The 57671-nt window shown below is 53.3% G+C and carries 48 protein-coding genes and 1 pseudogene (2 of these 49 only partly in view); 29 read left to right on the plus strand and 20 right to left on the minus strand.

The window, feature by feature from the left end:
* The 12 genes from OGV71_RS04955 to thpR all read right to left on the minus strand — a co-directional run.
* On the minus strand, positions 1-367 hold the 5' portion of the coding sequence (locus tag OGV71_RS04955; RefSeq protein WP_071696611.1) for a fimbrial protein. It extends 224 nt beyond the left edge of the window; 367 of the gene's 591 nt are visible here — the first part of the coding sequence; it begins with the start codon at positions 365-367; its stop codon lies off the left edge, out of view.
* Positions 368-382: 15 nt separating this feature from the next.
* Positions 383-955, minus strand: a complete 573-nt coding sequence (locus OGV71_RS04960; RefSeq protein ID WP_071696612.1) for a fimbrial protein — start codon at positions 953-955, stop codon at positions 383-385.
* Positions 956-971: 16 nt separating this feature from the next.
* Positions 972-3572: an outer membrane usher protein gene (locus tag OGV71_RS04965; protein WP_286532774.1), complete on the minus strand. Its 2601-nt coding sequence runs from the start codon at positions 3570-3572 to the stop codon at positions 972-974.
* Between the two features lie 29 nt (positions 3573-3601).
* Complete coding sequence (locus OGV71_RS04970) at positions 3602-4345, minus strand: fimbrial chaperone (RefSeq protein WP_081368684.1); 744 nt, start codon at positions 4343-4345, stop codon at positions 3602-3604.
* Positions 4346-4425: 80 nt separating this feature from the next.
* Positions 4426-5010, minus strand: a complete 585-nt coding sequence (locus OGV71_RS04975; protein ID WP_071696614.1) for a fimbrial protein — start codon at positions 5008-5010, stop codon at positions 4426-4428.
* Positions 5011-5463: 453 nt separating this feature from the next.
* Positions 5464-6054, minus strand: a complete 591-nt coding sequence (locus tag OGV71_RS04980) for a fimbrial protein (RefSeq protein WP_071696615.1) — start codon at positions 6052-6054, stop codon at positions 5464-5466.
* A 601-nt stretch (positions 6055-6655) separates the two neighbouring features.
* Complete coding sequence (gene folK / locus OGV71_RS04985; protein ID WP_071696616.1) at positions 6656-7132, minus strand: 2-amino-4-hydroxy-6-hydroxymethyldihydropteridine diphosphokinase; 477 nt, start codon at positions 7130-7132, stop codon at positions 6656-6658.
* Positions 7129-8526, minus strand: a complete 1398-nt coding sequence (gene pcnB, locus OGV71_RS04990; RefSeq protein WP_204584345.1) for a polynucleotide adenylyltransferase PcnB — start codon at positions 8524-8526, stop codon at positions 7129-7131. The genes folK and pcnB overlap by 4 nt, the downstream gene beginning before the upstream one ends.
* A 71-nt stretch (positions 8527-8597) precedes the next feature.
* A complete protein-coding gene (gluQRS, locus tag OGV71_RS04995) occupies positions 8598-9494 on the minus strand; it encodes a tRNA glutamyl-Q(34) synthetase GluQRS (RefSeq protein WP_003837490.1) in 897 nt (298 codons plus the stop codon).
* A 69-nt stretch (positions 9495-9563) separates the two neighbouring features.
* Positions 9564-10019, minus strand: a complete 456-nt coding sequence (gene dksA, locus OGV71_RS05000) for an RNA polymerase-binding protein DksA (protein WP_003018625.1) — start codon at positions 10017-10019, stop codon at positions 9564-9566.
* Between the two features lie 177 nt (positions 10020-10196).
* Positions 10197-10901, minus strand: coding sequence for a DNA/RNA nuclease SfsA (gene sfsA, locus OGV71_RS05005; RefSeq protein WP_204584090.1), 705 nt, complete (start codon positions 10899-10901; stop codon positions 10197-10199).
* A gap of 15 nt (positions 10902-10916) precedes the next feature.
* On the minus strand, positions 10917-11447 hold the full coding sequence (gene thpR, locus OGV71_RS05010; protein ID WP_204584088.1) for an RNA 2',3'-cyclic phosphodiesterase: 531 nt from the start codon (positions 11445-11447) through the stop codon (positions 10917-10919).
* A 73-nt stretch (positions 11448-11520) separates the two neighbouring features.
* On the opposite strand from thpR, the gene hrpB reads away from it, so the two are divergent.
* The 6 genes from hrpB (at position 11521) to fhuB (ending at position 22834) form a co-directional block, all read left to right on the plus strand.
* Positions 11521-13950, plus strand: coding sequence for an ATP-dependent helicase HrpB (gene hrpB, locus OGV71_RS05015; protein WP_204584086.1), 2430 nt, complete (start codon positions 11521-11523; stop codon positions 13948-13950).
* A gap of 80 nt (positions 13951-14030) precedes the next feature.
* Entirely contained in the window at positions 14031-16568 is a 2538-nt protein-coding gene (gene mrcB / locus OGV71_RS05020) for a bifunctional glycosyl transferase/transpeptidase (RefSeq protein WP_204584084.1), read from the plus strand.
* Positions 16569-16871: 303 nt separating this feature from the next.
* Positions 16872-19121, plus strand: coding sequence for a ferrichrome porin FhuA (fhuA, locus tag OGV71_RS05025; RefSeq protein WP_204584082.1), 2250 nt, complete (start codon positions 16872-16874; stop codon positions 19119-19121).
* A gap of 46 nt (positions 19122-19167) precedes the next feature.
* On the plus strand, positions 19168-19965 hold the full coding sequence (gene fhuC / locus OGV71_RS05030; RefSeq protein WP_071696621.1) for a Fe3+-hydroxamate ABC transporter ATP-binding protein FhuC: 798 nt from the start codon (positions 19168-19170) through the stop codon (positions 19963-19965).
* A complete protein-coding gene (gene fhuD, locus OGV71_RS05035; protein ID WP_204584080.1) occupies positions 19965-20855 on the plus strand; it encodes a Fe(3+)-hydroxamate ABC transporter substrate-binding protein FhuD in 891 nt (296 codons plus the stop codon). Before fhuC ends, fhuD begins: the two co-directional genes overlap by 1 nt.
* Positions 20852-22834: a Fe(3+)-hydroxamate ABC transporter permease FhuB gene (fhuB, locus tag OGV71_RS05040; protein ID WP_003018589.1), complete on the plus strand. Its 1983-nt coding sequence runs from the start codon at positions 20852-20854 to the stop codon at positions 22832-22834. Before fhuD ends, fhuB begins: the two co-directional genes overlap by 4 nt.
* Positions 22835-22907: 73 nt before the next feature.
* On the opposite strand, the gene hemL is transcribed toward fhuB, so the two are convergent.
* Positions 22908-24188, minus strand: a complete 1281-nt coding sequence (gene hemL, locus OGV71_RS05045; protein WP_204584076.1) for a glutamate-1-semialdehyde 2,1-aminomutase — start codon at positions 24186-24188, stop codon at positions 22908-22910.
* 168 nt (positions 24189-24356) lie between these two features.
* On the opposite strand from hemL, the gene clcA reads away from it, so the two are divergent.
* The 3 genes and pseudogenes from clcA to erpA all read left to right on the plus strand — a co-directional run bounded on the left by clcA (position 24357) and on the right by erpA (position 26204).
* Positions 24357-25778 carry a H(+)/Cl(-) exchange transporter ClcA gene (gene clcA, locus OGV71_RS05050; RefSeq protein WP_071696623.1) on the plus strand — a complete coding sequence of 474 codons (1422 nt, stop codon included), beginning with the start codon at positions 24357-24359 and terminating at the stop codon, positions 25776-25778.
* Positions 25779-25801: 23 nt separating this feature from the next.
* Positions 25802-25867, plus strand: a pseudogene (yadW, locus tag OGV71_RS05055) (small protein YadW).
* On the plus strand, positions 25860-26204 hold the full coding sequence (gene erpA / locus OGV71_RS05060; protein ID WP_003018581.1) for an iron-sulfur cluster insertion protein ErpA: 345 nt from the start codon (positions 25860-25862) through the stop codon (positions 26202-26204). Before yadW ends, erpA begins: the two are co-directional and overlap by 8 nt.
* A 119-nt stretch (positions 26205-26323) precedes the next feature.
* Here the strand turns inward: erpA and OGV71_RS05065 are convergent, their stop codons facing one another.
* Genes OGV71_RS05065 through mtnN form a run of 3 tightly spaced genes read right to left on the minus strand, consistent with a single transcriptional unit; the run spans position 26324 to position 28476 of the window.
* Positions 26324-26947: a TRIC cation channel family protein gene (locus tag OGV71_RS05065; RefSeq protein ID WP_003018578.1), complete on the minus strand. Its 624-nt coding sequence runs from the start codon at positions 26945-26947 to the stop codon at positions 26324-26326.
* Positions 26948-26984: 37 nt separating this feature from the next.
* A complete protein-coding gene (gene btuF / locus OGV71_RS05070) occupies positions 26985-27785 on the minus strand; it encodes a vitamin B12 ABC transporter substrate-binding protein BtuF (RefSeq protein WP_003018575.1) in 801 nt (266 codons plus the stop codon).
* On the minus strand, positions 27778-28476 hold the full coding sequence (gene mtnN / locus OGV71_RS05075) for a 5'-methylthioadenosine/S-adenosylhomocysteine nucleosidase (protein WP_003018572.1): 699 nt from the start codon (positions 28474-28476) through the stop codon (positions 27778-27780). The genes btuF and mtnN overlap by 8 nt, the downstream gene beginning before the upstream one ends.
* A gap of 83 nt (positions 28477-28559) precedes the next feature.
* Here mtnN and dgt point away from each other — a divergent pair, with 83 nt between their 5' ends.
* The 3 genes from dgt to cdaR all read left to right on the plus strand — a co-directional run bounded on the left by dgt (position 28560) and on the right by cdaR (position 32945).
* A complete protein-coding gene (gene dgt, locus OGV71_RS05080; RefSeq protein ID WP_204584074.1) occupies positions 28560-30077 on the plus strand; it encodes a dGTPase in 1518 nt (505 codons plus the stop codon).
* Between the two features lie 129 nt (positions 30078-30206).
* Positions 30207-31640, plus strand: coding sequence for a serine endoprotease DegP (gene degP, locus OGV71_RS05085; RefSeq protein ID WP_003018567.1), 1434 nt, complete (start codon positions 30207-30209; stop codon positions 31638-31640).
* Positions 31641-31787: 147 nt separating this feature from the next.
* Positions 31788-32945 carry a DNA-binding transcriptional regulator CdaR gene (gene cdaR / locus OGV71_RS05090; protein WP_003018564.1) on the plus strand — a complete coding sequence of 386 codons (1158 nt, stop codon included), beginning with the start codon at positions 31788-31790 and terminating at the stop codon, positions 32943-32945.
* Positions 32946-33032: 87 nt separating this feature from the next.
* On the opposite strand, the gene OGV71_RS05095 is transcribed toward cdaR, so the two are convergent.
* The 4 genes from OGV71_RS05095 to map form a co-directional block, all read right to left on the minus strand.
* On the minus strand, positions 33033-33419 hold the full coding sequence (locus OGV71_RS05095) for a DUF3461 family protein (RefSeq protein WP_003018562.1): 387 nt from the start codon (positions 33417-33419) through the stop codon (positions 33033-33035).
* A 109-nt stretch (positions 33420-33528) separates the two neighbouring features.
* Entirely contained in the window at positions 33529-34353 is an 825-nt protein-coding gene (gene dapD / locus OGV71_RS05100; protein WP_003837532.1) for a 2,3,4,5-tetrahydropyridine-2,6-dicarboxylate N-succinyltransferase, read from the minus strand.
* 31 nt (positions 34354-34384) lie between these two features.
* Positions 34385-37057: a bifunctional uridylyltransferase/uridylyl-removing protein GlnD gene (gene glnD / locus OGV71_RS05105; RefSeq protein ID WP_003837534.1), complete on the minus strand. Its 2673-nt coding sequence runs from the start codon at positions 37055-37057 to the stop codon at positions 34385-34387.
* Between the two features lie 113 nt (positions 37058-37170).
* On the minus strand, positions 37171-37965 hold the full coding sequence (gene map / locus OGV71_RS05110) for a type I methionyl aminopeptidase (protein WP_003018555.1): 795 nt from the start codon (positions 37963-37965) through the stop codon (positions 37171-37173).
* A 324-nt stretch (positions 37966-38289) separates the two neighbouring features.
* On the opposite strand from map, the gene rpsB reads away from it, so the two are divergent.
* The 17 genes from rpsB to accA form a co-directional block, all read left to right on the plus strand.
* Positions 38290-39015 carry a 30S ribosomal protein S2 gene (gene rpsB, locus OGV71_RS05115; RefSeq protein WP_003018553.1) on the plus strand — a complete coding sequence of 242 codons (726 nt, stop codon included), beginning with the start codon at positions 38290-38292 and terminating at the stop codon, positions 39013-39015.
* Positions 39016-39151: 136 nt separating this feature from the next.
* Positions 39152-40003, plus strand: coding sequence for a translation elongation factor Ts (gene tsf / locus OGV71_RS05120; protein ID WP_003018551.1), 852 nt, complete (start codon positions 39152-39154; stop codon positions 40001-40003).
* A gap of 145 nt (positions 40004-40148) precedes the next feature.
* A complete protein-coding gene (pyrH, locus tag OGV71_RS05125; RefSeq protein ID WP_003018549.1) occupies positions 40149-40874 on the plus strand; it encodes a UMP kinase in 726 nt (241 codons plus the stop codon).
* Positions 40875-41013: 139 nt separating this feature from the next.
* On the plus strand, positions 41014-41571 hold the full coding sequence (gene frr, locus OGV71_RS05130) for a ribosome recycling factor (RefSeq protein ID WP_003018547.1): 558 nt from the start codon (positions 41014-41016) through the stop codon (positions 41569-41571).
* 110 nt (positions 41572-41681) lie between these two features.
* The gene (ispC, locus tag OGV71_RS05135) at positions 41682-42878 is read left to right on the plus strand and encodes a 1-deoxy-D-xylulose-5-phosphate reductoisomerase (protein ID WP_003845810.1); all 1197 of its coding nucleotides are present in this window, start codon (positions 41682-41684) and stop codon (positions 42876-42878) included.
* Between the two features lie 187 nt (positions 42879-43065).
* Entirely contained in the window at positions 43066-43824 is a 759-nt protein-coding gene (gene ispU / locus OGV71_RS05140; protein WP_071696627.1) for a (2E,6E)-farnesyl-diphosphate-specific ditrans,polycis-undecaprenyl-diphosphate synthase, read from the plus strand.
* 12 nt (positions 43825-43836) lie between these two features.
* The gene (gene cdsA / locus OGV71_RS05145) at positions 43837-44694 is read left to right on the plus strand and encodes a phosphatidate cytidylyltransferase (protein ID WP_003018541.1); all 858 of its coding nucleotides are present in this window, start codon (positions 43837-43839) and stop codon (positions 44692-44694) included.
* 11 nt (positions 44695-44705) lie between these two features.
* Entirely contained in the window at positions 44706-46058 is a 1353-nt protein-coding gene (gene rseP, locus OGV71_RS05150) for a sigma E protease regulator RseP (protein WP_003018539.1), read from the plus strand.
* 29 nt (positions 46059-46087) lie between these two features.
* Complete coding sequence (gene bamA / locus OGV71_RS05155) at positions 46088-48511, plus strand: outer membrane protein assembly factor BamA (protein ID WP_016149580.1); 2424 nt, start codon at positions 46088-46090, stop codon at positions 48509-48511.
* 122 nt (positions 48512-48633) lie between these two features.
* Positions 48634-49119 (plus strand): molecular chaperone Skp, encoded by a 486-nt coding sequence (skp, locus tag OGV71_RS05160; RefSeq protein WP_003018533.1) that lies wholly within the window; start codon positions 48634-48636, stop codon positions 49117-49119.
* Positions 49120-49122: 3 nt separating this feature from the next.
* Entirely contained in the window at positions 49123-50148 is a 1026-nt protein-coding gene (gene lpxD / locus OGV71_RS05165) for a UDP-3-O-(3-hydroxymyristoyl)glucosamine N-acyltransferase (RefSeq protein ID WP_003018531.1), read from the plus strand.
* Positions 50149-50251: 103 nt separating this feature from the next.
* A complete protein-coding gene (gene fabZ / locus OGV71_RS05170; protein WP_003018528.1) occupies positions 50252-50707 on the plus strand; it encodes a 3-hydroxyacyl-ACP dehydratase FabZ in 456 nt (151 codons plus the stop codon).
* Between the two features lie 3 nt (positions 50708-50710).
* On the plus strand, positions 50711-51499 hold the full coding sequence (gene lpxA, locus OGV71_RS05175) for an acyl-ACP--UDP-N-acetylglucosamine O-acyltransferase (protein WP_003018525.1): 789 nt from the start codon (positions 50711-50713) through the stop codon (positions 51497-51499).
* Entirely contained in the window at positions 51499-52647 is a 1149-nt protein-coding gene (lpxB, locus tag OGV71_RS05180; RefSeq protein WP_003018522.1) for a lipid-A-disaccharide synthase, read from the plus strand. The genes lpxA and lpxB overlap by 1 nt, the downstream gene beginning before the upstream one ends.
* A complete protein-coding gene (rnhB, locus tag OGV71_RS05185) occupies positions 52644-53240 on the plus strand; it encodes a ribonuclease HII (RefSeq protein WP_003018518.1) in 597 nt (198 codons plus the stop codon). Before lpxB ends, rnhB begins: the two co-directional genes overlap by 4 nt.
* 24 nt (positions 53241-53264) lie before the next feature.
* On the plus strand, positions 53265-56747 hold the full coding sequence (gene dnaE / locus OGV71_RS05190; RefSeq protein WP_003018516.1) for a DNA polymerase III subunit alpha: 3483 nt from the start codon (positions 53265-53267) through the stop codon (positions 56745-56747).
* A 12-nt stretch (positions 56748-56759) separates the two neighbouring features.
* Positions 56760-57671, plus strand: partial view of an acetyl-CoA carboxylase carboxyl transferase subunit alpha gene (accA, locus tag OGV71_RS05195; protein WP_003018513.1) — the 5' portion only. It continues 48 nt past the right edge of the window; only the first 912 of its 960 coding nucleotides appear in the window; its start codon is at positions 56760-56762; its stop codon lies beyond the right edge, outside the window.

The following is a 57671-nucleotide window of genomic DNA, read 5'->3' on the forward strand; positions in this document are numbered from 1 at the left end:
ACACGCCAGCGGCGTCATCGCTGCCGCTCAGCGCGTTGCGAAAACCGTTACCGCCGCCGGAGGCGCCGTCGCAGCCGGTTTTGGCCGTTAGCGTGACGGTCGCCTGCTTTTTGGCAAGCCCTATGCAGTCGCTGAACACCAGCGAAAAGGGGCGCGATTTGCTCTTATTGACGATCTGAGGAATATAGACGTCGCCCATATCTACAGTCGTATTCGCCGTGCCGCTGTCGTCGTGCAGGGTAGCCAGGCAGGTTGAGGGCGTAATGGTGGTGGAAACCGTTAACTCCAGCGAGTTAGAGCCCGCAAAGCCTGGCGCCGCGTTCAGAAGCAGCACCAGCGCGGTACACGGCGGTAACAGATATCGCATCAATGCAGCCCTCGGTTATTCATAGGTAAACGTAAAGAGCGCCTTGGCCTGAAAGTCGCCTGGTGTTGGGGTCAGCGAGGTACTGGCGCGGCGGAAAAAAGCGTTCAGCTCCATACCGTTGGCTATCTGGCCGGCGCTCCAGTCGATTTTTTGCGTGCCGTCGACCTTAAAGCGGCTGCCCTCATCGCTGCCGTTCGGTTTAAAGCCCAGCCCAACGTTTTCGGCGTTGCCGCTGGTTAGCGTGTTTTTCAGCATAAAAAGGGTATTTGACAGCGTGACGCCTTGTACGGTCATCTTCAGTGAGGTGATCTCGTTATTGCACTCCTTCGGCAGCAATTTAAAGCTGGCCTCGGTGCTGGCGGTGGCGCTGAGCAGCTCGGCAATCCCGAAGTTTGGAATAGTGAGATCGTATTGCGTTCCGCTGCCGCTGACCGAGGCGTTATTGAGACTGACGACGCTCATGAGGCAGGTGGTTTCTTCAATCACCGCGGTGAAATCCAGGCTTAACCCCTGGGTTGTGGCGAAGCCCGGCGGTGCCAGCAGCGCGGCGGCGAGCGTCAGCGAGCGGATTACGCGGTAAGTTCTCATCCTTGATCCTCGCAATTTATTGCATTTGGCAGGGCACGGCGCCCAGGACGATGGTTTTACCCATCTGCTTGTCGTTGCCCGACGCCACTTGGTAGCGCGCGCGGCAGCGCTGCGTTTGATTCTGCTTACTCCAGCGCACTTCAAGTTCGCCGCTTTCGCCGATGCCGCGTACGAAGGCCTGGCTACCCTGGCCTACCGTGCCCAGCAGGTTGTTGCTGAGGTCGTACACTTCGGCGGTGAACGGCACCGGCTGGCGGTCGCTGCGCACCAGGTTGAGAATGGCGGATTTCCCCTGGTCGGTTTCGAATTTGCTGACCACTACCGCGCCGCGTCTGGGGATCACGGTGGCGCTGGTGCTCTTCATTTCGACGTCGTTATCCAGCTCGTTGACATCAAGCGAGACGATATTTTCCCGGTACGGGGTTAATGAACTGCCGATACCGTAACCAAAGCGGTCAACGGTGCTGTTGCCGTAGTCGATGCGCGCGCCCTGCGCGCCAGGGGCGTCGATCACCACCAGCGTATCGCTGTCGCCAAAGCTCTGATTACTGAAGGTTAAGCCGCCGCTGTGCAGCACAAAGCCGCCGTCGGTATTTAATGAATACTGACGCGAGCTGTCGTTGCTGGCCGACGCCGAGGCGGCGATATTGCCGTAACTGGAGTCGTAGCTGACGTAGGAACTGACGGTGGAGAGGTCTTTGCCCTCTTTTTCCATGTTGTACGCGGTGCTGACGCTATAGCTCCAGCGGTTGTCGGCGCTGTAGCCGCTGGCGCTGGTATTAAACTGGTTGCTGCCGTCGAAATCGCTGCTTACGCTGCTGTTCAGCGTACGGAAGCCGCCGCTGTCGCGGTCGGTGCCCAGCAGTTTATCCAGCGGAATGGTCACGCTGAGGTAGACCGAATCGTCGCGGTTATCGTCTTCGTCGTAGGTACGCTGCAGGTTGATGCTGTAGCTGGCCCAGCCGATGCTGTTGCTGTAGCCAGCGGAGAAGCTGCTGCGCGAATCATTGGTCACCCAGTAGTCGGCCCAGCTGCCGGTGAGGTACAGCGAACCGTAGTTGATATCCTCATCCTTCAGGCTCTGGTTGAGGCTGATGGTGAACTGGTTTTTCATTCGCGAGTAGTCGTTCATGCCGCGAGCGTTGTCGCCGCTGCTGTGTTCGGCATCGTCAATAATGCTCAGCGCGTCGCTCAGCCCCAGATAATCTTTGGTGGAATAGCGATAGGCGGCAATGTTCAGCGATGTGTCCGTCGGGGCGAAGAACTTGTTCCAGGAAATACGGTAGCTTTGACCACGGTAGGTTTTGTCATCGGGGATCTCCGCCTGCGATTGCGTCACGTCAAAGGAGAGGGCGCCGACGAGGGTGTTCATCCCGACGCCCAGCAGCCCGGCAAAATAGCCGTTGTCGGTGGCCTGAATGCCGCTAAAGCCGGTGAAGGTGCTGTTGAGGCCGTAGTAGAAGGTGCCCTGCGCGAGGCCCGGCTCGTCATGCAGGCTGTCGTCGTTGACCTGGCCGATGCTGATATCCCAGCTGCCGACGCCGGGGTGCATCATTTGCACCAGCGACGAGAAGGCCTGGCTAAAGCTGTGCTTCGAGCCGTCGGCTTCGGTAATGGTGACCTCAAGGTCCGCGCCGTAGCCGGACGGCGAAAGATCGTCGATCGAAAACGGCCCCGGCGGCACCGTGGTTTCGTAGATTTTGTAGCCGTTCTGCGTGATGGTCACTTTAGCGTTGCTTTTGGCGACGCCGCGAATCGTTGGCGCATAGCTGGCAAGCTGCGGCGGCAGCATCTGCGATTCGCTGTACAGGCGTACGCCGCGCAGGCTGACGGTATCAAAGCTTTCGCCGCTGGTGCTGGCTTCACCGATCACCAGTTGAGAACGCAGCGCGGCAATATCCCGCTGAACGTAGCGGTTCTGGTATTCAATATTGCTGCTGCCGTCTTTTTGCCACGAGTAGTTACCCTGTGCGCGGAAGTGCCATGCGCCAAGGTTGATGCCGCCGTTAAAGCCTGCGTACACGCTGTCTTCGTCACCGTAGTCGTTCTGGCTTTTCCAGGCGCTGACGTTATAAGACAGCATCGCGGCCGGAACGCCGTCATCCCATAGCGATGGATCAACATAGCTGGCGAAGCCTTTTTGCACCCATATTTGCGGTACGCCCACGTCCAGCCGCTGGTCGCCGCCGTCGAAGTTGAGCGTAGACTGAGGGATCGCTAATGCGAGGTTAAGGCAGCTGTCCGCACTGTCTTCCCGGGTTAGCAGCAGCGCATTGTCGGGCAGATCATCGGGCATGCGGATATGCAGCTGGCTTAGCATTTTCGGCGTTACACAGGCCTGTGTTTTACCTTTTGCGGTTTCAATAAATTCGACTTTTAGCGTGGTCACCAGATCGTTATTGACGTAGCCGCTCACTTCGTAGACGCCGGGGGAGAACGCGTTACCGTTGGAATAACGGCTGAGATCGACCTGGCTGGCGCCCGGCCCCATTAAAAACGAGCTGTCAAATTCTAGCGTTTCATTTTCGGCCCGCGCAGAGAGACTGCCGGACAGGAGGGTAAAGGCAATAAAACGAGTCAGGAATGTTATCCTGAATTGTGTTGACCGCTGTTTCATTGGCGCATCCGAAGTATTAAATAAAAGCGTTAAATATCCACCTTGCCATTAATGGCGCCGCCAAAATCGCTGATTGCGACATAGCTAATGCTGGTTTTGGCTGGCGTACCGGTTAACCCCAAAATAGTGAAATCAGATTCGCCTTTGGGGGCGACCATTGAGGCCGAAACGGTATATTTTCGCCCGCCGACCATGGCCTCCACTTTGTTAAAGGAAACGAAATAGCCGGTGGGATTGGTGACATGAACGACCGGCTTTCCGGCTTTTTGCTGCATCCGCCACTGTAATTTTTGCGGGGCTTCTGCGGCGGTGCCGTCAAGACCGTTGGGGCGATAAAACAGCTTGATGCGCGTACGGAACGCTAACTGAAGAATGTTTTTTTCTTTAACGTCTTCGTCTTTCATTTTGGGCGGCACTTCCAGCACGTTAAACCAATAGATGCTTTCGCGATCGTTGGGCAATGAGCGGCTGCCGGTGTAGGTAAACTTGACGGTTTGCCCGCGGCCCGGCTCGATACGGGAAACCGGCGGCGTGGCGTTAAAGGGAACGTTGATTGTGCTCGGGTCGGCATTTTGGTTACCGTCGTCCAGCCAGCTTTGTACCAATGCAGGGCGGGAACCTTTATTTTCCAGACGGATAGAAATATCTTTCTGCGCTTCTTTATAAATAACGCGCGTGCCGGACAGAACGATATCTGCCATTGCTGAAGGTATGACTGAACAGGCAGCAACGGCAGAAAGAGTGAAATAAAGAGAACGACGCATCCTGGTCATTATGATTCCTCCATGGAGATGATTCAGGGGCAATATTGCGCGTTTAAGCGCACGCTATTCCCCCTCTTAGGTATTAACGATTAGTTATAGGTCAAGGTATACGCGGTGTTGGACTTCACGTAGCCCGACGTAACCTGTACTGCGCTGGACTGCTTGACGTAAGAAACGACGAAGTTGAATTTCGCCACGCCGTCGGCGCCGAATTCGCTATCATGGATATCGGCAGCATCGTTGATTTTGACCTGTTTGTAGGCCAGCGTCGCGCCGGAACCGTCGACCTGGTGGATTGCCAGATTCACGCCGGCTGCCGGGCTGCTGATGGAGTCATCGTTATTCAGCGTACCGCTGCTGTTGCTGAAGAAGGTGGACGCCATGCTCAGGTGAGCTTTGGTGTTGGTATTCGTTGAACCGCAGTCTACGGTGATGTAGAACGACTCTGGCTGTACACCAACAGCGCCAAGCTGGACGCCCAGATCGGCCTGAATATCACCCACTTTAGCAGTGTTCAGCTGAACCTGACCGTCCTGGCTGCCGCCGTTAACGTGTGGAACACAGGTGTTATCGCTGACCAGACCGGCGAAATCAACCTGGCCGCCATCAATGGCAAATGCCGAGGTGGAGGCTGCAGACAGAACGAGAGACAGTGCAATTAACTTTAATTTCATTTAGAAATATCCTTGTTAAAAAAATAAATATTACGTCAAGCCGGCGCAATTATAGAGAATACCCTCGCTGTATAAAAATAACTCACATGGATATTTCCTTCGCTTCTTATTTATTTTGTTAATATATTATGTTTGTGTTAGGCCTAATTATGTTGTTTAAGTGTGATGCTTGTTTAATGTAAGGCTGTTTTTTATGTAAATAATGTGTTTTGTACAGTATCTGTATTGTTTTATTTGTGAGGTGAGTTTTTTTACTCACTATTATCTGATTTAAGAATGTTTTATTTTTATTGAGTTTGATAATCACATTTCATTTTTTACTATTATAAAAAATGAAATGTGGCTGAAGTTGAACTTAAAAGCTTGAGCGTTCGCCATCCCTTCGTTCATCAATCGCCGTACTTTAAAAAGGAGCTACTTCACGGCGTAAAATAGCCCCTTGAAAGGGCTTAATTAATCGTAAACCAGAGTATATGCGGTATTGGACTTCACGTAGCCCGCCTTGATCTGCACTGCGGTTGACTGCTTAACGTAAGAAACCACGAAGTTAAATTTCGCCACGCCGTCAGCACCAAATTTTTGTTTGTGGACGTCGCTAGTGTTGTTGATTTTAACCTGCTTGTAAGCCAGCGCCGCGCCGGAGCTGTCAACTTCATGAATCGCCAGGTTCACGCCAGCCGCCGGGCTGGAGATGGAATCATCGTTATTCAGCGTACCGTTGCTGTTGCTGAAGAACGTAGAGGCCATGCTCAGGTTGGCATTTGCGTTGGTGTTGGCTGAACCACAGTCGACGGTGATGTAGAACGATTCAGGCTGTACGCCGACTGCGCCAAGCTGGACGCCGCTATCGGCCTGGATATCTGCCACTTTGGCCGTGTTCAGCTGAACCTGGCCATCCTGGCTGCCGCCGTTAACGCGTGGGATGCAGGTATTGTCGCTGACCAGACCGGCAAAATCGATCTGGCCGCCGTCGAGGGCGAATGCAGAAGAGGAGAGCAGTGCGGCAGAGAGCGCGACCGACAGCGCGATGATGTTTTTCTTCACAACGAATATCCTTATATAGAGTGGTAATAGATGAATTGAAGCTGTAACAAAATGTTATTTTAATTCAGGGGCATTAAACCTGATATTGCGCAGATTTGTAAAATTCACCCCGCGTATAAGAATAATTTATTTATTCTTATTGGCTATTTTATTTTGTTGTTTTATCTCTCCGGTAAGGAAATTGTTTGTATGTCATTTGTTTTGGTTATGGATTGCCTTTGATTAAATGGAATAATGTAATGATTTGAGTTTTTTTTCGTAATATATAGACGATTTGCTGAATGAATTGTTATGGTTAATTGATCGGCAATAGCGAGTATATTGAACGGTTTTTATTTAATTTATTTCCGATATTGATGAATGTTATTGTTTTAGATATTTTAAATATTGAATTTAAAAAATATCATGTGAAATGATTTTAAACTATTCCCATAATGTGAATTAAAAGGGTTAGATATTATTTAATATGGTTTTAAATAACTTTATTGTGATTTCTGTTGCCCTTTTTTCTGCATAACGAAGACAACGCCCATTCGGTGTGTCTGGGCCTTTTGCACATTAAATTTCTGATTTATTCCTGGAAGGGTAATACAGGGGCGGTTTACCAGAGGGCGGGGCAGGGAGGCAGCTGACGCAGGCATTCTGCCAGCAGCTGTCCATCGGGGAAATGCAGTTCGGGCGCAATTTCAAACAGCGGCCACAGCATAAAACCACGGTTTTTCATGTCGTAGTGCGGCACGGTCAGGCGTTCGGTGTTAATCACTTCGTCGCCAAACAGCATAATATCGAGGTCCAGTGTTCGCGGTCCCCAGCGTTCAGCTTTGCGCACCCGGCCCTGTTGCAGTTCAATTCGTTGGGTATGATCCAGCAACGCTTCGGGGGCGAGAGCGGTATCCAGCGCTACGGCGGCGTTCAGATAGTCGGGCTGATCCTGTGGACCCAACGGGGGGGTACGATAAAACGAAGAAACCGCAACGATACGGCTGTCAGGGATTTCGCCGATCGCTTGCACGGCAGCATTCACCTGCTCCAGGGGAGAAGCTAAATTACTGCCGATGGCGATATAAACGACGGTCACGCGCTACCTTCGCGACGCGGTGCACGCTTACGCGGGCGACGATGGCGGCGGCGTACGTCAGGCTCTTCATCCAGTTCGTTCAGCATGCCTTTTTGTTCCGGCGGCGCTGAAACCTGGAATTCACCCCACCATTTCGCCAGCCGTTGCAGTTCAGCGTTGTGTTCTACTTCGGCACGCAGTGCTAACAGGTCGTAAGCTGCGCGGAACTTTGGATGTTCCATCAGCTTCCAGGCGCGTTTACCCTGACGACGGGACATACGTAATTGCAACTGCCAGATATCGCGAGTTAGCGAGGTCAGACGTTTCGGGATCGCCAGCGAGCGGCAGGCTTCGTCCAGCACGTCGTTCATTGCCAGCGCGAAAGCGTCGTAGTAAGCCAAACCGCTTTCTTGCGCAATTTTCTGCGCGGCTTCCAGTAACGGATACCAGAACATCGCGGCGAACAAGAACGCCGGGTTAACGCGCATATCATTGTTAATGCGGTTATCGGTATTCTTTAGTACCTGAGCGATAATGCGTTCCATCGGGCTGTCACCGTCTTCGGTGAAGTAGCGTGTAATGGTTGGGAACAGCGGCTGGAACAGGCTGTACTCACGCAGTTTTTTATAGGTTTCATACCCATAGCCCGCCTGTAACAGCTTCAGTGCTTCTTCAAACAGGCGTGCGGGAGGAATGTCGTTCAGCAGCGTTGCCAGACGCGGGATCGGCTCTGCGGTTTCCGGGCTGATACGCATGTCGAGCTTGGCGGCAAAGCGCACGGCGCGCAGCATACGCACGGGATCTTCGCGATAGCGCGTTTCCGGATTACCGATCAGGCGAATGATGCCCTCTTCGAGGTCCTGCATACCGCCGACGTAATCACGTACGGTGAAATCGGCCACGCTGTAATACAGGCTGTTTATCGTGAAATCGCGACGTTGGGCATCTTCTTCAATGGAGCCGAAGATGTTGTCGCGCAGCAACATACCGTTTTGCCCGCGTTGCGACGTGGTGCGATCGGCTTCGCTGCCTTCATGATGGCCGCGGAACGTCGCCACTTCGATAATTTCCGGGCCGAACATGACATGAGCCAGACGGAAACGGCGACCGACCAGGCGACAGTTACGAAACAGTTTGCGCACCTGATCCGGCGTTGCGTTAGTGGTGACATCAAAATCTTTCGGCTTTTTGCCCAGCAAAAGATCGCGTACACCACCGCCAACCAGCCATGCCTCGTATCCGGCCTTATTGAGCCTGTACATTACCTTCAGGGCATTTTCACTGATATCTTTGCGGGAGATAGAGTGCTGCTCACGCGGAATTACCGTCATATGTGGACGGGTGACGGCGAGCTCAGCCTCGCGCTCCTCGCGGCTTAGCACCTTGCGGCAAAAATTAGCGACTCGGGTAAAAATAGTGCACCTCGGTAGTGTCAAACTTCAATCAGAACAAGTGTTGCTGTGTAAAAATAGCGGCTAATCATAGCTCAGCGTGGCGCATTTGAGAATGCCGGATTTAAGATCGCTGATTCTGGCACTGTTGTCAGACGCCAGTTCTCAACGGCAAACTCCAGGATCTGGTCCACACGCATCTCCTGCCACGGGATATCGGCACGCTGGCCGAGAAAGCGTAGCGCGGCAATAATCACCGGGCGCGGATCGCCTTGCGGTAGCGCAGGTGCATGATTTTGTTTTGAAAGTTTAGCGCCTTGTTCGTTGAGCGCCAGCGGAAGATGAATATAGTCAGGCGCTTGCCAGCCAAACTGCTGATACAAAGAGATTTGTCGCACCGTGGGTTCGATGAGATCGGCGCCGCGAACAATCTCCGTTACGCCCTGAAAATGGTCATCAACTACCACGGCGAGATTATAGGCAAACAGCCCGTCGCGGCGGTGGATGATAAAATCTTCACCAGCAAGTTGCGGGTCAGCCTGAATCACACCGCGTAGCCGGTCAGTAAACTGCATCACGGGATGGCGTTGTTTAATACGGACGGCCGCCTGTTCTGGCCCGAGGCGTAACTCACGGCAGTGACCGTCGTAAATACCGCCGACGCTTTGAATACGCGCTCGCGTGCAGGTGCAGTAATAGCTCAGATCTTGCTGATGCAGCCAGGTAAGCGCCTCGCGGTAGGCTTCGTGGCGTTGGGATTGCCATAAAATATCGCCATCCCAGTGCAGGCCGTAATGTTCCAGCTGACGCAGGATCGTATCTGCAGCACCGGGAACTTCACGAGGGGGATCAATATCTTCAATGCGTACTCGCCAGATTCCGCGCCGGGCACGAGCCTGCAGGTAACTGCCGAGGGCGGCAATCAGTGAACCGAAATGCAGTTCGCCGGAGGGGGAAGGGGCGAAGCGGCCAATATAGTGTGAATCGCTCATTTTGCGGACTGACAAATAATAAGGCGGGAGAAACTCCCGCCTGTAGCAAATGTGGTAAAAATGACCGGATTAACCTGCCATCTGTTTTTCGCGGATTTCTGCCAGCGTTTTGCAGTCGATACATAGATCGGCTGTTGGACGCGCTTCCAGACGGCGAATACCAATTTCTACGCCGCACGATTCGCAGTAGCCGAAATCTTCGTCTTCTACTTTCTTCAGCGTCTTCTCGATCTTTTTGATCAGTTTGCGCTCACGGTCACGGTTACGCAGCTCAAGGCTGAATTCTTCTTCCTGCGCGGCGCGGTCCACCGGATCAGGGAAGTTAGCCGCTTCGTCTTGCATATGAGATACGGTGCGATCAACTTCATCCCTAAGTTGATTACGCCATGCCTCAAGAATACGCCTGAAGTGCGACAGCTGGGCTTCGTTCATATACTCTTCGCCCGGTTTCTCCTGGTACGGCTCCACCCCAGCGATGGCGAGAATACTCAGGGACGATGTTTTACGGTTTTGCCCTTCTTGCATGTTGCTTCTCCTTAACACGCACTATCGATCCCCATGTTCGGGGGAAAAATCAGGTCGCTATAAATAGCAGATGCTTTTCCGGATAGCAATTATCTAAACGTAACACTTGACAACCCTGTGAGGAAAAGCGTATTTGCCCACGCGCCCAGAATACTAATTAACCAAATGTTTACACCATTACAAGGTAATGGGCAACGGCTCTTTAAGAGTCATGCCATGGGCAGAAAGTTCCGCTTTATAAACCAGAATTTCTACCCCCTTAAGCTGTGCTTCAACTAATAATTGCGCATATTTTGCATCGATATGGTGCGCGGGTGAAAACCGTGTAATGGCTGAATGCAACACGGCGAAAAATATCACCGCCCGCTTGCCTTCTGCCGCTACGCTCATCAATTCCCGAAGATGCTTCTGACCTCGTTCAGTGATGGCATCGGGAAAATAACCCTGATCATTTTCCGCCAACGTGACTGATTTCACTTCAATATAGCAGTCAGGTCGGGAATCCGCCTGCAACAAAAAGTCGATACGGCTCCCTTCTGCGCCGTATTTTACTTCACTTTTCAAGGCACTGTAGCCTGAAACTTCCGAAATAAGCTCATTCTGAATAGCTTCTTTCGTTAATCTGTTGGCCCACAGTGTGTTAACACAAATAAAAGCACCCTTTTGCGTTTGTGTTAATTCCCAGGTATGGGGATATTTCCGTTTAGTATTTTCTGATGTCGAAAACCAGACTGTGTCCCCCGGCGTTGCACATCCGGTCATCGCGCCGGTATTGGGGCAGTGTAACGTTAACGTTGAGCCATCCGGGGTGATCACATCCGCTAAAAAACGCTTGTAGCGCTGGATGAGCGTTGCAGGTTGTAAAGGTGGAGAAAATTGCATCAACAGTCCCTTTAATTATTCAGTCAGCGTCCAGCGTTGCAACTGTGTGTAACGCGTGCGTCCTCGTGCGAATGAAGAGGAGTAAAGTGCGAACTCCGTGACCGGAAATGACCAGCCAAAGCCCGGTGGGGGGATGGGAACCGCGTGTCCGGCATCGCGCAGCAGCGTGATATGTGGGTGAAACGGCTGCGGGCTTTGATAACATCCGCTGCGCGCGGCCTGCGCCCGCAGCATATTCGCCAGTTGTAACAGTCCGCGCGGCGGCTGACGCATCCCCAGCCACACGACCCGCGAGCGCAGCCATTGTCCGGCATCATCGAGTTTGAGCGTAAAACCCGGCTGGCGAATGCGTCCCGCGAGTTGCGACAGCGCCTGCTGCTTCTCAGCGCTGACGTCGCCTAAAAAGGCCAGCGTCAGATGCAGATTATCGGCGGCGACGGGGCGACCTGCTTCAGGAGGGAACTGCGCGGCCCGCCAGTGGATTAACTGCTCCCGAACCTCGCCTGGCAATTCAATCGCAAAGAACAGCCTTTTTGGCTCAGACATGATGGATACTCGGTTATGAATTAACGCGATGCTACAATGCAGCGCGAAGAATGTTAACCCTCTGGAGCTATTTGTGACGTCGTTGCCCGTTGCCGCCGTAGTGCCTGAACTGCTTACCGCCCTTGATGCCTCGCCGCAGGTGCTGCTGACCGCGCCGACCGGTGCCGGGAAATCGACCTGGCTGCCGTTGCGACTGCTTGAACATGGTGGCATCAAGGGGCGGATTATTTTGCTGGAGCCGCGCCGTCTGGCGGCACGCAACGTGGCGCAGCGGTTGGCGGAGTTGCTGAGCGAAAAGCCCGGTGAGACCGTGGGTTACCGGATGCGTGCGCAAAGCTGCGTGGGGTCGCAGACCCGGCTGGAAGTGGTGACGGAAGGCGTTCTGACGCGCATGATCCAGCGCGATCCCGAACTCACTGGCGTCGGGTTAGTGATCCTCGATGAATTTCACGAACGGAGCCTGCAGGCCGACCTGGCGCTGGCTTTGCTGCTGGACGTACAGCAAGGTCTGCGTGACGATCTGAAACTATTGATCATGTCCGCAACGCTCGATAACGGGCGCTTGCAGCAGTTATTGCCCGATGCGCCCATGATTATCTCTGAAGGCCGCACATTCCCGGTCGAGCGACGGTATCAGCCGCTGGCGGCACATCTGCGTTTTGACGAAGCGGTGGCGATAGCCACGGCGGAGCTACTGCGCCATGAAAGCGGGTCGCTGCTGCTGTTTTTACCGGGCGTTGGGGAAATCCTGCGCGTGCAGGAACAACTGGCAACGCGTGTGGGCGGCGATGTTGTGTTATGTCCGTTGTACGGCGCGTTGACGCTGGCCGAGCAGCGCCTGGCGATTTTGCCCGCGCCGCAAGGTAAGCGCAAAGTGGTGCTGGCGACCAATATTGCCGAAACCAGCTTAACAATTGAAGGTATCCGGCTGGTGGTGGACTGCGCCCAGGAGCGCGTGGCGCGCTATGACGCGCGTACCGGTTTAACGCGGTTGATTACCCAGCGCATTAGCCAGGCATCGATGACACAGCGAGCCGGGCGTGCAGGTCGTCTGGAGCCAGGTATCTGCGTACATTTGCTTGCCAAAGAGCAGGCGGAAAGAGCGACGGCGCAGGGAGAGCCGGAGATATTACAGAGCGATCTGTCCGGACTACTGATGGAGCTGCTGCAATGGGGATGTACCGATCCTGAGCAACTGAACTGGCTGGATACGCCGCCCGCTATCAACCTGCAGGCGGCAAAACGGCTGTTGCAGATGCTGGGCGCGCTTGAGGGCGACAGGCTCAGCGCCCGTGGGCAGAAAATGGCGGCATTGGGTAATGATCCCCGTTTAGCGGCTATGCTGGTTAGCGCCAACAATGACAATGAAGCCGCAACGGCGGCAAAACTGGCAGCAATTCTGGAAGAACCGCCGCGCGGGGGCAGCACTGATTTAACTGTTGCGTTTTCACGAAATCAGTCCGCCTGGCAGCAGCGCAGTCAACAATTATTGAAACGGCTTAACGTACGCAGCGGGCAGCCCGACAGCGCGCTGCTTCCCTCGTTGCTGGCGCAGGCGTTTGCCGATCGGATCGCCCGTCGACGTGGGCAAGAAGGGCGCTATCAACTGGCCAACGGCATGGGAGCTATGCTGGATGTCGATGACGCCCAGGGGCGCCATGAGTGGCTGATAGCGCCGCTGTTACTGCAGGGTAGCTCATCGCCAGATGCGCGTATTTTGTTAGCGTTGCCGCTGGATATTGAAGTGTTGATGCAGACGTGTCCTGAACTGCTGCAACAGTCCGACACCATCGAATGGGATGAAACTCAGGGAACGTTAAAGGCGTTGCGTCGGTCGTGTATTGGCTCATTGACGGTAAAAGTACAGCCGCTGGCCAAACCCTCGGAAGAGGAGTTGCACCAGGCGATGTTGAATGGCATTCGCGATAAAGGACTCAGTGTGCTCAACTGGACGCCGGAAGCCGAGCAGTTTCGGCTGCGTTTGCAATGTGCGGCAATCTGGTTGCCGGAGTACGACTGGCCTGCGGTAGATGAAGATTCTCTTCTGGCGATGCTGGAGCGCTGGCTGCTGCCGCACATGAGCGGTGTGCACTCTCTACGCGCGTTAAAAGCAGTAAATGTGGGTCAGGCATTGCGCGATTTGCTGGACTGGTCAATGCTGCAACGTCTGGATAGTGAACTGCCGGCGCATTACACTGTGCCGACGGGAAGCCGGATTGCCATTCGCTATCATGAGGATAATCCTCCGGTATTGGCCGTTCGGATGCAGGAAATGTTTGGTGAAGCGAAGACCCCAACCATCGCCCAGGGACGCGTGCCGCTGGTACTGGAGCTGCTGTCTCCGGCCCAACGACCGCTACAGGTAACGAGCGATTTGAGTGCGTTCTGGCAGGGATCGTACCGTGAGGTGCAAAAAGAGATGAAAGGGCGTTACCCCAAACATGTCTGGCCGGACGATCCGGCGAATACCGCGCCAACGCGGCGCACCAAAAAGTATTCATAAATTGAGAGATTTCTTCTTCTGTCGCAGGGCGGAAGAACAGAGAATCGGGCCTTTGCGCCTGAATGTTGCGGAGAAAAAGCATGGCGGGGAATGACCGCGAGCCAATTGGACGTAAAGGGAAACCCTCGCGTCCAGTGAAACAAAAGGTGAGCCGTCGTCAACTCAGAGATGAAGAGTATGACGACGATTATGATGATGATGACTATGAGGATGAAGAACCGATGCCGCGTAAGGGTAAAGGCAAAGGGCGTAAGCCTCGTGGTAAACGCGGCTGGTTCTGGCTGCTGGTAAAACTGTCGATTGTTTTTTTGGTGCTGATCGCCATTTACGGCGTCTATCTGGACCAAAAAATCCGTAGCCGTATCGACGGTAAAGTCTGGCAGCTTCCGGCGGCAGTATATGGCCGCATGGTTAACCTTGAGCCAGAAATGCCCATCGGCAAGAACGAGATGGTGAAGCTGCTGGAGGCCACGCAGTATCGTCAGGTCTCGAAGATGACGCGTCCGGGCGAATTCACGGTACAGGCGAAGAGCATTGAGATGATTCGTCGTCCGTTTGACTTCCCGGACAGTAAAGAAGGGCAGGTGCGCGCACGTCTGACCTTTGATGGCGATCATCTGGACACTATCGAGAATATGGATAACAACCGCCAGTTCGGTTTCTTCCGTCTCGATCCGCGTCTGATTACCATGCTCTCTTCACCTAACGGCGAGCAGCGCCTGTTTGTCCCGCGCAGTGGATTCCCGGATCTGCTGGTCGATACGCTGCTGGCAACCGAAGACCGTCACTTCTATGAGCATGATGGCGTCAGCCTCTACTCGATTGGTCGTGCGGTGCTGGCCAACCTGACGGCCGGTCGCACGGTGCAGGGGGCGAGTACGCTGACTCAGCAACTGGTGAAGAACCTGTTCCTGTCCAGCGAACGTTCTTACTGGCGTAAGGCCAACGAAGCTTACATGGCGCTGCTGATGGATGCGCGTTACAGCAAAGATCGCATTCTTGAGCTGTACATGAACGAAGTCTATCTCGGTCAAAGCGGCGATAATGAAATTCGCGGCTTCCCGCTGGCGAGCCTCTATTATTTCGGTCGTCCGGTGGAAGAACTGAGTCTCGACCAGCAGGCGTTGCTGGTGGGGATGGTTAAAGGGGCGTCAATCTATAACCCATGGCGTAACCCGAAGCTGGCGCTGGAGCGTCGTAACCTCGTGCTGCGTTTGCTGCAACAGCAGCAGATCATCGATCAGGATCTGTATGACATGCTGAGCGCGCGTCCGTTAGGCGTACAGCCGCGTGGTGGAGTGATCTCGCCACAGCCAGCCTTTATGCAGATGGTGCGTCAGGAGCTTCAGGCGAAGCTGGGCGATAAAGTTAAAGATCTCTCCGGCGTGAAAATTTTCACCACCTTTGATTCCGTGGCGCAGGACGCTGCGGAAAAAGCGGCGGTGGAAGGCATTCCGGTGCTGAAGAAACAGCGTAAGCTGAGCGATCTGGAAACCGCGATTGTGGTGGTTGACCGATTCAGTGGCGAAGTTCGCGCCATGGTTGGCGGGGCAGAGCCGCAGTTCGCGGGCTATAACCGTGCGATGCAGGCGCGTCGTTCGATTGGTTCTCTGGCGAAACCGGCGACCTATCTGACTGCGCTCAGCCAGCCGAAGCTTTACCGCCTGAATACCTGGATTGCTGATGCGCCGATTGCGCTACGTCAGCCGAACGGTCAGGTCTGGTCGCCACAGAACGATGATCGTCGCTATAGCGAAAGCGGAAGAGTGATGCTGGTGGATGCGTTAACCCGCTCCATGAACGTACCGACGGTAAATCTGGGGATGGCGCTGGGCTTGCCTGCGGTAACCGATACCTGGTTGAAACTGGGCGCGCCGAAAGATCAGCTTAACCCGGTTCCGGCCATGCTGCTGGGGGCGTTGAACCTGACGCCAATCGAAGTAGCACAGGCGTTCCAGACTATCGCCAGCGGCGGGAACCGTGCGCCGTTGTCGGCGCTGCGTTCGGTTATTGCCGAAGATGGTACCGTGCTGTACCAGAGCTTCCCGCAGGCTGAGCGTGCCGTTCCGGCGCAGGCGGCGTATATGACGCTGTGGACCATGCAGCAGGTGGTTCAGCGTGGTACGGGTCGTCAGCTTGGCGCGAAATATCCTGGCTTGCATCTGGCAGGGAAAACCGGGACCACCAACAACAATGTGGATACCTGGTTTGCCGGGATCGACGGCAGCCAGGTGACCATCACCTGGGTGGGCCGCGATAACAACCAGCCAACCAAGCTGTACGGTGCCAGCGGCGCGATGTCGATTTATCAGCGTTATCTGGCTAACCAGACGCCAACACCGCTGGTGCTGACGCCGCCGGAAGATGTGGTGGATATGGGCGTGGACTATGATGGTAACTTTGTGTGTAGCGGCGGGATGCGCACGCTTCCTGTATGGACCACCGATCCTGATTCGCTGTGTCAGCAGGGTGAAATGCTGCAGCAGTCGGGGAATCCGTTCGATCAATCTTCTCAACAGTCGCAGCAGCAGCCTCAACAGCAGCAACCGCCGCAGCAAGAGAAGAAAGACAGCGACGGTGTAGCAGGTTGGATAAAAGATATGTTTGGCGGTAACTAACGCCAGCTTAAAAACCCGCTTCGGCGGGTTTTTCTTTTTGCGCTATATGGTTTTACTTTGCCTTGCCTGATGGCGCTGCGCTTATCAGGCCTGCGGAATTAAGGTAGCCATCCGGTACATTATTCGTTAAAACATTTCAGCCTAATTTATTAACCCTTTCTTTTCATCTGGTTATTTCTTAACCCCTCAGTTTTAGTAGGGGCGCGTATTGCTTGCTATCTCGCCAGAGTTTCGAATATTATGCTGCCGTTATAATAATAATTCTCGTTTACGTTATCATTCACTTTCATCAGAGAAATACCAATGGCGCGTCTTAAAACTGCTCAGCCAAGTTCATCACTGCGTAAAATCGCAGTAGTGGTAGCCACAGCGGTTAGCGGCATGTCTGTCTATGCACAGGCGGCGGTTGACCCGAAAGAAGAAACCATCACCGTAACTGCAGCTCCTGCTCCGCAGGAAAGCGCATGGGGGCCAGCGGCAACCATCGCCGCACGACAGTCTGCTACGGCGACCAAAACCGACACTCCGATTCAAAAAGTTCCTCAGTCTATTTCAGTGGTCACCGCCGAAGAGATGGCGTTGCATCAGCCAAAATCGGTCAAAGAGGCGCTTAGCTACACCCCGGGCGTTGCCGTGGGTACGCGTGGTGCGTCCAATACCTATGATTACCTGATCATCCGTGGCTTCGCTGCCGATGGCCAAAGTCAGAATAACTATCTGAATGGCCTGAAGATGCAGGGTAACTTCTACAATGATGCGGTGATCGACCCTTATATGCTGGAACGCGCCGAAGTGATGCGTGGTCCGGTTTCCGTTCTGTACGGAAAGAGCAACCCAGGTGGGTTGTTGAATATGGTCAGCAAACGCCCGACCACAGAACCATTGAAAGAAATTCAGTTCAAGATGGGCACTGACAGCCTGTTCCAGACCGGTTTTGATTTCAGCGATGCGCTGGATGATGACGGCGTATACTCTTACCGCTTAACTGGCCTGGCGCGTTCCGCCAATGCGCAGCAGCAGGGCGCAGAAGAACAACGCTATGCCATCGCGCCATCTTTCTCATGGCGTCCGGACGATAAGACAAACTTCACCTTCCTCTCCTACTTCCAGAACGAGCCGGAAACAGGTTATTACGGCTGGTTGCCGAAAGAAGGGACGGTGACTGAGTTGCCGAATGGCAAGCGTCTGCCTACCGATTTCAACGAAGGGGCGAACAACAATACCTATTCTCGTAACGAGAAGATGGTGGGCTACAGCTTCGATCACGAATTTAACGACACCTTTACCGTGCGTCAGAACCTGCGTTACGCGCAAAATAAAGTCTCGCAGAACAGCGTATATGGCTACGGTATGTGCTCCGATCCGCTCTATACCAAGGATCCGGCTAACAGCCCTTGTGCCAGCATTCCTCAGGCCGACTGGGATCATACGCTGACGCGTCAGTATGTTATCGATAATGAGAAATTGCAGAACTTCTCCGTCGATACTCAGCTGCAAAGCAAGTTCGCTACTGCCGACGTAGATCACACGCTGCTGACCGGCGTTGACTTTATGCGTATGCGGAACGATATCAACTCCTGGTTTGGCTATGCGGGCTCTGTTGCGCCGTCCGATATCTATAACCTCGACCGTAGCGACTTCGATTTTGGCTCACACCCAGGCCCTTCAGGTCCTTACAAAGTGCTGAACAAACAGAAGCAGACTGGCTTGTATGTTCAGGATCAGGCGCAATGGGATAAGGTGCTGGTTACTCTGGGCGGTCGTTACGACTGGGCTAAACAGGACTCTCTGAACCGTGTTTCTGGTGTAACGGATTCCCGCGATGATAAGCAATTCACCTGGCGTGGCGGTGTTAACTACCTGTTCGACAACGGCGTAACCCCGTATTTCAGCTACAGCGAGTCGTTTGAACCGGCTTCTCAGACGGGTGCAAGCGGTAATATCTTTGCGCCGTCCAAAGGTAAGCAGTACGAAGCTGGCGTGAAGTACGTGCCGAACGATCGTCCAATCGTGATCACCGGTGCTGTCTATCAGTTGACTAAAACCAACAATCTGATGGCCGATCCGAACGGATCGTTCTGGTCAGTTGAAGGCGGTGAAATTCGTTCTCGCGGAGTGGAAATTGAAGCGAAAGCGGCGCTGTCTGCCAGCGTCAACGTAGTGGGTTCTTATACCTACACCGACGCGGAATACACCACCGACACCAACTACAAGGGCAATACGCCTGCGCAGGTGCCAAAACACATGGCATCATTGTGGGGCGATTACACCCTTTATGACGGCGCGCTTTCTGGGCTGACGTTGGGTACTGGCGTTCGTTATACTGGTTCCAGTTATGGCGATCCGGCAAACTCCTTTAAAGTGGGGAGCTATACGCTGGTGGATGCGTTAGTACGTTACGATCTGGCGCGCGTCGGCATGGCGGGCTCCAACGTGGCGCTGCATGTGAACAACCTGTTTGACCGTGAATACGTCGCCAGCTGCTTCAATACCTATGGCTGCTTCTGGGGCGCAGAACGTCAGGTCGTTGCAACTGCAACCTTCCGTTTCTAATTTCTATTGGGCACGCTTTGCGTGCCCGTTTTACAAGTTGGCTGCTATGCAGGAAAACAGATCCCATCCCGACACTACTTTTGCGTTGCGTAATGTCTCCTTTCGTGTGCCTGGCCGCACGCTTTTGCATCCTCTCTCATTAACTTTTCCTGCGGGTAAAGTGACCGGCCTTATCGGCCACAACGGTTCCGGAAAATCGACGTTATTGAAAATGCTGGGACGTCATCAGCCGCCGTCAGAAGGTGACATCCTGCTCGACGAACAGCCACTGGAGAACTGGAGCAGTAAAGCGTTTGCCCGCAAGGTCGCCTATCTGCCGCAGCAGTTGCCGCAGGCCGAAGGGATGACGGTGCGCGAACTGGTGGCGATTGGCCGCTATCCGTGGCATGGGGCGCTGGGACGTTTTGGCGTTGCCGACAGAGAGAAAGTAGAAGAGGCGATTTCGCTGGTTGGCTTAAAACCGCTGGCGCACCGTTTGGTTGATAGTCTGTCCGGCGGAGAACGCCAGCGCGCGTGGATTGCCATGCTGGTAGCACAGGACAGCCGCTGTCTGCTGCTTGATGAACCGACTTCCGCGCTGGATATCGCTCATCAGGTTGACGTACTGGCGCTGGTGCATCGCTTAAGTCAGCAGCGCGGGCTGACGGTGATTGCGGTGCTGCATGATATCAACATGGCGGCCCGCTACTGTGATTACTTAGTTGCGCTGCGCGGTGGTGAAATGATTGCACAAGGGACGCCTGCTGAACTGATGCGCAGTGAAACTCTGGAACAGATTTACGGTATCCCGATGGGCATTTTGCCGCATCCGGCCGGTGCCGCACCCGTGAGTTTTGTCTATTAATGATTGAATTACATCATATTACCCGTCGGCGGCTGCTTGCGGCGATGGCGCTGTCGCCGCTGCTGTGGCGGATGAATACGGCACACGCTGCGGCGGTTGATACGCAGCGTATTGTGGCGCTGGAATGGCTACCGGTAGAGCTACTGCTGGCGCTGGGTATTACGCCGTATGGCATCGCGGATATCCCTAACTACAAGCTGTGGGTAAGTGAGCCCCCGTTGCCGGATTCGGTGATTGACGTCGGGCTACGTACGGAGCCCAATCTCGAACTGTTGACCGAAATGAAACCCTCGTTTTTGCTGTGGTCAGCAGGCTATGGTCCTTCCCCTGAAAAGCTGGCGCGGATTGCGCCTGGCCGGGGATTTAACTTCAGTGACGGTAAAAAGCCGCTGGCCGTTGCGCGACAATCGCTACAGGAAATGGCGCAATTGTTCAATCTGCAAGCCTCTGCTGAAAGCCATCTGACCGAGTACGATCGTTTTATCGCCAGCCTGAAACCGCGCTTCATTCAACGTGGCGCGCGCCCTGTACTTCTCACTTCCCTGCTCGATTCACGACATATGCTGGTGTTTGGCCCAAACAGCCTGTTTCAGGACGTGCTGGATGATTATGGGATCCCCAACGCCTGGCAGGGCGAGACAAACTTTTGGGGCAGCACTGCCGTGAGTATTGACCGTCTGGCTGCTTATAAGGATGTCGATGTGCTGTGTTTTGACCACGGCAACGATAAAGAGATGGCTGCGCTGATGTCTACGCCATTATGGCAGGCGATGCCGTTTGTTCGCAGCGGACGTTTTCAGCGTGTGCCTGCCGTCTGGTTCTATGGCGCCACGCTCTCGGCGATGCATTTTGCCCGCATTCTGGATAATGCGCTGGGAGGCAAAGCGTGAGTAAACGAATTGCGCTATTCCCGACCCTTCTTCTGGCGGTTCTGTTTGTCGCTGCCTGTTGGCTGACCTGGGTTAACTTCTCTGTTGCACTACCGCGCAGTCAGTGGCAACAGGCTATCTGGTCACCGGATATCAATGCTATTGAGCAGATGGTTTTCCACTACAGTCTGCTGCCGAGGCTGGCGATTTCGCTGTTGGTCGGTGCCGGGCTGGGGCTGGTCGGTGTCTTGTTTCAGCAGGTGCTGCGTAACCCACTGGCAGAACCCACTACGTTAGGTGTTGCAACCGGGGCGCAGTTGGGTATTACGGTTACCACGCTGTGGGCTATTCCCGGTGCGCTGACCACGCAATTTGCGGCGCTGGCGGGAGCATGTGTTGTTGGGGCTCTGGTGTTTGGCGTTGCCTGGGGCAAACGTCTTTCTCCGGTGACGTTAATCCTTGCCGGGCTGGTGGTCAGCCTGTACTGCGGGGCAATTAACCAGTTGATGGTTATCTTCCATCACGATCAACTGCAAAGCATGTTTTTATGGAGCAGCGGTACGCTAACGCAGACCGACTGGAGCGGCGTACAGCGTCTGTGGCCGCAACTGCTGGGCGGTGTGATGCTGACGCTGTTGTTATTACGTCCAATGACGCTGATGGGACTGGATGACGGCGTGGCGCGTAACCTCGGTCTGGCGCTGTCGCTGGCACGTCTGGCGGCGTTATCGCTGGCCATTGTTATCAGCGCCTTACTGGTTAACGCGGTTGGGATTATCGGCTTTATTGGCCTGTTTGCACCGCTGCTGGCGAAAATGCTCGGCGCGCGTCGTCTGCTGGCGCGTCTGATGCTGGCCCCTCTGATTGGTGCGTTGATCCTCTGGCTCTCCGACCAAATCATTCTGTGGCTGACCCGCGTATGGATGGAAGTCTCCACTGGTTCGGTGACGGCGCTGATTGGCGCGCCATTGCTGCTGTGGCTGTTGCCGCGCCTTAGAAGTATGAGCGCGCCGGATATGAATGCCAGTAACCGCATCGCTGCTGAGCGCCAGAATGTACTGATGTTTGCCCTGGCGGGCGGGGCGATATTGCTGCTTACCGTTATTGTGGCGCTCGCGTTTGGCCGCGATGCGCACGGCTGGACATGGGCCAGCGGCGCGATGCTGGACGAGCTCATGCCCTGGCGCTGGCCACGTGTTCTGGCGGCGCTGATTGCCGGGGTAATGTTAGCGGTAGCTGGCTGTATTATTCAGCGTCTGACCGGAAATCCAATGGCCAGTCCGGAAGTATTAGGAATTAGCTCCGGGGCGGCATTTGGCGTGGTGCTAATGTTATTTCTGGTCCCCGGCAATGCCTTTGGCTGGCTGCTGCCGGCCGGGAGCCTCGGTGCGGCAGCCACCTTGCTTATCATTATGATTGCCGCCGGGCGCGGGGGCTTTTCACCGCACCGCATGTTGCTGGCAGGGATGGCGCTCAGCACGGCGTTTACAATGCTGCTGATGATGCTGCAGGCCAGCGGCGATCCGCGTATGGCGGGGGTGCTAACCTGGATCTCCGGCTCAACCTATAACGCGAGTGGCGAACAGGTGCTGCGCACCGGGATTGTAATGGTTATCCTGCTGGCGATGACGCCGTTGTGCCGCCGTTGGCTGACAATTTTACCGCTCGGCGGCGATACGGCGCGGGCTGTCGGTATGGCTATTACGCCATCACGCGTGGGATTACTGCTGCTGGCGGCAGGGCTGACGGCGACAGCCACCATGACCATTGGACCGTTGAGCTTTGTCGGGCTGATGGCGCCGCATATTGCCCGGATGATGGGTTTTCGTCGGGCGATGCCGCATATGCTGATTTCGGCGCTGGCGGGTGGCGTGTTGCTGGTCTTTGCTGACTGGTGCGGCAGGATGGTGTTGTTTCCGTATCAGATCCCGGCGGGATTACTGTCGACGTTTATTGGCGCGCCGTACTTTATCTATCTGCTACGTAAGCAGAGCCGGTAAGTTATGCCGCCATCCGGCCTACGGCGTAGAATGTAGGCCGGGTAAGCGTAAGCGCCACCCGGCAATTCATCCTTTACAGTTTCGCAAACACCCGGCGCGCGGCGTCGATGGTGTTATTGATATCTTCTTCACTGTGCGCCACGGACATAAAGCCTGCTTCAAACGCGGACGGCGCCAGATAAATTCCTTCATCCAGCATCATGTGGAAGAAACGCTTGAAGCGTTCAACGTCGCATGCCATCACATCCTGATAGCAGGTTACGGTTTCTGCATCGGTGAAGAAAATCCCGAACATCCCGCCTACATGATTAACTACCAGCGGAATATTCGCTTCTTCAGCAGCTTCCAGCAGACCTTCCGCCAGACGCGTCGTCAGTTCGTTCAGCGTTTCATGAATACCCGGCTGGGCGACTTCGGTCAGACAGGCATAACCTGCCGCCATCGCGATTGGGTTACCGGAAAGCGTCCCCGCCTGGTAAACCGGTCCAGTCGGCGCCAGTGCGTCCATCACATCGCGACGGCCACCGAATGCGCCAACGGGCATTCCGCCACCGATGATTTTGCCAAGACAAGTCAGATCCGGCACGACGCCGTAATAATCCTGTGCACCGGCCAGCGCCACGCGGAAACCGGTCATCACTTCATCGATGATCAATAGCGCGCCAAACTCATCGCACAGTGCACGCAGGCCCGGCAGGAATTCCGGCAGCGGCGGGATGCAGTTCATGTTGCCTGCGACCGGCTCAACGATGATGCAGGCGATCTCCTGCGGATATTGTTCAAATGCCGCACGTACTGAGGCGAGATCGTTATAGGTGCAGGTCAGGGTGTGTTTCGCGAAATCAGCCGGAACGCCCGGGGAGTTCGGCTGACCCAGCGTTAACGCGCCGGAACCCGCTTTGACCAGCAGACAGTCGGCATGACCGTGGTAGCAGCCTTCAAATTTGATGATCTTATCGCGACCGGTGAAACCGCGTGCCAGACGGATTGCGCTCATCGTCGCTTCCGTGCCGGAGTTCACCATGCGCACCATGTCCATGGTCGGCACGAGTTCAGTGACCAGTTCTGCCATTTTCACTTCCATTTCGGTCGGTGCGCCAAAGCTTAAACCGCGCTCCGCAGCTTCAATCACCGCATTACGGATTGTCGGGTGATTATGGCCCAGCACCATCGGTCCCCAGGAACCGACGTAGTCAACATAGGCTTTACCATCGACATCGTACAGATACGCGCCGTCGGCTTTTTCGATAAACAGCGGAGTACCACCCACGCCAGTAAAGGCGCGAACGGGGGAGTTAACGCCGCCTGGGATAAGTTCGCGTGCTGCGCTGTAGAGATTTTCAGACTTACTCATGGATGGGGTCCTGGTTCGTAGAAAAAGTAAATGCCCGCTATTCTAGTTATTCAGAGAAGGTTATGAAAGTTTTACGCATTTGAAACAATACGATTTGCAGGGGATTTTCGTGAAATGTGCGAGTAGAATGCCGATTCCGTATTTGTATTACCAATTAATGATCATCTGATGAAGACAGACACTCCCTCTTTTGAAGCACAACAAATTGTGCGTTTACGCCGCAGGGATCAAATCCGTCGACTCCTGGAACGAGACAAAACGCCGTTGGCGATCCTGTTGATGGCTGCCGTAGTGGGTACAGTGACAGGGTTTGTTGGCGTGGCATTTGAGAAAGCGGTGACCTGGGTGCAGAATCAGCGCATTGGCGCGCTGGCTCAGGTTGCGGACCATGCCATTCTGCTGTGGCCGCTGGCATTTATTCTCTCTGCGTTGCTGGCGATGGTCGGCTATTTCCTGGTGCGTAAGTTTGCGCCGGAAGCCGGTGGTTCGGGGATCCCAGAGATTGAAGGCGCGCTGGAAGAGCTGCGGCCTGTGCGCTGGTGGCGCGTACTGCCGGTGAAATTTTTCGGCGGTATGGGTACGCTGGGTGCCGGTATGGTGCTCGGGCGAGAAGGACCGACCGTGCAGATCGGTGGTAACCTCGGGCGCATGGTGCTGGATATTTTCCGCATGCGTAGCGCAGAAGCGCGACATACCTTATTGGCGACCGGTGCGGCAGCGGGCCTTTCGGCGGCGTTTAACGCTCCGCTGGCGGGGATCCTGTTCATTATTGAAGAGATGCGCCCGCAGTTTCGCTATAACCTTGTCTCGATCAAAGCCGTGTTTACCGGTGTCATCATGTCGAGCATTGTGTTTCGTGTTTTCAACGGCGAGGCACCGCTTATTGAAGTTGGGAAGCTCTCCAATGCACCGGTGAACACGCTGTGGTTGTATCTGGTCCTGGGGATTATTTTTGGCTGTGTCGGACCGTTGTTCAACACCATGGTGTTACGGACTCAGGATATGTTCCAGCGTTTCCACGGCGGTGAAATTAAAAAATGGGTGCTGATGGGGGGGGCGATCGGCGGTCTGTGCGGGATTCTTGGCTTAATTACACCTGAGGCGGCTGGAGGCGGGTTTAACCTGATACCTATCGCTGCGGCAGGGAATTTCAGCGTTGGTTTACTGCTGTTTATCTTTATTGCCCGCGTCATTACCACGCTGCTGTGCTTCTCGTCCGGCGCGCCCGGCGGGATATTTGCCCCGATGCTGGCATTGGGCACGTTGCTTGGCACCGCGTTCGGTATGGCGGCAGCGGCCTCTTTTCCGCATTATCATCTGGAGGCCGGGACCTTTGCCATCGCCGGAATGGGGGCATTGTTGGCGGCGTCGGTAAGGGCACCGCTCACCGGTATTGTGCTGGTGCTGGAGATGACCGATAACTATCAGCTCATTTTGCCAATGATTATTACCTGTCTTGGCGCAACACTATTAGCCCAATTTATGGGCGGAAAGCCGCTATACTCGACTATCCTTGCCCGTACGCTGGCAAAACAGGAAGCGGAGCAGGCGGCTAAAAGCCAGGGTACAGCCGCTGGCGAGAATACTTGAACGAAATACCAGGGTATTAGATAATGGCCTTAACCATTGGGTTATAATTTGCCCAATTGCCAATGTCGTTTGGAGCAAAATATGAGTGATGACGTAGCGCTGCCACTGCAATTTACTGAAGCAGCAGCCAATAAAGTAAAAAGCCTGATCGCTGACGAAGATAACCCGAATCTGAAATTACGTGTGTATATCACCGGCGGTGGTTGCAGCGGTTTCCAGTACGGTTTCACCTTTGACGATCAGGTGAACGATGGTGATATGACCATTGAGAAGCAAGGTGTTGGTCTGGTGGTTGACCCGATGAGCCTGCAATATCTGGTGGGCGGCGCGGTTGACTATACCGAAGGTCTGGAAGGTTCCCGCTTCGTTGTGACTAACCCGAATGCGAAAAGCACCTGCGGGTGTGGTTCTTCTTTCAGCATCTGATTGCTGTCTGTAATACCAGTGGTCTGATGGTGTAGGCCCGGTAAGCGTAGCGCCACCGGGCAATGTGCCGGATGGCGGCGTAAACGCCTTATCCGGCCTACATATTCTGCATCATCATGTCAACGTCCGTTATCATCCAGCGCAAACGTCGGCAATTTCAAATGCCAGCGAATGGCGGCAAGCCGAATCAGCAGGGTGACAATCATCCCCATCATACTGGCGTTTTCCAGTGAAACATCAAAGGTATAAAACGCCGTCGCATGCACGATCCCGCCGATAATACAGGCTGTGGCGTAGATCTCGGTACGCAAAATCATCGGGACTTCACGTGCTAATACATCGCGAATGATCCCACCGCCGACGCCGGTAATCACCCCCATACAAATCGCAACCAAGGGTCCTGTTCCTGCGAGAAAGGCCTTGTTGACGCCAATACCCACGAACACCGCCAGGCCAACGGCATCAAGCACCGGAAGGATCCATTTCGGCAGGCGTCTTGGCTGCCGTACCAACAGGATCGTCAGCATACTGGTGATCATCGCTACGACCAGATCGGTTGGATCTTTAACCCAAAAAACCGGTCCATTATCCAGCGCCATATCGCGGATCGTGCCACCTCCGACGGCGGTAACCACGCCGAGGACCAGGACGCCAAACGGGTCCATACGTAATTTCCCGGCCAGTAATACGCCAGAGATTGCAAATACCGCGGTGCCGACAATATCAAGCCAATAGACGAGCATTTTTAAATCCTCACAACAGACCTGGTGGGGGCAGGCGCTAATTTATCTGTGAAAGCGCATTACAGAGTTGTTTTGCGGCGAGGATAATACGCGGGCTCGCGCGTTCGAACCAGTCACTATTAAGTGTAATAACGGGTATTTTTAGCTGGTTTCCCCAGTATTGCTCAATTTTCAGAGTTTCGCCCGGACCGCCAGTCGCAACAATAGCCTGGGGGGCTCGTGCCAGGACCTGCTCACGGCTAACCTGCGGCCAGGGAACCCGACTACCGGCAAAGATGTTTTCTCCTCCGCATACCTCAAGAACTTCGTGCTGAATAGAACCTTTTCCACTGGTAAACAGAGGATTGGCACCAAACTGGAGAAACACGCGTTTTTTCGGTTTGTTGGCATACTGAGATTTAAGTAAAGCATAGTCATCAAGCATGGTTTGCGCCGCCTGTTTAGCTTGTTCAGGCTTGGGGCTCCACGCAGCCAACTGGCGTAGCGCATCGGCAACCTGCTCAATGGAAACGGCGTCCACCCAGATGACCTTAATTCCCAGGGAGGTCAGTTGATTCACCTGTCGCTCAGCATTTCCCCCGCGCCAGGCGACGACCAAATCAGGTTTCAGCGCCACAATACGCTCAAGATTCATACCTTGCCATGTTGAGACCTCTTCAATATTTTTGGCTTCTGGCGGGTAGTTTGAGTAGCTGCTGACGCCAACGGGGGTAATGCCTGCGGCAAAAGCGAGTTCGGTATTGGCAGGAGAAAGCGTTACAACACGCGGTGCGGCGTAAAGGAACGCCGGGAGAGTGAAAAGCAGGGCGACCAGCGCCCTGGAGAATAATTTAGCCATGCGCCAGTTTCTGCACCAGCGTTTCAACCATCAGGCTTGACTGCTTCGCGGCAACCACCAGGAATTCGTCAAAGCTGAGATGGGACTGCTGATCGGCAACGTCAGAGATAGCGCGAACCACGACAAATGGCACCTTAAAGTTATGGCAAACGTGCGCAATTGCGGTCGCTTCCATCTCAACGGCAATCGCCTGCGGGAAGTTATGCTTAATTTTAGCCAGCCCCACGGAACCATTAATGAATGCATCGCCGCTGACGATAAGTCCGCGAACAGCGTTCAGATTGAGTTCGGCGATGCAAGATTCTGCGGCTGCAATCAACGCAGGATCGGCTTTAAAACCAGCCGGGCAACCCGGTAGCTGACCAAATTCATAACCAAAGGCAGTGACGTCGGCGTCGTGATAGCGCGCTTCATCAGAAACTACGATATCGCCGACTTTCAGCGTAGAGGCCAGGCCACCCGCGGAACCGGTATTAATGATGGCGTCCGGCTTGCAGCGTTCAAGCAGCAGCGTAGCGCCGAGCGCCGCAGCCACTTTACCGATACCTGATTTCAGAAGCGCAACCTCAGTACCGTTCAGTTGGCCGGTGTAAATTTCACAACCGCCGAGCGTGATGGTCTGACGGTTTTCGATTTTGTCACGCAGCAGCGTAACTTCTTCTTCCATTGCACCAATGATGCCGATTTTCATAGATTTACTCGCGATAAGCCAGATTTGAGGGCATAGTCTATCATGCGCTTAAGGGGTAGCGCATTTCTCAGGCGGGAGAGGATATGGTACAGATCGATTTCCGAAAAAAAATAAACTGGCATCGCCGTTACCGTTCGCCGCAGGGCGTGAAGACGGAGCATGAGATCCTGCGAATTTTTGAAAGCGATCGTGGACGTATTATCAATTCTCCGGCTATTCGCCGGCTGCAACAAAAAACCCAGGTCTTTCCGCTAGAGCGTAATGCAGCGGTGCGTACGCGCCTGACGCACTCGATGGAAGTGCAGCAGGTTGGGCGCTATATCGCGAAAGAGATCCTCAGCCGACTGAAAGAGCTAAAGCTGCTGGAGCAGTATGGTCTGGATGAACTGACGGGACCGTTTGAGAGTATTGTCGAAATGTCGTGCCTGATGCATGACATTGGTAATCCTCCGTTTGGTCATTTTGGCGAAGCGGCGATTAATGACTGGTTTCGCCAGCGGTTGCATCCCGCCGACGCGGAAAGTCAGCCCCTGAGTGATGACCGCTGCCAGGTGACGGCATTACGTTTGCGTGAAGGTGAAGAGTCGCTGAATGATATTCGCCGCAAGGTGCGCCAAGACTTGTGTCATTTTGAAGGCAATGCGCAGGGTATTCGTCTGGTGCATACTTTGATGCGTATGAACCTTACCTGGGCGCAGGTTGGCGGTATTTTAAAATATACCCGTCCGGCATGGTGGCGCGGCAGTGCACCCGAGACGCACAACTATTTAATGAAGAAGCCTGGTTATTACCTTTCCGAGGAACCGTATATTGAGCGGTTACGTAAAGAATTATCATTAGCACCTTACAGTCGTTTTCCATTAACCTGGATTATGGAAGCTGCCGATGATATCTCATATTGCGTGGCCGACCTGGAAGATGCCGTTGAGAAAAGAATCTTTAGCGTCGAGCAACTTTACCATCATCTGCATGAAGCGTGGGGGCATCACGAAAAAGGCTCTCTGTTTAGTCAGGTTGTTGAGAACGCCTGGGAAAAATCACGTTCAAATACATTAAGCCGCAGCACCGAAGATCAGTTCTTTATGTATTTACGCGTCAATACGCTGAATAAACTGGTTCCGTATGCGGCCCAGCGGTTTATTGATAATTTGCCGCAGATTTATGAAGGCAGCTTTAATCATGCGCTGTTAGAAGATGCCAGTAGCTTCAGCCAGTTACTGGGCGTTTATAAGAATGTGGCGGTAAAACATGTGTTTAGCCATCCGGATGTTGAGCAACTGGAATTACAGGGCTATCGGGTGATCAGCGGGTTGCTGGAGATCTATCAACCGTTATTGAAAATGTCTCAGTCAGATTTTACTGAACTGGTCGACAATGAAAGAGTAAAACGTTTTCCTATCGAGTCCCGTTTATTTCAGAAGTTGTCTACCCGCCATCGTCTTGCGTATGTTGAGGCGGTTAGTAAAATATCGACGGAGTGCGCTGAGTATTCGGTTCTGGAATATTATTATCGCTGCCGGTTGATCCAGGATTATATCAGCGGGATGACAGATTTGTATGCCTGGGATGAATATCGTCGCTTGATGGCCGTAGAACAATAAATACTCATTTGTAAAGACGGCCAATAAAATTTTACTTTTTCCTTAAACTCAATTCTGGAACTTAGCGTTATAAAACGACTCTGACGTATACAGCAATTTTGCGTTACCTGTTAATCGAGAACGAAACACATGAAAAAAACCACATTAGCAATGAGTGCACTGGCTCTGAGTTTAGGTTTGGCGTTGTCCCCCCTGTCTGCAACTGCGGCTGAGACGTCGTCTTCAGCAATGACCGCCCAACAGATGCCAAGCCTGGCCCCGATGCTCGAAAAAGTGATGCCATCGGTGGTAAGTATTAACGTCGAGGGGAGCACGACGGTGAATACGCCGCGTATGCCGCGTAATTTCCAGCAGTTCTTTGGTGATAATTCACCGTTCTGCCAGGACGGATCTCCGTTCCAGAGTTCACCGTTCTGCCAGGGCGGCGCACCGGGCGCTGGTAATGGCGGCGGCCAGCAGCAGAAATTTATGGCGCTGGGTTCCGGCGTAATTATTGATGCTGCGAAAGGGTATGTCGTGACCAACAACCACGTGGTGGATAACGCTACGGTAATTAAGGTTCAGTTGAGCGATGGTCGCAAATTTGACGCGAAGATCGTGGGCAAAGATCCACGCTCCGATATCGCGCTGATCCAAATTCAGGATCCGAAAAACCTGACGGCGATTAAGCTGGCAGACTCCGACGCGCTGCGCGTGGGGGATTACACCGTAGCAATCGGTAACCCGTTTGGCCTCGGTGAGACCGTGACCTCCGGCATCGTTTCTGCTCTGGGCCGTAGCGGCCTGAATGCGGAGAACTATGAAAACTTTATTCAGACGGATGCTGCGATCAACCGGGGTAACTCCGGTGGCGCGCTGGTCAATCTGAACGGTGAGCTGATCGGCATTAACACCGCGATCCTCGCGCCGGACGGCGGTAACATCGGTATCGGTTTTGCAATCCCAAGCAACATGGTGAAAAACCTGACTTCGCAGATGGTTGAGTTTGGTCAGGTTAAACGTGGTGAGCTGGGTATTATGGGGACCGAACTGAGCTCTGAGCTGGCGAAAGCGATGAAAGTTGACGCTCAGCGTGGCGCATTCGTCAGCCAGGTAATGCCGAACTCTTCCGCAGCGAAAGCCGGTATTAAAGCCGGGGATGTGATTACCTCCCTGAACGGCAAACCTATCAGCAGCTTCGCCGCCCTGCGTGCGCAGGTGGGTACGATGCCGGTCGGCAGCAAAATCACCCTGGGTCTGCTGCGTGACGGTAAGCCGGTCACCGTGAACCTGGAATTGCAGCAGAGCAGCCAGACTCAGGTTGATTCCAGCTCTATCTTCAAAGGCATTGAAGGTGCCGATATGAGCAACAAAGGCCAGGATAAAGGTGTCGTGGTAAGTGACGTGAAACCGAATTCTCCGGCTGCACAGATCGGCCTGAAGAAAGGGGATGTGATTATCGGTGCGAATCAGCAGCCAGTGAAAAACATCGCCGAATTGCGCAAAATCCTCGACAGCAAACCCGCTGTGCTGGCGCTGAACATTCAGCGTGGCGACAGCTCCATCTATCTGTTGATGCAGTAATCTCCCTCAACCCCTTCCTGTACAGGAAGGGGTTCTTTTTGTGATACCTCCCACAACTCCATATTTCTCCCTTCCGCTTTGTGCATTTGCACAATGTCGCCGCTTATTATCTTCCCTATGCTTGAGCTCTGCTCACAGGAGGGGTTTATGGCTGGCTGGCATCTTGATACCAAAATGGCGCAGGATATCGTGGCGCGAACCATGCGCATCATTGATACCAATATCAACGTAATGGATGCCCGTGGGCGGATCATTGGCAGTGGCGATCGCGAACGCATTGGTGAATTGCACGAAGGTGCGCTGTTGGTACTTTCGCAGGGCCGGGTGGTGGACATTGACGATGCAGTGGCGAGGCATTTGCACGGCGTGCGTCAGGGGATAAACCTGCCGTTGCGTCTGGAAGGCGAAATCGTTGGCGTTATCGGCCTTACCGGTGAACCGGAACATCTGCGTAAATACGGCGAGCTGGTGTGCATGACAGCCGAAATGATGCTGGAGCAGTCGCGCCTGATGCATCTGTTAGCGCAGGATAGCCGCCTGCGTGAAGAGCTGGTGATGAATCTGATTCAGGCGGAAGAGAATACCCCGGCGCTGATGGAGTGGGCGCAACGTTTAGGCATTGATTTGAACCAGCCGCGCGTGGTGGCAGTGGTAGAGGTTGATAGTGGCCAGCTTGGCGTTGACAGCGCGATGGCGGAGCTACAGCAATTGCAGAACGCGTTGACTACGCCTGAACGTAATAATCTGATTGCGATTGTTTCCCTGACCGAGATGGTGGTGCTGAAACCGGCGCTCAATCAGTTTGGTCGCTGGGACGCGGAAGATCACCGCAAGCGTGTTGAGCAGCTCATTGCTCGCATGAAAGAGAACGGACAGCTGCGTTTTCGCGTGTCGCTGGGCAACTATTTTACCGGGCCAGGCAGTATTGCCCGTTCGTATCGTACGGCGCGCACGACCATGATGGTCGGCAAGCAACGGATGCCGGAAAGCCGTAGCTATTTCTACCAGGATTTGATGCTGCCAGTTCTGCTGGACAGCCTGCGCGGCGGCTGGCAGGCCAACGAGCTGGCGCGTCCGTTGGTACGGCTGAAAGCAATGGATAACAACGGCTTACTGCGTCGAACATTAGCGGCGTGGTTTCGGCATAACGTTCAGCCGCTGGCGACCTCAAAAGCGTTATTTATCCACCGTAATACGCTGGAATATCGCCTGAATCGAATTTCAGAGCTGACCGGGCTGGATTTAGGGAATTTTGACGACCGATTGCTGCTGTATGTCGCGCTACAACTGGATGAGCAGCATTAATTCCTTGCCTGTTGGCGCTACGCTTATCAGGCAAAATGCCGGGGGGCGGCTTCGCCTTACCCGGCCTACGAACACATTCACTCGCGGTTATTTACGCGTTAGTTTTTCCAGATCGGCTTCAATTTCGCTGATCTTGTTGGTCACGACGCTTTCCAGATGACGTAAATCATCAAGGATCTTGCGTTTAAGATCGACTTCGCTGCGATCGCGCTGGCAGATCTGATCCAGTTCGTCGATCACATAGCGCAGGTTGGGACTGATCTCCTGCACTTCTTTGTAACCCTGGCCGACGCCATCGGCGACAACCGTTTTACGCTGACGGGGATATTTGAACTTCACGCTCTTGGCAAAAAACTCGCCTTTATCCTTCTGGAAATAGATTTTCAGGATATCGTTGTTGGCTTCTTGCCGCAGGCTGTAACGATCGATTTCTTCAGGATTAGTAATGCCCAGACTTTTCAGATTGTCATACATAGCGGTACCCTTAAGCTCACCATAACCATTGAATAATTAACGAAAAGCCTTGTTTATGCCACTCGCAGATGTAAAAAAAGCGGGCTAAGCCCGCTTTTTCAAATCACTGTTAGTCGATGGTGCGTAACAGTTCGTTGATTCCTACTTTGCCACGCGTTTTGGCATCGACTTTCTTCACAATCACCGCGCAGTACAGGCTGTATTTGCCATCTTTCGACGGCAGGTTGCCGGAGACAACCACAGAGCCCGCCGGAACGCGGCCATAATGCACTTCGCCGGTTTCACGATCGTAAATACGGGTGCTCTGACCAATGTACACGCCCATAGAGATAACAGAGCCTTCTTCGACGATCACGCCTTCAACCACTTCAGAACGTGCGCCGATGAAGCAGTTGTCTTCGATGATGGTCGGGTTAGCCTGTAACGGCTCCAGTACGCCACCGATGCCAACGCCGCCGGACAGGTGAACGTTTTTACCAATTTGCGCGCAGGAACCCACGGTCGCCCAGGTATCAACCATCGTACCTTCATCCACATAAGCGCCGATGTTCACGTAAGACGGCATCAGCACGGTGTTACGGGCGATAAACGCACCCTGGCGTACGGCCGCTGGCGGAACCACGCGGAAACCTTCTTTCTGGAAGCGTGCTTCGTCGTAGTTGGCGAATTTCATCGGCACTTTATCGAAGTAACGGCTTTCCGCACCCTCGATAACCTGATTATCGTTAATACGGAAAGAGAGCAGGACCGCCTTTTTCAGCCACTGATGCGTGACCCACTGACCCTCAATCTTTTCTGCGACGCGCAGTGCACCGGAATCCAGTAAAGCAATAACCTGATTCACCGCTTCGCGGGTTACGGTATCTACATTTGCCGGAGTAATGTCGGCACGGCGCTCGAAAGCGGACTCAATAACGTTCTGTAACTGCTGCATTGTTAAACTCTTTCCATAATAAATAAAAACATTACCCTTTATCGTTTGGATTGAGGGCCTCTGTCAACCGTTGATGCACTTCCTGCTGCAGCTCATTATTAAGGGCGCGCCGGTCGGCGGTGGCGATTATGAATAAATCTTCTACTCGCTCGCCAATGGTTGTAATTCGGGCGCCATGCAGCGAAATTCCCAGATCGGCAAAAATCTGCCCGACCCGCGCCAGCAGTCCAGGCTGGTCGAGAGCGATAAGCTCAAGGAATGATTTTCGGTCGGTGTGGGTCGGCAGGAAAGTAACCTCGGTATCGACGGTAAAGTGGCGTAATTTTGCCGGCTGACGACGTGGTTGCGGTGGCTGCCAGCTGCGCTGCGTGATGGCCTGTTCCAGTCCAAAACGGATCGCTTCGTGTCTGTCTGAAGACAGCGGGCTGCCATCCGGTTCCAGCACGATGAACGTATCCATCGCCATCCCATCGCGGGTAGTGAAAATCTGCGCATCGTGGACGCTTAGATTGCGCCTGTCCAGTTCGGCGCAGACGGCGGCAAACAGGTAAGGGCGATCGGGGCTCCAGATGAAAATTTCCGTTCCGCCGCGCGTGGCCTGCGGGCTGAGCAGGATTAGCGGCTTACTGAGATCGTGCTGCAGCAGATGACGCGCATGCCAGGCCAGTTGATTTGGGCTGTGGCGCACGAAATAGTTGGCGCGACAGCGCGACCAGATGTGGTGCAGCGCTTCTTCATCAATGTTGTCCATACGCAGTAGCGCCAGTGCCTGAAGCTGATGATGGCGAACGCGTTCGCGCATATCTGGCGTGTTTTGCATCCCTCGACGTAGCTGTTTTTCCGTCGCAAAGTACAGCTCGCGCAGCAGACTTTGCTTCCAGCTATTCCACAGCGTTTCGTTAGTAGCGCAAATATCCGCGACGGTCAGGCACACTAAAAAGCGCAGACGATGTTCCGTTTGTACTTCTTCAGCGAATTGCTTGATCACTTCCGGATCCTGAATATCACGGCGCTGAGCGGTCACCGACATCAGCAAATGCTGACGCACCAGCCAGACGATCAGCTGCGTTTCACGCGAGTTCAGACCGTGCAGCTCGGCGAATTTGAGCACGTCCTGGGCGCCGAGAACCGAGTGATCGCCGCCGCGACCTTTGGCGATATCGTGGAACAGCGCGGCAATCAGAATTAGCTCCGGCTGTCGCAAGCGCGGCCACAGATCCACGCACAGCGGATGGCGCGGACGGGTCTCTTCGTTAGCAAAACTCTCCAGCTTGAGCATCACACGGATAGTGTGCTCATCCACCGTATAGGCATGAAACAGGTCAAACTGCATTTGGCCGACAATGTGCGACCATTGCGGCATATAGGCCCACAAAACGCTGTGCCGATGCATCGGCAGCAGGCCGCGACTCACCGCGCCCGGATGGCGCAACATACTGAGAAACAGCGAACGCGCTTCCGGAATGTAGCATAGCGGCTGGGTTAAATGACGGCGGGCATGGCGCAAATGGCGCAGCGTGGTGGAGTAAATCCCGCTGATCGCGCTGTTACGTACCATGATGTAGAACATCCGCAATATCGCTTCGGGCTTACGGATAAACAGGTCGTCGTTGCGCAGATCGATCAATGTGCCGCGCAGTTGAAAGTCGTCATCAATCGGGCGCGGTTTTTCATCGGCAGGCAGGGCGAGGATCGCCTCGTCGAACAGTTGCAACAGCATATGATTCAGTTCGCTGACCCGTCGCGTGACCCGGAAATAGTCTTTCATCATCCGCTCGATCGGCTCGTTGCCTTCGCCGCCGTAGTTTAGCCGTTGCGCCACGCTGAGCTGGCGGTCAAACAGTAGGCGGTTGTCGTAACGACTAACGACCAGATGCAGGGCGAAGCGAATCCGCCACAGGATATGCAAACATTCATTCAGTTCGGCGCGTTCTGCCAGCGTCAAAAAGCCGAAGCCGACCATTTCGTCCAGCGAGGTGGCGCCAAAATGGCGACGGGCCACCCATTGCAGAGTATGGATATCGCGCAGGCCGCCGGGACTGCTTTTGATATCCGGCTCCAGGTTGTAGCTGGTGCCGTGATAACGCTGGTGGCGCTGATTTTGCTCTTCCACTTTGGCGGCGTAAAATTTATCGGACGGCCAGAAACCTTCGCTAAAAATATGCTTTTGCAGCTCAAGAAACAGCGCGACATCGCCGATAAGCAGGCGTGTTTCAATCAGGTTAGTGGCGACGGTTAAATCTGATAATCCTTCCAGCAGACACTCTTCCAGCGTACGCACGCTGTGCCCAACCTCCAGCCTCACGTCCCATAGCAGCGTTAACAGCTCACCGACTTTTTCTGCCTGCGAATCAGGTAGCTTTTTACGACTGAGGATCAGCAGATCAATATCGGAGAGCGGATGCAGTTCGCCGCGCCCGTAGCCGCCAACGGCAACCAGCGCCAGGTCGGCAATTTGACCGAAACCGGCTTCAATCCACAGGCGCTGAAGCAACTGATCAATAAATTCGGTGCGGGCCTCAATGAGCTGTTCTGCGGAAATTCCACTGTCAAACGCTTCGCCTAACCAGCTCTGGAAGGTGTCGATATGCGCTTTAATACCGGTGCAGTTGAGGTCGTGCTGTGGCCATGTCCCAGGATTTTGTGGCTGGCCAGGCAGGGTGGGGAGGGCAGTATTTGCGTGCTGTTCAGGAAGAGTATTCATTATGCGCCACCCATTAAAAAGCCGGATGATGGCGTGAACGCCTTACCCGGCCTACTAAGTAGTACAATTTGTAGGCCTGATAAGATGCGAATGCATCGCCATCAGGCAAAACATTATTCGCCGTGTGTGATGATCGCCGGGATGGTGTCATCCTTGCGTAACGTCAGAATCTCACAGCCGTTTTCCGTCACTACAATAGTATGCTCGTACTGTGCAGACAAGCTCCGGTCTTTGGTTTTCACCGTCCAGCCGTCTTTCATGGTGCGGATGCGGTAATCACCGGCATTCAGCATCGGTTCTACGGTGAAAGTCATGCCCGGCTGCAGTACCACACCGCCGTCGTCTGCATCGTAGTGCAGAACCTGCGGCTCTTCATGGAAGCCGCGACCGATACCGTGACCGCAGTATTCACGAACGACAGAGAAACCTTCACCTTCCGCGTATTTCTGAATTGCAGCGCCCAGCGTGCGCAGGCGAATGCCCGGTTTCACCATCCGCAGCGCCAGATACAGGCTTTCCTGCGTGACGCGGCACAGACGCTCGCCCAGAATAGTAGGTTTGCCGACGATAAACATTTTCGAGGTGTCGCCGTGGTACTCGTCTTTAATCACAGTCACATCGATGTTGACGATATCGCCGTCTTTCAGAAGTTTGGCGTCGTCCGGGATCCCGTGGCACACCACTTCATTAATAGAGATACACACGGACTTCGGATAGCCGTGGTAACCCAGGCAGGCGGAAATGGCCTGCTGCTCATTCACGATATAGTCATTACAGATACGATCCAGCTCGCCGGTGCTGACGCCCGGTTTAACAAACGGTTCGATCATTTCCAGTACATCAGCGGCCAGGCGGCCAGCGACGCGCATTTTTTCGATTTCTTCAGGGGTCTTGATTGAGATAGCCATGAATTCTGTCCATCAGTGCCGATGATATCGGCAATAATTGTTTAAGTGCTGCCAATGGTATCAGTCCCGCATACGTGCTGCCAAATTGAGAATCATTAACAGCACACAGTGCCAACAATTATTGGTGTCTATGGCGTATTTGTGGTATAAAGCGCGCCGGACTTCCGATCCATTCGAAGACTACACACGATGGACGGGAGCGACAAATCTCACTTTGTGTAACAACACACACGTATCGGCACATATTCCGGGGTGCCCTTTGGGGTCGGTAATATGGGATGCGTGGAGGCTTAACCCCAACTTTTATATATAGAGGTTTTAATCATGGCAACTGTTTCCATGCGCGACATGCTCAAGGCTGGTGTTCACTTCGGTCACCAGACCCGTTACTGGAACCCGAAAATGAAGCCGTTCATCTTCGGTGCGCGTAACAAAGTTCACATCATCAACCTTGAGAAAACTGTACCGATGTTCAACGAAGCTCTGGCTGAACTGAACAAGATCTCTGCTCGTAAAGGTAAAATCCTTTTCGTTGGTACTAAACGCGCTGCAAGCGAAGCGGTGAAAGAAGCTGCTAACAGCTGCGACCAGTTCTTCGTGAACCATCGCTGGCTGGGCGGTATGCTGACTAACTGGAAAACCGTTCGTCAGTCCATCAAACGTCTGAAAGATCTGGAAACTCAGTCTCAGGACGGTACTTTCGAAAAGCTGACCAAGAAAGAAGCGCTGATGCGTACTCGTGAGCTTGAGAAACTGGAAAACAGCCTGGGCGGTATCAAAGACATGGGCGGTCTGCCGGACGCTCTGTTCGTAATCGATGCTGACCACGAGCACATTGCTATCAAAGAAGCAAACAACCTGGGTATCCCAGTATTTGCTATCGTTGATACCAACTCTGATCCGGACGGTGTTGACTTCGTTATCCCGGGTAACGACGACGCAATCCGTGCTGTGACCCTGTACCTGGGCGCTGTAGCTACTACCGTTCGTGAAGGCCGTTCTCAGGATCTGGCTTCCCAGGCGGAAGAAAGCTTCGTAGAAGCTGAATAATAAGGCACGCTCGTTAGAGCCCTTATAGACCAGGTAGTATCACGTTTGGTTAGGGGGCCTGTATATGGCCCCCTTTTTCACTTTTAAATCTGTGCGGTTTCATGCCGGGCAGATCAAATCTTCCGAGGATTTTAGAATGGCTGAAATTACCGCATCCCTGGTAAAAGAGCTGCGTGAGCGTACTGGCGCAGGCATGATGGATTGCAAAAAAGCACTGACTGAAGCTAATGGCGACATCGAGCTGGCAATCGAAAACATGCGTAAGTCCGGTGCAATCAAAGCGGCGAAAAAAGCAGGCAACGTTGCTGCTGACGGCGTAATCAAAACCAAAATCGACGGCAACATCGCTTTCATTCTGGAAGTTAACTGCCAGACTGACTTCGTTGCTAAAGATGCTGGTTTCCAGGCATTTGCTGACAAAGTACTGGACGCTGCCGTTGCTGGCAAAATCACTGACGTTGAAGTTCTGAAAGCACAGTTCGAAGAAGAACGTGTTGCTCTGGTTGCTAAAATCGGTGAGAACATCAACATCCGTCGCGTTGCTTCCCTGGAAGGCGAAGTTCTGGGTAACTACCAGCATGGTGCTCGTATCGGTGTTCTGGTTGCTGCAACTGGCGCTGACGAAGAACTGGTTAAACAGCTGGCAATGCACGTTGCTGCAAGCAAACCAGAATTCGTTAAGCCGGAAGACGTTTCCGCTGAAGTGGTAGAAAAAGAATACCAGGTTCAGCTGGACATCGCTATGCAGTCTGGCAAGCCGAAAGAAATCGCAGAGAAAATGGTTGAAGGCCGCATGAAGAAATTCACCGGCGAAGTTTCTCTGACCGGTCAGCCTTTCGTCATGGAACCGAGCAAATCTGTTGGTCAGCTGCTGAAAGAGCATAACGCTGACGTAACAGGCTTCATCCGCTTTGAAGTGGGTGAAGGCATCGAGAAAGTTGAGACTGACTTTGCAGCAGAAGTTGCTGCGATGTCCAAGCAGTCTTAATTTTGAAAGGAGCCGCCTGAGGGCGGCTTCTTTTTGTGTCTGGCTTGTAAATTCAGCGAACCGCTATAGTGGTCCTGCTGAAAAGCGACATACAATGTCGCCGGAATTAACTCATCTCATTCGTTGACAGTCTCAGGAAAGAAACATGGCTACCAATGCAAAACCCGTCTACAAACGTATTCTGCTTAAGTTAAGTGGCGAAGCTCTGCAAGGTTCAGAAGGCTTCGGTATTGATGCAAGCATCCTTGACCGTATGGCTCAGGAAATCAAAGAGCTGGTTGAGCTGGGTATTCAGGTTGGCGTAGTGATTGGTGGTGGTAACCTGTTCCGTGGCGCTGGTCTGGCGAAAGCAGGGATGAACCGCGTTGTGGGCGACCACATGGGCATGTTAGCCACCGTAATGAACGGTCTGGCGATGCGCGATGCGCTTCACCGCGCCTATGTGAACGCTCGCTTGATGTCCGCAATTCCTCTGAACGGCGTGTGTGATAACTACAGTTGGGCTGAAGCTATTAGCCTGCTGCGTAACAACCGCGTCGTTATTTTGTCTGCGGGTACCGGTAATCCGTTCTTCACCACCGATTCAGCAGCCTGCCTGCGTGGTATTGAAATTGAAGCGGATGTGGTACTGAAAGCCACCAAAGTCGATGGCGTATTTACTGCCGACCCGGCTAAAGATCCAACGGCGACCATGTACGAACAGTTGACCTACACTGAAGTACTGGATAAAGAGCTGAAAGTCATGGATCTGGCTGCGTTCACGCTGGCTCGTGACCACAAATTACCGATTCGTGTCTTTAACATGAACAAACCAGGTGCACTGCGCCGTGTTGTTATGGGTGAAAAAGAAGGCACGTTAATCACGGAATAATTCCCGTTGCGGCTAAATGCAGGTAATATTCCGCTTTAATGTCGCGGGATACGTCCCTCAAAATTAATCAAGACTATACTTGTCACATCTTGCGCGGCGGGTATGGTCTGACTGAAACAAGCTTTCAAGGATTCGTAACGTGATCAACGATATCAGAAAAGATGCTGAAGTACGCATGGACAAATGCGTCGAAGCGTTCAAAAACCAAATCAGCAAAATTCGCACGGGTCGTGCTTCTCCTAGCCTGCTGGATGGTATTGTCGTGGAATATTACGGCACACCGACTCCGCTGCGCCAGCTGGCAAGCGTAACGGTTGAAGATTCCCGTACCCTGAAAATCAACGTGTTTGACCGTTCTATGGGGCCAGCCGTTGAGAAAGCTATCATGGCTTCCGACCTCGGTCTGAATCCAAGCTCTGCGGGTTCCGACATCCGCGTTCCGCTGCCGCCGCTGACCGAAGAACGTCGTAAAGATCTGACCAAGATCGTGCGTGGCGAAGCTGAAGGCGCGCGTGTTGCGGTACGTAATGTACGCCGCGATGCAAACGACAAAGTGAAAGCGTTGTTGAAAGAAAAAGAGATCAGCGAAGATGACGATCGCCGTTCTCAGGACGACGTACAGAAACTGACTGACGCTGCAATCAAGAAAGTTGATGCGGCGCTGGCAGAGAAAGAAGCGGAACTGATGCAGTTCTGATTCGCCTGTACGCTAAAAACGCCGCTTAGAAGGCCTGAGAAGGCTGGATGGCGGCGTTTTGCTTTTTTCTGTCTATATACCTTAAAGGGTAAAATTCTTCTGGATGTCTCATGAAGCAATTAACCATCCTGGGATCAACCGGTTCCATTGGTTGCAGTACGCTGGATGTAGTACGCCATAACCCGGAAAAATTTCGTGTTGCTGCGTTGGTGGCGGGTAAAAATGTCGCCCGCATGGTAGAGCAATGCCTGGAGTTTTCTCCTCGCTATGCGGTAATGGACGATGAAAAAAGCGCTGCGTTGGTAAAAGCAGCTCTGCTGGAGCAGGGCAGTCGCACTGAGGTCATGAGCGGTCAGCAGGCTGCCTGTGATATGGCTGCGCTGGATGATGTTGATCAGGTCATGGCTGCAATTGTCGGCGCAGCGGGCTTATTGCCAACGCTGGCGGCAATTCGTGCGAGCAAAAGTATTTTACTGGCGAACAAAGAGTCTCTGGTGACCTGCGGTCGTCTGTTTATGGACGACGTGAAACGCCACAAAGCGCAGCTTTTGCCGGTAGATAGCGAGCATAACGCGATTTTTCAGAGTTTACCGCAACCTATCCAACACAATCTGGGATACGCTGACCTTGAGCAAAACGGCGTCATGTCAGTTCTGCTTACCGGGTCTGGTGGCCCATTCCGTGAAACGCCATTGCGCGATCTGGTCTCTATGACCCCCGATCAGGCATGTCGTCATCCGAATTGGTCGATGGGACGAAAAATCTCTGTCGATTCCGCCACCATGATGAACAAAGGTCTGGAATACATTGAAGCGCGTTGGCTATTTAATGCCAGTGCAAGCCAGATGGAAGTGCTGATTCACCCGCAGTCGGTTATTCATTCGATGGTCCGTTATCAGGATGGTAGTGTTCTGGCGCAGTTGGGTGAACCGGACATGCGTACACCTATTGCCCATACCATGGCATGGCCAGAACGAGTGACGTCCGGTGTTAAGCCTGTCGATTTTTGCAAACTCAGTGCGCTGACGTTTTCTGCACCTGATTACCAGCGTTATCCGTGCCTGAAACTGGCGATGGACGCGTTTGAGCAAGGGCAGGCGGCGACGACCGCACTTAATGCCGCGAATGAAATTACCGTTGCCGCGTTTCTGGCGCAGCAGATCCGATTTACCGATATTGCTGACCTGAATTTATCCGTGCTGGATAAGATGGATTTGCAGGAGCCGCAGAGCGTTGATGACGTGCTGAAGGTTGATGCCATCGCGCGGGACGTCGCCAGAAAAGAAGTGATGCGACTCTCAAGCTGATGATAATCCCTCTACGGAGAATCGTGCTATTTGTTAGCGTTGGGCTTCAGTGATATAGTCTGCGCCACCCGATCGCGGGTATTTGCTTTTTTTCGGTCGGGTAAGCCGTGGTTTGACACGGCTTTTTTGTGGATGGGCTTCAGTATTCCTGAGTACCGTAAATCCTTTCAGGGACTAATAACGCGTTATGTTGTCTGCAACTAAACCATTAAGCGAAAATTTGCCAGCACATGGTTGTCGCCATGTCGCAATTATCATGGATGGCAATGGCCGCTGGGCGAAAAAGCAAGGGAAGATTCGCGCCTTTGGGCATAAGGCCGGAGCAAAATCCGTCCGCCGGGCTGTCTCTTTTGCTGCCAATAACGGTATTGATGCGTTAACGCTGTATGCCTTTAGCAGTGAGAACTGGAACCGACCTGCGCAGGAAGTGAGCGCGTTAATGGAACTGTTTGTGTGGGCACTTGATAGTGAAGTGAAAAACCTGCACCGCCATAACGTACGTCTGCGTATTATCGGGGATATCAGTCGATTTAACTCTCGTTTGCAAGAACGGATTCGCAAATCAGAAGCGATTACTGCCCAGAATACCGGGTTGACGCTGAATATTGCAGCGAATTACGGTGGACGGTGGGATATAGTCCAGGGGGTCAGGCAACTGGCACAACAGGTGCAGGATGGTCTGCTGCATCCAGAGCAAATCGATGAAGAGATGCTTGGGCAGCAAATTTGTATGCATGAACTGGCTCCTGTGGATTTAGTGATAAGGACTGGGGGAGAGCATCGAATTAGTAATTTTCTGTTGTGGCAAATTGCCTATGCCGAACTTTACTTTACGGATGTTCTCTGGCCCGATTTCGATGAACAAGACTTTGAAGGTGCGCTGCATGCCTTTGCTAATCGTGAGCGTCGTTTCGGCGGCACCGAGCCCGGTGATGAAAAAGCCTGATGGGGGTCGCTTTTGCTGAAGTATCGCCTGATTTCTGCTTTTGTTTTAATACCCGTTGTCATCGCGGCGCTGTTTTTGCTGCCGCCGGTGGGGTTCGCCATTGTCACGCTGGTCGTTTGTATGCTGGCCGCCTGGGAATGGGGACAGTTAAGCGGTTTTACCACGCGTACACAGCGAGTCTGGCTGGCGGTTTTGTGCGGGCTATTGCTGGCGCTAATGCTGTTCTTACTGCCGGAATACCATCGCAATATTCATCAGCCGCTGGTTGAAGTATCGCTGTGGGCGTCGCTGGGCTGGTGGGTAGTGGCGCTGTTGCTGGTATTGTTTTATCCCGGCTCTGCGTCGGTCTGGCGTAATTCCAAAACATTACGCATAATTTTCGGCGTGTTAACCATTGTTCCGTTCTTTTGGGGAATGCTGGCGCTACGTGCATGGCACTATGATGAGAATCATTATAGTGGCGCGCTATGGCTGCTGTATGTCATGATCCTCGTTTGGGGAGCGGACTCTGGTGCGTATATGTTTGGTAAGCTGTTTGGCAAACATAAGCTGGCACCGAAGGTTTCTCCTGGTAAAACCTGGCAGGGTTTTATTGGCGGACTCGCCACTGCGGCCGTGATCTCATGGGGTTATGGCATGTGGGCGAATCTTGAAGTTGCGCCTGTCACCTTGCTCATTTGCTCCATCGTTGCAGCCCTGGCCTCCGTGCTGGGTGACCTGACCGAGAGTATGTTTAAGCGTGAAGCAGGTATTAAGGACAGTGGTCACTTAATTCCAGGACACGGTGGTATTCTGGACCGTATTGATAGCCTGACGGCTGCGGTACCGGTCTTTGCCTGCCTGTTGTTACTGGTATTCAGGACGCTCTAACGGATGGTCTTATGCTGAGTATTCTCTGGAATCTGGCTGCATTCATTGTCGCACTTGGTGTGCTTATCACCGTGCATGAATTTGGTCATTTCTGGGTTGCGCGGCGCTGCGGAGTCCGCGTCGAACGCTTTTCCATTGGTTTTGGAAAAGCGCTTTGGCGGCGTACCGATAAATTAGGTACGGAATACGTTATCGCCCTGATTCCCCTCGGCGGTTACGTCAAAATGCTGGATGAGCGCGCTGAACCAGTCGCACCGGAGCTGCGCCATTACGCTTTCAACAATAAAACGGTTGGACAACGCGCAGCCATCATCGCCGCAGGTCCGATTGCAAACTTCCTTTTTGCTATTTTCGCTTACTGGCTGGTGTTTATCATCGGTGTCCCTGGCGTTCGTCCGGTTGTTGGTGAAATAACACCCAACTCAATTGCCGCGCAGGCGCAAATTCAGCCGGGTACGGAACTAAAAGCGGTTGATGGTATCGAAACCCCTGATTGGGATGCCGTGAGATTGCAACTGGTAGCCAAAATTGGCGATGAGCATACGACTCTCAGCGTAGCGCAGTTTGGCAGTAACCAGCGCCAGGACAAAACGCTGGATTTACGTCAGTGGGCATTTGAGCCAGACAAAGAGGATCCCGTCTCCAGTTTAGGGATTCGTCCGCGCGGTCCGCAGATTGAACCGGTGCTGTCAGAAGTGCAGGTTAACTCCGCTGCAAGTAAGGCAGGTTTGCAAGCAGGCGACAGGATCGTTAAAGTCAATGGTCAGCCGCTGACGCAATGGATGACGTTTGTGACGCTGGTGCGCGATAATCCGGATAAGCCGTTAGCGCTAGATATTGAAAGACAAGGAAGTTCCTTGTCTTTAACGTTAACCCCAGATTCAAAACAAGTTAACGGGAAGGCAGAAGGTTTTGCGGGCGTGGTGCCTAAAGTTATTCCTCTGCCTGATGAGTATAAGACTGTACGCCAGTATGGGCCATTCAGCGCCATCCTCGAAGCCTCGGATAAAACGTGGCAGTTGATGAAGCTGACGGTCAGTATGCTGGGAAAATTGATTACCGGTGATGTAAAACTGAACAACCTCAGTGGGCCGATTTCTATCGCCCAGGGGGCTGGGATGTCAGCGGAGTTCGGGGTTATTTATTACCTGATGTTCCTTGCGCTTATCAGCGTGAACTTAGGGATAATCAACCTGTTTCCGTTGCCCGTTCTTGACGGGGGGCATCTGCTGTTCCTGGCGATTGAAAAGCTGAAGGGCGGTCCGGTATCCGAGCGGGTTCAAGACTTTAGTTATCGCATTGGCTCTATCTTGCTGGTGTTGTTAATGGGGCTTGCACTTTTCAATGATTTCTCTCGGTTGTAAGAGAGTGTTAGGAAGAACGCATAATAACGATGGCGATGAAAAAGTTGCTCATAGCGTCGCTGCTGTTTAGCAGCGCCACCGTATACGGTGCTGAAGGGTTCGTAGTGAAGGACATTCATTTCGAAGGCCTACAGCGAGTCGCCGTTGGTGCGGCTCTCCTCAGTATGCCGGTGCGCACAGGCGACACGGTTAATGATGAAGACATCAGTAATACCATTCGTGCTCTGTTCGCCACCGGTAACTTTGAGGATGTCCGCGTCCTGCGCGATGGTGATACCCTTCTGGTTCAGGTAAAAGAGCGTCCGACGATTGCCAGCATCACTTTCTCCGGTAATAAATCGGTGAAAGATGACATGCTCAAGCAAAACCTCGAGGCGTCTGGCGTGCGTGTTGGCGAGTCTCTGGATCGCACCACGCTTGCCGATATCGAAAAAGGCCTGGAAGATTTCTACTATAGCGTCGGTAAGTACAGCGCCAGTGTGAAAGCGGTGGTGACGCCGTTGCCGCGTAACCGCGTTGACCTCAAGCTGGTCTTCCAGGAAGGTGTTTCGGCGAAGATCCAACAGATCAATATCGTCGGCAACCATGCCTTCACGACTGACGAACTTATCTCTCACTTCCAGTTGCGTGATGAAGTACCGTGGTGGAACGTGGTGGGCGATCGCAAATACCAGAAACAGAAACTGGCGGGCGACCTTGAAACCCTGCGCAGTTACTATCTGGATCGCGGTTATGCCCGCTTCAATATCGATTCCACTCAGGTCAGCCTGACGCCGGATAAAAAAGGTATCTACATCACCGTTAACATCACAGAAGGCGAGCAGTACAAGCTTTCTGGTGTTCAGGTGAGCGGTAACCTGGCCGGTCACTCCGCCGAAATTGAGACCCTGACGAAGATCGAGCCAGGTGAACTCTATAACGGCACCAAAGTGACCAAAATGGAAGATGATATCAAGAAGCTCCTGGGTCGCTATGGCTATGCCTATCCGCGCGTACAGTCGCAGCCTGAAATCAACGACGCTGACAAAACCGTTAAATTACGCGTAAACGTGGATGCGGGTAACCGTTTCTATGTGCGTAAGATTCGTTTTGAAGGTAACGACACCTCTAAAGATTCCGTTCTGCGTCGCGAAATGCGTCAGATGGAAGGTGCATGGTTGGGCAGCGATCTGGTCGACCAGGGTAAAGAGCGTCTGAACCGTCTGGGTTACTTTGAAACAGTTGATACCGATACTCAGCGTGTTCCGGGCAGCCCGGATCAGGTTGATGTAGTCTACAAGGTCAAAGAGCGTAATACCGGTAGCTTTAACTTCGGCGTCGGTTACGGTACCGAGAGCGGTGTGAGCTTCCAGGCTGGCGTTCAGCAAGATAACTGGTTAGGTACCGGTTATTCTGTTGGCATCAACGGCACCAAAAACGACTACCAGACCTATACTGAGTTGTCTGTGACTAACCCGTACTTCACCGTTGATGGTGTGAGCCTGGGTGGCCGTGTCTTCTATAACGACTTTGAAGCGAATGATGCGGATCTGTCCGACTATACCAACAAAAGTTATGGTACAGACGTAACGCTTGGCTTCCCGGTAAACGAATACAACACGTTGCGTGCCGGCCTGGGTTATGTACATAACAAACTGTCCAACATGCAGCCGCAGGTTGCGATGGATCGTTATCTTGAGTCAATGGGCGAGACCAATACCAACAGCTTTGCCGCTGATGACTTCACCTTTAACTACGGTTGGACGTACAACAAACTGGACCGTGGATATTTCCCAACGGACGGTACACGCGTCAACCTGAACGGTAAAGTGACCATTCCGGGTTCTGATAACGAATACTACAAAGTGTCGATGGATACCGCGACCTATGTGCCGATCGATGACGATCACAAGTGGGTGGTTTTAGGACGTACGAAGGTAGGCTATGGCGACGGCATTGGCAGCAAAGAAATGCCGTTCTATGAGAACTTCTATGCAGGTGGTTCCAGCACCGTGCGTGGCTTCCAGTCGAATACTATCGGTCCAAAAGCAGTCTACAAAAACGGTGCTTACGCCAGTGGTTCTGATAATAGTGACTACGAAGAGTGTTCCAACGCAGACGGTAAAGACTGTAAATCGGATGACGCAGTGGGCGGTAACGCCATGGCTGTCGCCAGCCTGGAGTTTATTACCCCAACGCCGTTCATTAGCGACAAGTATGCCAACTCGGTTCGTACCTCGTTCTTCTGGGATATGGGTACCGTTTGGGATACTAACTGGCAGGATAGCGCTCAAACACGTGCTATAGGTGTGCCGGACTACAGTGATCCAAGTAATATCCGTATGTCAGCGGGTATCGCTTTACAATGGATGTCCCCATTGGGGCCGTTGGTTTTCTCCTACGCCCAGCCGTTCAAGAAGTACGATGGAGACAAAGCGGAACAGTTCCAGTTTAACATTGGTAAAACCTGGTAATTGTTCTTCGCAAAGGAATGTAGTGGTAGTGTAGCGATGACTTTAGGCGATCTTGCATGGGATTGCCTGGCCACGCAAAGAACTGCACCTTCGGGTGCAAATGGGATGGTAAGGAGTTAATTGTGAAAAAGTGGTTATTAGCTGCAGGTCTCGGTTTAGCGATGGCAACGTCCGCACAAGCGGCTGACAAAATTGCAATCGTCAACATGGGTAGCCTGTTCCAACAGGTTGCACAGAAGACAGGCGTTTCTGCTACGCTGGAAAACGAGTTCAAAGGCCGTGCCAGCGAACTGCAGCGTATGGAATCCGATCTGCAATCTAAGATGCAGCGTCTGCAATCAATGAAAGCAGGTAGCGATCGTACCAAGCTGGAAAAAGACGTTATGGCTCAGCGCCAGACTTTCTCTCAGAAAGCTCAGGCTTTTGAGCAGGATCGTGCGCGTCGCTCCAACGAAGAACGTGGCAAACTGGTTACTCGTATCCAGACTGCTGTGAAATCTGTTGCCAGCAGCCAGAGCATCGATCTGGTCGTTGACGCAAACACCGTTGCATACAACAGCAGCGATGTAAAAGACATCACCGCTGACGTACTGAAACAGGTTAAATAAGTAATGCCTTCAATTCGACTGGCTGATTTAGCAGAGCAGTTGGATGCAGAATTACACGGTGATGGCGATATCGTCATCACCGGCGTAGCGTCCATGCAATCTGCGCAAACTGGCAATATCACGTTCATGGTGAATCCTAAGTACCGTGAACACTTAGGCGTATGCCAGGCTTCTGCCGTAGTAATGACGCAGGACGATCTTCCTTTTGCTAAAAGTGCCGCGTTGGTAGTGAAGAATCCCTATCTGACCTATGCACGTATGGCGCAAATTCTAGATACCACGCCTCAGCCTGCACAGAACATTGCACCGAGTGCAGTGATCGATGCAACGGCGAAGCTGGGTAATAATGTCTCTGTGGGCGCAAATGCGGTCATTGAGTCTGGCGTAGAACTGGGTGATAACGTCGTTATCGGCGCAGGCTGCTTCGTCGGAAAAAATACTAAAATCGGTGCAGGTTCACGCTTGTGGGCGAATGTGACGATTTACCACGACATTCAGATCGGTGAGAATTGCCTGATCCAGTCAAGCACTGTCGTTGGATCTGATGGATTTGGTTACGCGAACGATCGCGGTAACTGGGTAAAGATCCCGCAGCTTGGTCGCGTGATTATCGGCGATCGCGTCGAGATCGGCGCTTGTACCACCATTGACCGTGGTGCTCTGGACGATACTGTGATCGGTAATGGTGTTATCATTGATAACCAGTGCCAGATTGCGCATAACGTTGTGATTGGCGACAATACGGCAGTAGCCGGTGGCGTCATTATGGCGGGTAGCCTGAAGATTGGCCGTTACTGCATGATTGGCGGCGCCAGCGTGATCAATGGGCATATGGAAATATGCGACAAAGTCACGGTGACTGGCATGGGTATGGTGATGCGTCCTATCACCGAACCTGGCGTCTATTCCTCAGGCATTCCGCTACAACCCAATAAGGTATGGCGTAAAACAGCTGCACTGGTGATGAATATTGATGATATGAGCAAGCGCCTCAAAGCGATTGAGCGCAAGGTTAATCAACAAGACTAAAGCACCGTTTTTGCATGTCTGACTTTTCGGCCTGTCCCATTCATACGATTGCGACAGGCCGTGTTATTATTGCCTTTTAGTATATTTTGACAGGAAGAGTATTTTGACTACTAACACTCATACTCTGCATATTGAAGAGATTTTAGAACTTCTGCCGCACCGTTTTCCGTTTCTGCTGGTTGATCGCGTGCTGGATTTTGAAGAAGGTCGTTTTCTGCGCGCAGTGAAAAATGTATCCGTTAACGAGCCTTTCTTTCAGGGCCACTTCCCGGGTAAACCTATTTTCCCTGGCGTATTGATTCTGGAAGCGATGGCACAGGCTACCGGTATCCTTGCGTTTAAAAGCGTAGGAAAACTGGAACCAGGCGAACTGTATTATTTCGCGGGTATTGACGAAGCACGCTTTAAGCGTCCTGTCGTGCCTGGCGATCAGATGATCATGGAAGTGACTTTCGAGAAAACGCGCCGTGGCCTGACCCGTTTTAAAGGGGTTGCGCTGGTCGACGGTAAAGTTGTGTGCGAAGCAACGATGATGTGTGCCCGTAGCCGGGAGGCCTGATACGTGATTGATAAATCCGCCTTTATTCACCCGACCGCCATTGTAGAAGAGGGCGCCAGCATTGGTGCCAATGCTCACATTGGCCCATTTTGTATTGTTGGACCCCATGTTGAAATTGGTGAGGGTACCGTACTGAAGTCTCACGTTGTCGTGAATGGCCATACAAAAATTGGTCGCGATAACGAGATCTATCAGTTTGCCTCCATCGGTGAAGTTAACCAGGATCTTAAATATGCTGGCGAACCGACCCGTGTGGAAATTGGCGATCGCAACCGCATCCGCGAAAGCGTCACCATTCATCGTGGCACAGTGCAGGGCGGTGGAGTGACGAAGGTGGGCAGCGATAACTTACTGATGATTAATGCGCATGTCGCGCATGATTGTACGGTAGGAAACCGCTGTATTCTGGCGAATAACGCCACGCTTGCCGGACATGTTTCGCTGGATGATTTTGTTATCATCGGCGGCATGACTGCGGTGCATCAGTTCTGCATCATCGGTGCTCATGTAATGGTTGGCGGCTGTTCTGGTGTAGCCCAGGACGTGCCTCCGTACGTTATCGCCCAGGGCAACCACGCGACGCCGTTTGGCGTCAATATCGAAGGTCTGAAGCGTCGTGGATTCACCCGCGAAGCGATTACCGCGATTCGTAACGCCTACAAAGCGTTGTACCGTAGTGGTAAAACGCTGGAAGAAGTGAAACCAGAAATCGCGGAACTGGCGAAACAGTACCCCGAAGTTCAGGCTTTCAGCGACTTCTTTGAGCGCTCAACGCGTGGCCTGATTCGTTAATGACTGAACAGCGTCCTTTAACGATTGCCCTCGTCGCCGGAGAAACCTCCGGCGATATTCTTGGTGCAGGGTTAATCCGTGCACTCAAGGCTCGCGTTCCCAATGCGCGTTTTGTTGGTGTGGCGGGTCCGCTGATGCAGGCCGAAGGCTGTGAAGCCTGGTACGAAATGGAAGAGCTGGCGGTCATGGGCATTGTTGAAGTGCTCGGACGTCTGCGCCGTTTACTGCATATTCGTGCCGACCTCACTCGCCGATTCACCGACTTAAAGCCGGATGTTTTCGTTGGCATTGATGCACCTGATTTCAACATTACCCTCGAAGGGAACTTGAAAAAACAGGGCATTAAAACCATTCATTATGTCAGTCCGTCCGTCTGGGCGTGGCGACAGAAACGCGTTTTCAAAATAGGCAGATCCACCAACATGGTGCTGGCCTTTCTGCCTTTCGAAAAAGCGTTTTATGACAAATTTAACGTCCCGTGCCGCTTTATCGGTCATACCATGGCGGATGCCATGCCGTTGGACCCGGATAAAAACGCGGCACGTGATATTCTGGGCATTCCTCATGACGCTCACTGCCTGGCGCTACTGCCAGGAAGCCGTGGTGCAGAAGTGGAGATGCTCAGCGCCGATTTTCTGAAAACGGCGCAACTATTACGCCAGCATTATCCGGATCTCGAAGTGGTGGTGCCGTTGGTGAATGCCAAACGTCGCGAGCAGTTTGAACGCATTAAAGCGGAAGTTGCACCGGAGCTTTCCGTACATCTGCTCAATGGTATGGGACGTGAAGCAATGGTGGCCAGCGACGCCGCACTGCTGGCTTCAGGTACCGCCGCGCTGGAATGTATGCTGGCAAAATGCCCGATGGTGGTTGGCTACCGTATGAAACCCTTCACCTTCTGGCTGGCGAAGCGTCTGGTGAAGACTGATTACGTTTCGCTACCTAACCTGTTGGCGGGAAGAGAACTGGTTAAAGAGCTGTTGCAGGAAGAGTGTGAACCGCAGGCGCTGTCGCAAGCGCTGTTGCCGTTGCTGGCGAAGGGTAAAACCAGCCATGCGATGCACGACACATTCCGTGAACTGCACCAGCAGATCCGTTGCAATGCTGATGAGCAGGCAGCGGATGCGGTCCTGGAGTTAGCGCAATGATTGAATTTGTGTATCCGCATACGCATTTAGTGGCGGGTGTGGATGAAGTCGGACGCGGCCCTTTGGTCGGCGCGGTCGTCACTGCTGCCGTCATTCTGGATCCGGCTCGCCCTATTATCGGTCTTAACGACTCAAAAAAACTGTCAGAAAAACGTCGCCTGGCGCTATTTGATGAAATTAAAGAAAAGGCGTTAAGCTGGAGCCTGGGTCGGGCGGAACCGCATGAAATCGACGAACTGAACATTTTGCATGCTACCATGCTGGCCATGCAGCGTGCGGTTGCGGGTCTGCATATTGCGCCCGAATACGTGCTGATTGACGGCAATCGTTGCCCGGCATTACCGGTACCGTCGATGGCGGTGGTCAAAGGTGATAGCCGTGTGGCGGAGATCAGCGCCGCATCGATTCTGGCAAAAGTGACCCGTGACGCTGAAATGGCGGCGCTGGATACGGTTTTTCCACAGTATGGTTTTGCACAGCACAAAGGTTATCCAACCGCATTTCATCTGGAAAAATTGGCACTGCATGGTGCGACTGAGCACCATCGCCGCAGCTTTGGCCCCGTCAAACGCGCACTGGGACTCTCGTCCTGATTCTTGTGTCGAAGGAATCTGAAGATGTCTGAACCACGTTTCGTCCACCTACGGGTGCACAGCGACTACTCCATGATCGATGGGCTGGCGAAAACCGGACCGCTGGTAAAAAAGGCGGCCGCGTTAGGCATGCCTGCGCTGGCGATCACCGATTTTACCAACCTGTGTGGTCTGGTGAAGTTTTACGGAGCGGGCCATGGCGCGGGTATCAAGCCGATAGTTGGCGCAGATTTTCATGTCCGCAGTGAGCTGTTGGGCGATGAACTCACGCAGCTTACCGTGCTGGCCGCAAATAATACCGGCTATCAGAACCTGACGTTGTTGATTTCGAAAGCCTATCAGCGCGGCTATGGCGCAGAAGGACCGGTTATCGACCGGGACTGGTTGGTCGAGTTAAAAGAAGGTTTGATTTTGCTCTCCGGCGGTCGCATGGGTGATGTCGGACGAAGTCTGCTGCGCGGCAATAACGCACTGGTTGACGAGTGCGTGGCGTTTTACGAAGAACATTTTCCCAATTGCTATTTCCTCGAACTGATTCGCACCGGCAGGCAAGATGAAGAAAATTATCTGCACGCAGCCGTAGCACTGGCCGAAACGCGTGGTCTACCGGTGGTGGCGACTAACGATGTCCGCTTCCTTGAAACCGGAGATTTCGATGCGCATGAAATCCGCGTAGCGATCCACGACGGCTTTACCCTTGATGACCCGAAACGCCCGCGTAACTATTCGCCGCAGCAGTACATGCGCAGCGAAGATGAGATGTGCGAGCTGTTCTCCGATATTCCGGAAGCACTGCAAAACACCGTCGAGATAGCTAAACGCTGCAACGTGACGGTGCGTTTGGGCGAATATTTCCTGCCGCAGTTCCCGACCGGCGATATGACCACCGAAGATTTCCTTGTGGCGAAATCACGCGAAGGGCTGGAAGAACGTCTCGAATTTTTGTTCCCTGACCCTGAAGTTCGTGCGCAGAAGCGCCCACCTTACGATGAACGTCTGGAAGTTGAACTTAAAGTTATCAACCAGATGGGATTCCCGGGCTACTTCCTGATCGTTATGGAATTTATCCAGTGGTCGAAAGATAACGGCGTACCGGTCGGCCCGGGACGTGGTTCCGGTGCTGGCTCACTTGTTGCCTATGCGCTGAAAATTACCGATCTCGACCCGCTGGAATTTGACCTGCTGTTCGAACGTTTCCTTAACCCGGAACGTGTCTCAATGCCCGACTTCGACGTTGACTTCTGTATGGAGAAACGCGACCAGGTCATCGAGCACGTGGCGGAAATGTACGGTCGTGATGCGGTTTCGCAGATTATTACCTTCGGTACGATGGCAGCAAAAGCGGTTATCCGCGACGTGGGCCGCGTACTGGGGCATCCGTACGGCTTCGTTGACCGTATTTCGAAGCTAGTACCGCCCGATCCGGGCATGACGCTGGCAAAAGCCTTTGAAGCCGAACCCCAACTGCCGGAAATCTATGAGGCAGATGAAGAGGTTAAAGCGCTGATCGATATGGCGCGTAAGCTGGAAGGCGTCACGCGTAACGCCGGTAAGCACGCCGGTGGTGTGGTTATCGCACCGACCAAAATTACTGATTTTGCTCCGCTGTACTGCGATGAACAGGGGCTGCACCCGGTTACTCAGTTTGATAAGAACGATGTGGAATATGCTGGTCTTGTGAAGTTCGACTTCCTCGGCCTGCGTACGCTCACCATCATCAACTGGGCGCTGGAAATGATCAACGCGCGCCGTGAAAAGAACGGTGAGCCACCGCTGGATATTGCGGCTATCCCGCTGGATGACAAGAAAAGCTTCGATATGCTGCAACGCTCGGAGACCACGGCGGTCTTCCAGCTTGAATCCCGCGGCATGAAAGACCTGATCAAACGTCTGCAGCCTGACTGCTTCGAAGATATGATCGCACTGGTGGCTCTGTTCCGTCCTGGCCCGCTACAGTCGGGGATGGTAGATAACTTTATCGATCGTAAGCATGGTCGCGAAGAGATTTCCTATCCGGATGTACAATGGCAGCATGAGTGTCTGAAACCGGTACTGGAGCCGACCTACGGCATTATCCTGTATCAGGAACAGGTTATGCAGATTGCCCAGGAGTTGTCCGGGTACACCCTTGGCGGCGCGGATATGCTGCGTCGTGCGATGGGTAAGAAAAAGCCGGAAGAGATGGCCAAGCAGCGCGGCACCTTTGAAGAAGGGGCGAAAAAGCGCGGCGTAGACGGCGAACTGGCGATGAAAATCTTTGACCTGGTGGAGAAATTCGCCGGTTACGGATTTAACAAATCGCACTCCGCTGCCTATGCGCTGGTTTCTTACCAGACTCTGTGGCTGAAGGCGCATTATCCTGCCGAGTTTATGGCGGCGGTAATGACCGCCGATATGGATAACACCGAGAAAGTCGTCGGACTGGTGGATGAATGCTGGCGCATGGGGCTCAAAATCCTGCCGCCGGATATCAACTCCGGGCTTTACCATTTTCACGTGAATGATGATGGCGAGATTGTTTATGGCATCGGCGCGATAAAAGGCGTGGGTGAAGGGCCAATTGAAGCTATTATTGAGGCGCGTAACGAAGGCGGCTACTTCCGTGAGCTGTTTGATCTCTGCGCGCGCACGGATATCAAAAAACTTAACCGCCGGGTGCTGGAAAAGCTAATCATGTCCGGGGCGTTTGATCGCCTTGGCCCGCATCGTGCGGCGTTGATGAATTCGCTCAACGACGCACTAAAAGCCGCCGATCAGCATGCAAAAGCCGAAGCTATTGGTCAGGCCGATATGTTTGGCGTGCTGGCGGAAGAACCGGAGCAAATTGAACAATCCTATGCCAGCTGCCAACCGTGGCCGGAGCAGGTGGTATTAGACGGTGAGCGTGAAACGTTGGGGCTTTACCTGACGGGACACCCCATCAACCAGTATTTAAAAGAAATTGAGCGCTATGTCGGAGGCTACAGGCTGAAAGACATGCATCCGACAGAACGTGGTAAAGTCACCACGGCTGCGGGGCTCGTCATTGCTGCGCGGGTAATGGTCACCAAGCGCGGCAATCGTATCGGCATCTGTACACTGGATGACCGTTCCGGACGTCTGGAGGTTATGTTGTTTACCGATGCTCTGGATAAATACCAGCAATTGCTGGAAAAAGACCGCATACTTATCGTCAGCGGACAGGTCAGCTTTGATGACTTCAGTGGCGGGCTTAAAATGATGGCCCGTGAAGTCATGGATATTGACGAAGCCCGGGAAAAATATGCTCGCGGGCTTGCTATCTCGCTGACGGACAGGCAAATTGATGACCAGCTTTTAAACCGACTCCGTCAGTCTCTGGAACCCCACCGCTCGGGGACAATTCCAGTACATCTCTACTATCAGAGGGCGGATGCACGTGCGCGGTTGCGTTTTGGCGCGACGTGGCGTGTCTCTCCGAGCGATCGTTTGCTAAACGATCTCCGTGGCCTTATTGGTTCGGAGCAGGTGGAACTGGAGTTTGACTAATACAGGAATACTATGAGTCTGAATTTCCTTGATTTTGAACAGCCGATTGCAGAGCTGGAAGCAAAAATCGATTCTTTGACTGCGGTTAGCCGTCAGGATGAGAAACTGGATATTAACATCGATGAAGAAGTGCATCGTCTGCGTGAAAAAAGCGTAGAACTGACGCGTAAAATCTTCGCCGATCTTGGCGCATGGCAGGTAGCCCAACTGGCGCGCCATCCACAGCGTCCGTACACCCTGGATTATGTCCGCCTGGCGTTTGATGAATTTGATGAGCTGGCGGGCGATCGAGCCTATGCGGATGATAAAGCTATTGTCGGCGGTATTGCGCGTCTGGATGGCCGTCCGGTGATGATCATTGGTCATCAGAAAGGCCGTGAGACCAAAGAAAAGATTCGCCGTAATTTCGGCATGCCAGCGCCGGAAGGCTATCGCAAAGCGCTGCGCCTGATGGAAATGGCCGAGCGCTTCAACATGCCGATCATTACCTTCATCGACACCCCAGGGGCTTACCCGGGCGTGGGCGCGGAAGAACGTGGTCAGTCAGAAGCGATTGCGCGCAACCTGCGCGAAATGTCACGTCTGAGCGTGCCGGTAATCTGCACCGTTATCGGTGAAGGTGGTTCCGGCGGCGCGCTGGCTATCGGTGTGGGCGATAAAGTGAATATGCTGCAGTACAGCACCTATTCCGTTATCTCCCCGGAAGGTTGTGCTTCCATTCTGTGGAAAAGCGCCGACAAAGCGCCGCTGGCCGCAGAAGCAATGGGAATTATCGCGCCGCGTCTGAAAGAGCTGAAGCTGATTGACTCTATCATCCCGGAACCGCTGGGCGGCGCGCACCGCAACCCTGAAGTAATGGCTGCGTCCCTGAAGGCACAGCTGCTGGCCGATCTCGCCGATCTCGACGTGTTAAGCAAAGATGAT

The sequence above is a fragment of the Citrobacter sp. Cf088 genome, from assembly GCF_030334295.1.
GTDB lineage: Bacteria > Pseudomonadota > Gammaproteobacteria > Enterobacterales > Enterobacteriaceae > Citrobacter > Citrobacter freundii.

What these genes read in the sequence shown, in the direction of transcription:
- OGV71_RS04960 (WP_071696612.1), bottom strand. Translation starts at nt 955, where the DNA reads ATGAGAACTTACCGCGTAATCCGCTCGCTGACGCTCGCCGCCGCGCTG.
- OGV71_RS04965 (WP_286532774.1), bottom strand. Translation starts at nt 3,572, where the DNA reads ATGAAACAGCGGTCAACACAATTCAGGATAACATTCCTGACTCGTTTT.
- OGV71_RS04970 (WP_081368684.1), bottom strand. Translation starts at nt 4,345, where the DNA reads ATGACCAGGATGCGTCGTTCTCTTTATTTCACTCTTTCTGCCGTTGCT.
- OGV71_RS04975 (WP_071696614.1), bottom strand. Translation starts at nt 5,010, where the DNA reads ATGAAATTAAAGTTAATTGCACTGTCTCTCGTTCTGTCTGCAGCCTCC.
- gluQRS (WP_003837490.1), bottom strand. Translation starts at nt 9,494, where the DNA reads ATGAGCGATTCACACTATATTGGCCGCTTCGCCCCTTCCCCCTCCGGC.
- dksA (WP_003018625.1), bottom strand. Translation starts at nt 10,019, where the DNA reads ATGCAAGAAGGGCAAAACCGTAAAACATCGTCCCTGAGTATTCTCGCC.
- sfsA (WP_204584090.1), bottom strand. Translation starts at nt 10,901, where the DNA reads ATGCAATTTTCTCCACCTTTACAACCTGCAACGCTCATCCAGCGCTAC.
- thpR (WP_204584088.1), bottom strand. Translation starts at nt 11,447, where the DNA reads ATGTCTGAGCCAAAAAGGCTGTTCTTTGCGATTGAATTGCCAGGCGAG.
- mrcB (WP_204584084.1), top strand. Translation starts at nt 14,031, where the DNA reads ATGGCGGGGAATGACCGCGAGCCAATTGGACGTAAAGGGAAACCCTCG.
- fhuA (WP_204584082.1), top strand. Translation starts at nt 16,872, where the DNA reads ATGGCGCGTCTTAAAACTGCTCAGCCAAGTTCATCACTGCGTAAAATC.
- fhuC (WP_071696621.1), top strand. Translation starts at nt 19,168, where the DNA reads ATGCAGGAAAACAGATCCCATCCCGACACTACTTTTGCGTTGCGTAAT.
- fhuD (WP_204584080.1), top strand. Translation starts at nt 19,965, where the DNA reads ATGATTGAATTACATCATATTACCCGTCGGCGGCTGCTTGCGGCGATG.
- hemL (WP_204584076.1), bottom strand. Translation starts at nt 24,188, where the DNA reads ATGAGTAAGTCTGAAAATCTCTACAGCGCAGCACGCGAACTTATCCCA.
- clcA (WP_071696623.1), top strand. Translation starts at nt 24,357, where the DNA reads ATGAAGACAGACACTCCCTCTTTTGAAGCACAACAAATTGTGCGTTTA.
- erpA (WP_003018581.1), top strand. Translation starts at nt 25,860, where the DNA reads ATGAGTGATGACGTAGCGCTGCCACTGCAATTTACTGAAGCAGCAGCC.
- OGV71_RS05065 (WP_003018578.1), bottom strand. Translation starts at nt 26,947, where the DNA reads ATGCTCGTCTATTGGCTTGATATTGTCGGCACCGCGGTATTTGCAATC.
- btuF (WP_003018575.1), bottom strand. Translation starts at nt 27,785, where the DNA reads ATGGCTAAATTATTCTCCAGGGCGCTGGTCGCCCTGCTTTTCACTCTC.
- mtnN (WP_003018572.1), bottom strand. Translation starts at nt 28,476, where the DNA reads ATGAAAATCGGCATCATTGGTGCAATGGAAGAAGAAGTTACGCTGCTG.
- dgt (WP_204584074.1), top strand. Translation starts at nt 28,560, where the DNA reads ATGGTACAGATCGATTTCCGAAAAAAAATAAACTGGCATCGCCGTTAC.
- degP (WP_003018567.1), top strand. Translation starts at nt 30,207, where the DNA reads ATGAAAAAAACCACATTAGCAATGAGTGCACTGGCTCTGAGTTTAGGT.
- cdaR (WP_003018564.1), top strand. Translation starts at nt 31,788, where the DNA reads ATGGCTGGCTGGCATCTTGATACCAAAATGGCGCAGGATATCGTGGCG.
- OGV71_RS05095 (WP_003018562.1), bottom strand. Translation starts at nt 33,419, where the DNA reads ATGTATGACAATCTGAAAAGTCTGGGCATTACTAATCCTGAAGAAATC.
- dapD (WP_003837532.1), bottom strand. Translation starts at nt 34,353, where the DNA reads ATGCAGCAGTTACAGAACGTTATTGAGTCCGCTTTCGAGCGCCGTGCC.
- glnD (WP_003837534.1), bottom strand. Translation starts at nt 37,057, where the DNA reads ATGAATACTCTTCCTGAACAGCACGCAAATACTGCCCTCCCCACCCTG.
- map (WP_003018555.1), bottom strand. Translation starts at nt 37,965, where the DNA reads ATGGCTATCTCAATCAAGACCCCTGAAGAAATCGAAAAAATGCGCGTC.
- rpsB (WP_003018553.1), top strand. Translation starts at nt 38,290, where the DNA reads ATGGCAACTGTTTCCATGCGCGACATGCTCAAGGCTGGTGTTCACTTC.
- tsf (WP_003018551.1), top strand. Translation starts at nt 39,152, where the DNA reads ATGGCTGAAATTACCGCATCCCTGGTAAAAGAGCTGCGTGAGCGTACT.
- pyrH (WP_003018549.1), top strand. Translation starts at nt 40,149, where the DNA reads ATGGCTACCAATGCAAAACCCGTCTACAAACGTATTCTGCTTAAGTTA.
- ispC (WP_003845810.1), top strand. Translation starts at nt 41,682, where the DNA reads ATGAAGCAATTAACCATCCTGGGATCAACCGGTTCCATTGGTTGCAGT.
- ispU (WP_071696627.1), top strand. Translation starts at nt 43,066, where the DNA reads ATGTTGTCTGCAACTAAACCATTAAGCGAAAATTTGCCAGCACATGGT.
- rseP (WP_003018539.1), top strand. Translation starts at nt 44,706, where the DNA reads ATGCTGAGTATTCTCTGGAATCTGGCTGCATTCATTGTCGCACTTGGT.
- bamA (WP_016149580.1), top strand. Translation starts at nt 46,088, where the DNA reads ATGGCGATGAAAAAGTTGCTCATAGCGTCGCTGCTGTTTAGCAGCGCC.
- lpxD (WP_003018531.1), top strand. Translation starts at nt 49,123, where the DNA reads ATGCCTTCAATTCGACTGGCTGATTTAGCAGAGCAGTTGGATGCAGAA.
- lpxB (WP_003018522.1), top strand. Translation starts at nt 51,499, where the DNA reads ATGACTGAACAGCGTCCTTTAACGATTGCCCTCGTCGCCGGAGAAACC.
- rnhB (WP_003018518.1), top strand. Translation starts at nt 52,644, where the DNA reads ATGATTGAATTTGTGTATCCGCATACGCATTTAGTGGCGGGTGTGGAT.
- dnaE (WP_003018516.1), top strand. Translation starts at nt 53,265, where the DNA reads ATGTCTGAACCACGTTTCGTCCACCTACGGGTGCACAGCGACTACTCC.